Annotated in this window: 49 protein-coding genes (1 of these 49 cut by a window edge); 19 read left to right on the top strand and 30 right to left on the bottom strand. The window is 39.3% G+C overall.

The features are described from left to right. Window positions 1–415 precede the first annotated feature (415 nt). From L870_RS18300 to L870_RS0103175, 12 genes are all read right to left on the bottom strand, one after another. Window positions 416–2821, bottom strand: coding sequence for a leucine-rich repeat protein (locus tag L870_RS18300; protein WP_051411380.1), 2406 nt, complete (start codon window positions 2819–2821; stop codon window positions 416–418). A 238-nt stretch (window positions 2822–3059) separates the two neighbouring features. After that, the gene (locus L870_RS0103225; RefSeq protein WP_242836477.1) at window positions 3060–3740 is read right to left on the bottom strand and encodes an SOS response-associated peptidase; all 681 of its coding nucleotides are present in this window, start codon (window positions 3738–3740) and stop codon (window positions 3060–3062) included. A gap of 160 nt (window positions 3741–3900) precedes the next feature. After that, on the bottom strand, window positions 3901–4137 hold the full coding sequence (locus tag L870_RS0103220; RefSeq protein WP_028516913.1) for a hypothetical protein: 237 nt from the start codon (window positions 4135–4137) through the stop codon (window positions 3901–3903). Window positions 4138–4200: 63 nt separating this feature from the next. After that, window positions 4201–4449 carry a hypothetical protein gene (locus tag L870_RS0103215; RefSeq protein ID WP_028516912.1) on the bottom strand — a complete coding sequence of 83 codons (249 nt, stop codon included), beginning with the start codon at window positions 4447–4449 and terminating at the stop codon, window positions 4201–4203. A 4-nt stretch (window positions 4450–4453) separates the two neighbouring features. Next, window positions 4454–4666: a hypothetical protein gene (locus L870_RS0103210; RefSeq protein WP_242836476.1), complete on the bottom strand. Its 213-nt coding sequence runs from the start codon at window positions 4664–4666 to the stop codon at window positions 4454–4456. A 123-nt stretch (window positions 4667–4789) separates the two neighbouring features. Continuing rightward, window positions 4790–8161 carry a DEAD/DEAH box helicase family protein gene (locus L870_RS0103205; protein ID WP_028516910.1) on the bottom strand — a complete coding sequence of 1124 codons (3372 nt, stop codon included), beginning with the start codon at window positions 8159–8161 and terminating at the stop codon, window positions 4790–4792. A 29-nt stretch (window positions 8162–8190) separates the two neighbouring features. Next, window positions 8191–8703: a hypothetical protein gene (locus L870_RS0103200; protein WP_051411378.1), complete on the bottom strand. Its 513-nt coding sequence runs from the start codon at window positions 8701–8703 to the stop codon at window positions 8191–8193. A 2-nt stretch (window positions 8704–8705) separates the two neighbouring features. Then, a complete protein-coding gene (locus L870_RS0103195) occupies window positions 8706–9503 on the bottom strand; it encodes an exonuclease/endonuclease/phosphatase family protein (RefSeq protein ID WP_028516908.1) in 798 nt (265 codons plus the stop codon). A gap of 15 nt (window positions 9504–9518) precedes the next feature. Continuing rightward, window positions 9519–10685, bottom strand: a complete 1167-nt coding sequence (locus L870_RS0103190; protein WP_028516907.1) for an HAD family hydrolase — start codon at window positions 10683–10685, stop codon at window positions 9519–9521. A gap of 163 nt (window positions 10686–10848) precedes the next feature. Next, entirely contained in the window at window positions 10849–11682 is an 834-nt protein-coding gene (locus L870_RS0103185; protein ID WP_037270985.1) for an AlbA family DNA-binding domain-containing protein, read from the bottom strand. A 10-nt stretch (window positions 11683–11692) separates the two neighbouring features. Beyond that, window positions 11693–12838 carry a restriction endonuclease subunit S gene (locus L870_RS0103180; RefSeq protein ID WP_028516905.1) on the bottom strand — a complete coding sequence of 382 codons (1146 nt, stop codon included), beginning with the start codon at window positions 12836–12838 and terminating at the stop codon, window positions 11693–11695. Next, window positions 12831–14366 carry a type I restriction-modification system subunit M gene (locus L870_RS0103175; protein ID WP_028516904.1) on the bottom strand — a complete coding sequence of 512 codons (1536 nt, stop codon included), beginning with the start codon at window positions 14364–14366 and terminating at the stop codon, window positions 12831–12833. Before L870_RS0103175 ends, L870_RS0103180 begins: the two co-directional genes overlap by 8 nt. Before the next feature lie 427 nt (window positions 14367–14793). Here L870_RS0103175 and L870_RS0103170 point away from each other — a divergent pair, with 427 nt between their 5' ends. Both L870_RS0103170 and L870_RS0103165 read left to right on the top strand, forming a co-directional pair. Then, a complete protein-coding gene (locus L870_RS0103170; RefSeq protein WP_028516903.1) occupies window positions 14794–18693 on the top strand; it encodes a leucine-rich repeat protein in 3900 nt (1299 codons plus the stop codon). 509 nt (window positions 18694–19202) lie between these two features. After that, window positions 19203–19730 (top strand): hypothetical protein, encoded by a 528-nt coding sequence (locus L870_RS0103165; RefSeq protein ID WP_028516902.1) that lies wholly within the window; start codon window positions 19203–19205, stop codon window positions 19728–19730. A 183-nt stretch (window positions 19731–19913) separates the two neighbouring features. Here L870_RS0103165 and L870_RS0103160 read toward each other — a convergent pair whose 3' ends face one another. Together L870_RS0103160 and L870_RS0103155 are read right to left on the bottom strand one after the other, a co-directional pair. Further along, entirely contained in the window at window positions 19914–20414 is a 501-nt protein-coding gene (locus L870_RS0103160; protein ID WP_028516901.1) for a relaxase/mobilization nuclease domain-containing protein, read from the bottom strand. Beyond that, a complete protein-coding gene (locus L870_RS0103155; protein ID WP_028516900.1) occupies window positions 20402–20674 on the bottom strand; it encodes a plasmid mobilization protein in 273 nt (90 codons plus the stop codon). Before L870_RS0103155 ends, L870_RS0103160 begins: the two co-directional genes overlap by 13 nt. A 262-nt stretch (window positions 20675–20936) precedes the next feature. On the opposite strand from L870_RS0103155, the gene L870_RS0103150 reads away from it, so the two are divergent. The 6 genes from L870_RS0103150 to L870_RS0103125 all read left to right on the top strand — a co-directional run bounded on the left by L870_RS0103150 (window position 20937) and on the right by L870_RS0103125 (window position 25628). After that, a complete protein-coding gene (locus tag L870_RS0103150; RefSeq protein WP_051411389.1) occupies window positions 20937–21257 on the top strand; it encodes a DUF960 domain-containing protein in 321 nt (106 codons plus the stop codon). Between the two features lie 157 nt (window positions 21258–21414). Then, window positions 21415–22530 (top strand): amidoligase family protein, encoded by a 1116-nt coding sequence (locus L870_RS0103145; RefSeq protein WP_028516898.1) that lies wholly within the window; start codon window positions 21415–21417, stop codon window positions 22528–22530. Next, window positions 22530–22709: a hypothetical protein gene (locus L870_RS0103140; RefSeq protein WP_028516897.1), complete on the top strand. Its 180-nt coding sequence runs from the start codon at window positions 22530–22532 to the stop codon at window positions 22707–22709. The genes L870_RS0103145 and L870_RS0103140 overlap by 1 nt, the downstream gene beginning before the upstream one ends. 1 nt (window position 22710) lies before the next feature. Next, a complete protein-coding gene (locus L870_RS0103135) occupies window positions 22711–23694 on the top strand; it encodes a class II glutamine amidotransferase (RefSeq protein WP_028516896.1) in 984 nt (327 codons plus the stop codon). Window positions 23695–23935: 241 nt separating this feature from the next. Next, window positions 23936–24880 carry a reverse transcriptase domain-containing protein gene (locus tag L870_RS16445; RefSeq protein WP_051411376.1) on the top strand — a complete coding sequence of 315 codons (945 nt, stop codon included), beginning with the start codon at window positions 23936–23938 and terminating at the stop codon, window positions 24878–24880. 181 nt (window positions 24881–25061) lie between these two features. Further along, on the top strand, window positions 25062–25628 hold the full coding sequence (locus L870_RS0103125) for a recombinase family protein (protein ID WP_028516895.1): 567 nt from the start codon (window positions 25062–25064) through the stop codon (window positions 25626–25628). Window positions 25629–25851: 223 nt separating this feature from the next. Here the strand turns inward: L870_RS0103125 and L870_RS0103120 are convergent, their stop codons facing one another. Next, window positions 25852–26844: a hypothetical protein gene (locus L870_RS0103120; protein WP_028516894.1), complete on the bottom strand. Its 993-nt coding sequence runs from the start codon at window positions 26842–26844 to the stop codon at window positions 25852–25854. A 320-nt stretch (window positions 26845–27164) separates the two neighbouring features. Here L870_RS0103120 and L870_RS0103115 point away from each other — a divergent pair, with 320 nt between their 5' ends. The 4 genes from L870_RS0103115 (at window position 27165) to L870_RS18295 (ending at window position 33441) form a co-directional block, all read left to right on the top strand. Then, complete coding sequence (locus L870_RS0103115; RefSeq protein ID WP_028516893.1) at window positions 27165–30260, top strand: helicase HerA domain-containing protein; 3096 nt, start codon at window positions 27165–27167, stop codon at window positions 30258–30260. 132 nt (window positions 30261–30392) lie between these two features. Then, a complete protein-coding gene (locus L870_RS19190) occupies window positions 30393–30551 on the top strand; it encodes a hypothetical protein (protein WP_155250132.1) in 159 nt (52 codons plus the stop codon). Window positions 30552–30659: 108 nt separating this feature from the next. Further along, window positions 30660–32351, top strand: a complete 1692-nt coding sequence (locus L870_RS0103105; RefSeq protein WP_028516892.1) for a recombinase family protein — start codon at window positions 30660–30662, stop codon at window positions 32349–32351. A gap of 259 nt (window positions 32352–32610) precedes the next feature. Beyond that, window positions 32611–33441, top strand: a complete 831-nt coding sequence (locus L870_RS18295) for a poly(ethylene terephthalate) hydrolase family protein (protein ID WP_028516891.1) — start codon at window positions 32611–32613, stop codon at window positions 33439–33441. Window positions 33442–33501: 60 nt separating this feature from the next. Here the strand turns inward: L870_RS18295 and L870_RS0103095 are convergent, their stop codons facing one another. From L870_RS0103095 to L870_RS0103080, 4 genes are all read right to left on the bottom strand, one after another. Further along, a complete protein-coding gene (locus L870_RS0103095; RefSeq protein ID WP_028516890.1) occupies window positions 33502–34083 on the bottom strand; it encodes a helix-turn-helix domain-containing protein in 582 nt (193 codons plus the stop codon). Window positions 34084–34299: 216 nt separating this feature from the next. Further along, the gene (locus tag L870_RS0103090; RefSeq protein WP_028516889.1) at window positions 34300–35172 is read right to left on the bottom strand and encodes a DegV family protein; all 873 of its coding nucleotides are present in this window, start codon (window positions 35170–35172) and stop codon (window positions 34300–34302) included. A gap of 14 nt (window positions 35173–35186) precedes the next feature. Then, on the bottom strand, window positions 35187–35684 hold the full coding sequence (gene trmL / locus L870_RS0103085) for a tRNA (uridine(34)/cytosine(34)/5-carboxymethylaminomethyluridine(34)-2'-O)-methyltransferase TrmL (RefSeq protein WP_028516888.1): 498 nt from the start codon (window positions 35682–35684) through the stop codon (window positions 35187–35189). 17 nt (window positions 35685–35701) lie between these two features. After that, a complete protein-coding gene (locus L870_RS0103080) occupies window positions 35702–37102 on the bottom strand; it encodes a lectin like domain-containing protein (protein ID WP_028516887.1) in 1401 nt (466 codons plus the stop codon). A gap of 96 nt (window positions 37103–37198) precedes the next feature. Here L870_RS0103080 and L870_RS19580 point away from each other — a divergent pair, with 96 nt between their 5' ends. Beyond that, on the top strand, window positions 37199–37372 hold the full coding sequence (locus L870_RS19580) for a hypothetical protein (protein ID WP_167549422.1): 174 nt from the start codon (window positions 37199–37201) through the stop codon (window positions 37370–37372). On the opposite strand, the gene ruvX is transcribed toward L870_RS19580, so the two are convergent. From ruvX to L870_RS0103060, 3 genes are all read right to left on the bottom strand, one after another. After that, window positions 37365–37793, bottom strand: coding sequence for a Holliday junction resolvase RuvX (ruvX, locus tag L870_RS0103070; RefSeq protein WP_028516886.1), 429 nt, complete (start codon window positions 37791–37793; stop codon window positions 37365–37367). The two genes, L870_RS19580 and ruvX, sit on opposite strands and share 8 nt — an antisense overlap. A 224-nt stretch (window positions 37794–38017) precedes the next feature. Continuing rightward, window positions 38018–38929, bottom strand: coding sequence for a dihydroorotate dehydrogenase (locus L870_RS0103065; protein ID WP_028516885.1), 912 nt, complete (start codon window positions 38927–38929; stop codon window positions 38018–38020). Further along, on the bottom strand, window positions 38929–39699 hold the full coding sequence (locus tag L870_RS0103060) for a dihydroorotate dehydrogenase electron transfer subunit (RefSeq protein WP_028516884.1): 771 nt from the start codon (window positions 39697–39699) through the stop codon (window positions 38929–38931). Before L870_RS0103060 ends, L870_RS0103065 begins: the two co-directional genes overlap by 1 nt. A gap of 425 nt (window positions 39700–40124) precedes the next feature. Between L870_RS0103060 and L870_RS0103055 the strand changes: the two genes are divergently transcribed. The 4 genes from L870_RS0103055 to L870_RS16435 are packed head-to-tail and all read left to right on the top strand — an operon-like array spanning window position 40125 to window position 42121. After that, window positions 40125–40691 carry a DUF1836 domain-containing protein gene (locus tag L870_RS0103055; RefSeq protein ID WP_028516883.1) on the top strand — a complete coding sequence of 189 codons (567 nt, stop codon included), beginning with the start codon at window positions 40125–40127 and terminating at the stop codon, window positions 40689–40691. A 48-nt stretch (window positions 40692–40739) separates the two neighbouring features. Continuing rightward, window positions 40740–40937 carry a hypothetical protein gene (locus L870_RS0103050; RefSeq protein ID WP_028516882.1) on the top strand — a complete coding sequence of 66 codons (198 nt, stop codon included), beginning with the start codon at window positions 40740–40742 and terminating at the stop codon, window positions 40935–40937. Between the two features lie 42 nt (window positions 40938–40979). Continuing rightward, window positions 40980–41192, top strand: a complete 213-nt coding sequence (locus L870_RS0103045) for a hypothetical protein (RefSeq protein WP_028516881.1) — start codon at window positions 40980–40982, stop codon at window positions 41190–41192. Between the two features lie 23 nt (window positions 41193–41215). After that, the gene (locus L870_RS16435; protein WP_051411373.1) at window positions 41216–42121 is read left to right on the top strand and encodes a prohibitin family protein; all 906 of its coding nucleotides are present in this window, start codon (window positions 41216–41218) and stop codon (window positions 42119–42121) included. Window positions 42122–42675: 554 nt separating this feature from the next. On the opposite strand, the gene L870_RS0103035 is transcribed toward L870_RS16435, so the two are convergent. The 7 genes from L870_RS0103035 to L870_RS0103000 form a co-directional block, all read right to left on the bottom strand. After that, on the bottom strand, window positions 42676–43473 hold the full coding sequence (locus L870_RS0103035; protein WP_028516880.1) for an amidohydrolase family protein: 798 nt from the start codon (window positions 43471–43473) through the stop codon (window positions 42676–42678). 8 nt (window positions 43474–43481) lie between these two features. Next, window positions 43482–43832, bottom strand: a complete 351-nt coding sequence (locus L870_RS0103030) for an ArsR/SmtB family transcription factor (RefSeq protein ID WP_028516879.1) — start codon at window positions 43830–43832, stop codon at window positions 43482–43484. Between the two features lie 10 nt (window positions 43833–43842). Continuing rightward, window positions 43843–44280, bottom strand: coding sequence for a hypothetical protein (locus tag L870_RS0103025; protein ID WP_028516878.1), 438 nt, complete (start codon window positions 44278–44280; stop codon window positions 43843–43845). 96 nt (window positions 44281–44376) lie between these two features. Then, on the bottom strand, window positions 44377–45339 hold the full coding sequence (locus L870_RS0103020) for a phosphotransferase (RefSeq protein WP_028516877.1): 963 nt from the start codon (window positions 45337–45339) through the stop codon (window positions 44377–44379). A gap of 378 nt (window positions 45340–45717) precedes the next feature. After that, on the bottom strand, window positions 45718–46602 hold the full coding sequence (locus tag L870_RS19995) for a recombinase zinc beta ribbon domain-containing protein (RefSeq protein ID WP_278244597.1): 885 nt from the start codon (window positions 46600–46602) through the stop codon (window positions 45718–45720). Between the two features lie 5 nt (window positions 46603–46607). Then, window positions 46608–47333, bottom strand: coding sequence for a recombinase family protein (locus L870_RS18285; RefSeq protein WP_051411370.1), 726 nt, complete (start codon window positions 47331–47333; stop codon window positions 46608–46610). 2229 nt (window positions 47334–49562) lie between these two features. After that, the gene (locus L870_RS0103000; RefSeq protein ID WP_028516876.1) at window positions 49563–50183 is read right to left on the bottom strand and encodes an RNA polymerase sigma factor; all 621 of its coding nucleotides are present in this window, start codon (window positions 50181–50183) and stop codon (window positions 49563–49565) included. Window positions 50184–50596: 413 nt separating this feature from the next. Between L870_RS0103000 and L870_RS0102995 the strand changes: the two genes are divergently transcribed. Together L870_RS0102995 and L870_RS0102990 are read left to right on the top strand one after the other, a co-directional pair. Beyond that, window positions 50597–52762, top strand: coding sequence for a hypothetical protein (locus tag L870_RS0102995; RefSeq protein ID WP_028516875.1), 2166 nt, complete (start codon window positions 50597–50599; stop codon window positions 52760–52762). Between the two features lie 14 nt (window positions 52763–52776). Next, on the top strand, window positions 52777–56976 hold the full coding sequence (locus tag L870_RS0102990) for a calcium-binding protein (RefSeq protein WP_028516874.1): 4200 nt from the start codon (window positions 52777–52779) through the stop codon (window positions 56974–56976). 325 nt (window positions 56977–57301) lie between these two features. Here the strand turns inward: L870_RS0102990 and L870_RS0102985 are convergent, their stop codons facing one another. After that, window positions 57302–57671: the final stretch of a PFL family protein gene (locus tag L870_RS0102985; protein WP_028516873.1), read on the bottom strand. It continues 989 nt past the right edge of the window; 370 of the gene's 1359 nt are visible here — the last part of the coding sequence; its start codon lies off the right edge, out of view — the gene reads right to left on this strand; it ends in the stop codon at window positions 57302–57304.

The following is a 57671-nucleotide window of genomic DNA, read 5'->3' as shown; positions in this document are numbered from 1 at the left end:
TTTACCCGAAACAGTATGAGAGCGATGGAGCATAAAATAGAGCTTACATATTTAATGCAGGTCGGAATATAATAAGATGATTGTAAAAGGACGGCGTAAAGCCGTCCCATAAGACTTGGATATAGCTATTCTTCTAAGAATTTCTCTATAACAACCATTATCTACTCAAGGCGCTTACCACCAATACCTTTGATCTTGCTCAGTTCCGTCTCAAGAGCAGGAAGATCAATTGTTTTCCCTTGTTCTCCGAGTAACTGATCCCCATATGTGGTGATACACTTTATAACATTGATTTTATCAAGAGATGCCTTTTGACCAATCATAATGAACAGTTTAGCGTAAGAACCGTAATCACATATCAAAACCAGCCAAATTACAATAATAAGTCGGGCATAAGCCCGACTCATTATTATATCTATTTGCCTTTTTTCATATATGCTTCCAAGGAGATTACATCTTCTTTTGTAGTTGAAACATAAGCATAGTACGCAAGGATATTCGAAGCATCTACTGCATTGACCTGACCATCGTTATCAACATCAGCTGCTAACTTCTGAGCTTCATATAAACCTCCGTCTTTATTAGTGGACACCTTTGCGTAGTAAGCAAGAATTGAAGAAGCATCTACTGCATTGACCTGACCATCGTTGTTTATATCGCCCAGAGGATATTTGGGTTCACTCTTAACAGGTTCAAAACTATAACCATATTTCTCAGCATATACCTGAGCAGTTGAACCTTCATATCCGTAAATTGTACCGTCAAAATAGAAAGATTTAGATATATCATCAAAGCCATTACAAATAGTAGATGAATAGTCCTCTATTTTGCAATCTGGATTCAATATTGTTATTGACATAAGACTGTTACAATCTCTAAATGATCTACTGCCGATGCTTGTAACGCTGTCTGGGATTATTATTGATTTAAGATCGGAACAGCCTTCAAAAGCACCGCCGCCGATACTTGTAACGCTGTTCGGTATTGTTAATGATGCAAGCTTGAAACAGCCATAAAATGCGTTGTTGCCGATACTTATTACTGGTAGTCCTTCAATTTTAGTAGGAATTACACCTTCTGTAACGCCTTTATTATTACAGCTTACAATCTCTACATGGTCACTGTATTTTTCGTAGGTACAATTTTTAGATATCCATGCTATAGCTTCTTCTTCAGCAGATTTTGTAGTAGTTGTGATTGTGGTGGTAGTTGTTGTTGAGGTTGTAGTAGAAGTGTTTGATGTTGTGGTTGTCCCAGGTAACTCTTCAAATTTATAATCGTAAGATAGTGCATATTGTTCTGCTGTAGAGCCTTTGTGTCCATAAATAGTTCCTGAAAACTCATATTTTATATTATTATTAATTACTATATATTTATTATAAATCGTTGGCGGTGAAACAGATATATCGCAATCCTTATTCATTATTATTATTGATGTAAGACTAATACACCCCCCAAACGCACCGTTGCCAATACTTGTAACGCTGTCAGGGATTGTTACTTGTGTAAGACTGGAACAATCGTTAAACGCATTATCGCCAATACTTGTAACACTATTCGGTATTGTTATTGATTTAAGACTTTGACAGCCTAAAAACGCTTCGTTGCTAATAATTGTGACGCTTTCGGGTATTGTTACTGATGTAAAGGAACACAGTGCAAACGCTTTTTCGCCGATACTTGTCATGCCATTGGGTATTGTTATTGATTTAAGACTGGAACACAGTGCAAACGCATTTTCTCCAATACTTGTAATGCTGTTCGGTATTGTTATTGATGCAAGAGCAGAACATTGGTAAAATGCCTCTTTGCCTATATTTGTAACACCGTCTTCAATTGTTATTGATGTAACACCGGTACACTCTCTAAATGCATTGTTGCCAATACTTGTAACGTTGTTTGGTATTGTTATTGATGTAAGACTTCGACACCGTTCAAACGCGTTGCTACCAATACTTGAAACGCTGTTCGGTATTGTTATTGATTTAAGATTTTCACACCATTTAAATGTGTTACTGCCAATACTTTTAATGCTGTTAGAAAGTGTTATTGTCTCAAGGCCATAACAGCCGCAGAACATATTGTCGCCAATACTCGTAACGCTGTCCGATATTGTTATTGATTCAAGAGATGAACAACTATCAAAAGCACCGCTACCAATGCTTGTAACGCCATCTGGGATTATTATTGATTTAAGATCGGAACAGCCTACAAAAGCACCGCTGCCAATACTTGTAACGCTACTCGGAATTGTTATTGATGTAAGAGCACTACAGTAGCCAAATGCTTTGTCGCCAATACTTGTAACACTATTCGATATTGTTATTGATTGAAGATTCAAACAGGAAAAAAACGTGCCACCTTGGATACTTGTAACGCTGTCTGGAATTACTATAGACCTTAGACCGGTATTTGAAAACGAGTTAACGCCAATACTTTTAATGCTGTCTGGAAGTGTTATTAATCTAAGATTCCGACAGCCGAAAAACGCTTTTTCGCCAATACTTGTAACACTATTCGGTATTGTTATTGATGAAAGCTTGTAACACCTTATAAAAGTTTCTTTATCTATATGAGTAACAGGAACATTTTTCATAGTTTTAGGTATTATTATTTCACCCTCTACATCTTTGTTGCAACTATACAATACCGCATGATCTGAATAAATATAATATTTAAGTACTCCATCAGTTACGCTTGTGGGACTTACTGTTTCTTCAGCTGAAGCAGACATATAATTTGAATAATTATTTATTGGCTGTATAGCGACAAATGAGATCATAAACGCAATTATTATCGATAATGTTTTCTTAATATTCATAATAATCCCCCTTGTTTTCAAAACTACTGTTTGTTGTATAATGATACTCTGTTGTATCAATTAAATTATATCACGGAGGTTCAACATAATATGCTATATTTTGTTAATTATCGCCAATATTCAAAGCTTTTGTTATTTGTTACAAGAAGCCGCCCCCCTCATTGTACAAAATATCAATCAGATTTTATTGTGTGATATACAATATACATTACTTTTTATCAAATTCATATTGTTAATCTTATGCTATGATGGTCTCAGGCGGAAAACGTGGATACTCAATAGCTCTCTCAAATATCATATTTGACAGTGATTTTTCAACTAAGGCACTTGGATCTCCGTTAGGTCGTATCCAGTCTATCAGTTTATCTTTATCCAGTATAAGTGGCATACGGTCATGGATATCCCGGACAGGACCTGCTGCTTCTCGTGTAAGAATAGAGAACCTGGGCACCTGCATATCGTCATGATCCTCATAACGATAAAGTCCTGCGATATATGTAATGTCTGAGCCTTCGGTCTGTATGGCGAATTTGACCTTCTTAGTATTGCGATGCTCAATCATGTTACGGCTATCGTCCTCATATACAGGATATCCCCACTCATAATACCACGAAGCAGGGATAACACACCTTCTCCTGTACCAGGAGTCCCGCCACAAAGGCTTGCTGTCAGCAGTCTCGATGCGGCAGTTTGCAAGAGGCTTTGGAGTAGATCTATGTGTAAATCCCCATGCCATAGGAAATATAGCCATTTTCCCATGTTTGTTCGGTGCGAGAACAGGTGCTATATCTGATGGATACAAGTCTCCTGACATGGATAGGCTCTTACCGAGCTTAACCGACATCTCCTGAGCTAAAGCCATTTTTCGTACTTTTATGAGTACCTCAGCCATTTCCTTTGGTTCTATTCTCAGAGACATACACATGTAACTCACCTCAAAGCGTAAACAGAATATATGTTCTACTATTAGTATATCATATAAGATTTGAAAAGTCAAGATAAAATAAAACCGCCCGTGATGGGGCTGTAATCATAAAAAAGAAAACATCAAAGTTAATTACTAATGTAAATCCGAATTATTATATATCAATCTTCATGACTTTTTTCATAAGAAACCGTTCATGAGATTCACGGTCAAAAGTAATGATGTAGCCATTTTCTTTACAATCGGTACAGTTAACTATATACTCATCGTCATATGTTCCCCACGTTGAGCTCGGATTAAAAACTTCTACTTTTCTGTGTATTATTTTTCCCTTCCCACATATACAGGGAATTGTTTGTTCAGACACAGTTTTACGGATTGTATCACTCATAAAATCCTCCTTCGTCTTTCAAGATTGTCGAACAACTCATCGCCGTACTGAGTGTTCTATGAACTATAACAAATCCCAATTAGGATTCATTTCTTCAGGTGTTTTCCAATCAATATTATGTTTTTCCTTTAATATTCGTTTTATCTCCATATCAACAATCAAAGATCTACCAAGCCTGATATCTGGTTCTACTAAAGATTCAGCTTCTATTCTTACTCGGTCTATAATAGTACGGAAATATTCATTATCTTCAATAGGATCGTGCTTTAACTGTTCGGTTTGAGGGAGTAATTCTCTTTTTCGTCTTTTCATAATCTTACACATCCAAAAATTTCTCGACAACAGTCATTATCTCATCAAGGCGCTTACCACCGATACCTTTGATCTTGCTGAGTTCTGTCTCAAGAGCCGGGAGATCAATGGTTTTGCCTTGTTCTCCGAGCAGTTCATCGCCATATTGAAGAATGAACTTTGTAAGCTCTTCTCGGTTCATCTTCTTAATCTTCTTATAGGTGTCTCTATCGATCATTTCTCTCTGTTCCATTATCTGTGCCTATATTCCTTTCTATCGCTTGCTTATGCAGTGTATTATAAAGCATATATAAAGTCCGGGGCATTAAGCCCCGGCTCATATATTTTTAGACTTATCTTATCAAACCAATACGTTCAATGCATTGTTCTTTATGCTTTCTATAGTTTGTAAGAGAGCTGTTCTTGTTTTAGGATCAAACATCTTTATGAAGCTATACGGTTTATCAAACGGAGGTTTCATCAGGATCTTTACATCTTCGATATAGCCATTGTTTTCGATATGGTTAATTATCTTCAATATAAACTCTATCTGCTTCTGATTAAGCGATTCATCGTTGATAAACGCCGAAAATGCAGCCATTGCGCTATCATGATCAAGCTTTGCTATCTTACGCACAAGCAGACCAAAAGGCGTATCACCGTATTCACGCTTATAGTCATCACTGTCGCCGAGCTCCTGTGTAAGGATCCTTTCAAGTTCTTCATAATCTGCCTTCAAAAGCGGTTGGTTATGATTAAGCTTGTAGATAACAGTATCATCCTTATGCTCTTCAATATAGCGGTTGACCTTTTTGCGGTAATCTGCAAAATCATACGCAGGTCCGAGAGCCTGTCCTTCCTGGTTTGATATAACTGGATCATAGAGAATTGTGAATATCTTAGGCTTCGGATTATGTCCGTCGTGAATGAACTGCATAAGGTCTCGAAGTTCCTTACGTATCATTTCCATAGTAAGTATACTTACATTATCCCAGAAGGAATCATTCTGAATATCCTTTATAAGAGTTATCTTCTGCTGGATCTGAGGTATAGCTGACTTACTCTCAAGGAGTTCAGCTGTTAAGATCAGCTGGCTCTTCATGTATTTCAGTGTAGGCATCTGATCCATATGAGCAAGCATAAATCCATACATGAAGTTATCAAAGCGCTTGGCATATTCATCTGTATCATTTGATGTTATAAGAGAAGCTATAAACTTTGTAAGCTCATACTTATCCATCTCTGATAAGTCATTAAAGCTTTCCTTGTTCCTGAACTTCTCTACATACTGCTTCTGCAGGCGAACTGATACCAGGTCATCTGAAAGGCTGCATATACCTATATAGCAGGTATTCACAAGCTCAGTACGGAAGTCCTGAAATTCCTTGGCTGAGAATGCGCTCTCCTGCAGGCTATGTATAAGCCGTACCTGCTTACAAAAGATATTCTCGGTCAGAGATTTGGTCTCGCCTATGTCATAGTCGTTTATATGCTCTCTGAAGTATTCAAAGTTTCCGCAGTAGTCGAATATGAGAAAGCGGCACTTATCTGTATACTCTCCGTCTATACCGTCAATGCATGACAGCCCTTTGCAGAGGCGTGTACCTCTGCCTATCATCTGCCAGAACTTAGTCTTTGAGCGTACTTTTTTGAAGAATACGAGGTTAACGCATTCAGGGACATCTATACCTGTATCCATCATATCTACTGATACAGCGATAACAGGCATATCCTTCTGCTTGAAGTCGTCTATTATAGTCTGGGCGTAGGTATCATCACAGGTCACGCGATGAGTAAACTTGCCGTTATACTTCGGATAGAGCTTATTGAAGCGCTGAACGATATATTCGGCATGGTCTTTATTCTGAGCGAAAATGATTGTCTTGCCAAGCCTGTCACCGCCCTCGACCTTGATTCCTCGCTCCATGAGATCCTGCAATACAGTATCCACTGTCTTTTCATTGAATACAAACTTATTCAGCTGAGCAGACGGGATAAAATCAGGAACATATCCGTCCTCAGCAAAGTCGTCCTCATATCGTTCCTTATCCTCGGGAGAAAGGTCATCGTATGTTATGCCTTCCTCAAGGAACTTGGTCTTGACTTCATAGTTATAGTATGGCACAAGAACATGATCGGTATAAACTGCCGTTTCGTAGTCATATGCATAGGTAGGCACACCGTTCTCGACTTCAAAGAAGTCATATGTATTCCTGTCAACGTCCATTTTTGGAGTTGCAGTAAGTCCCACCATTATAGCGTCGAAATACTCGAATATGGCACGGTACTTTTTGAAGATGCTTCTGTGACTCTCGTCTGTGATTATAAGGTCGAAATGTGCAGGTGAAAACAGCGGTACTCCGTCCTTGGTCTTGGTATTGTCTATGGAGTTAAGTATCGTGGGATAAGTCGAGAACACGATACGTGCGTTCCTGTCGTCCTTATTGCTGCACAGGTTACATAGCGACATATCAGGCAAATAGTTTTTGAAATCGTCTTTTGCCTGCTTGACCAGTGCAGTTCTGTCGGCGAGAAACAGTATATTCGTAACGTAACCGCCGCGGCTGAGAACATCGGTCAGGCTTGATGCAGTTCTGGTCTTTCCTGTTCCGGTAGCCATTACAAGCAGAGCCTTGCGGAAGCCCTCCTCGATGTGGTCGCACACAGCACGGATAGCTTCCTTCTGATAGTAGCGGTCGGTTATCTTATCATCAATAGGGATAGTATTCAGCTTCTTCCGCATATCTCTGCGGTTCATCAGCTTTTCAAGGTCGGACTTTGTAAAGAAACCACTGACTTTACGCTGAGGAGAGGACATATCGTCCCAGAAATAAGTCTCGAAGCCGTTGGTAGTGAACATCATGGGTCTGCGTCCGAACTTGCGCTCCAGACAGTCTGCATACAGGACAGCCTGCTTTCTTCCGATATTGGGATCCTTGCTTGAACGTTTGGCTTCGATAACAGCAAGAGGCAGACCGTCCCTGCCAAAGAGAACATAGTCCGCATAGCCTTTCTGACCGAAAACGCCGTTCATATCGTTGACTTCGTACTCCTCCCACACATCGGAATCAGTACCGCCGAACTTCCAGCCCATGAACTTCAGGTCCACGTCGATATATATCTTGCGTGTCTTGAACTCTGACAGGTCGGCAGGCTTGAAGCTGCGCTGCTGCTGTTTTGACTCCTTTTCAGCTGTGAGAGTTGCGGACATTGCGGCGATTTTAGCCTGCAAAGCCTTAATTTCACTGTCCTTCTGCTCGATGAGTGACTCCTGCTCCTTAATCTTCTTGGCGTCAACTGAGACCTTTTCATCGGGGATAAGGGCGGTATCAAAATGCCGCTCCACATAGTCCGCACCGTAGCAGTAGTCCACCCACTCGATGAACTCGAACAGGCTTTCCAGAGCAAGCAGAGCGTCGGACTTATTGACTGCTCTTTCCGTATGAACTGCCAGATTGCCCAGACGGATAATGAAAGGCAGCTTTCCCCATGTCTTATCGTCGAGTGCAAAGCGGAAAGTCGGCTCATGTATCAGGGACTGGAGGTTGTCCTTATAGGGCATATCTATGGTCTTGTCTGCGGAATACACCCATTTCACAGCAAGCTCCAGAGCCTTGCGGCAGCCTACCGCACACATGGCAGGAGAGGAGGCATAGACCTTTTCAGCTTCTATGGCAGCCGTCGAAAACATTGTATATTCAGTTATTTCTGCTAAGAACCCGAAATTGGACATGTGCTTTTCTCTCCTTTTTTGTTTATATTTTATTCTATATCTTTCCTATGAATTTGATATACTTTTATTAATTCTTGCATTACTTCAATTACTTTTTCAGATTTTATAACCGAATACATTAATTCTTCAAGCTCAGTACGATTATCACATTTAAATATGTAATCACTGCCAAGCATGATTTTTTTTAACTCTGTTGCAATACTTTTTTCAAGTACAACTGTAACTGGATATTTAGCTACACCAAATTGAATAAAACAAATTCTATACTTGTACTGATCAAAAACTGGAGTAGATAAATATACTTCATACTTGTTTTTTTCCTCTCCTTGTTTTCCAAGCGCCTTTTGGATATCAACTGTTCCAATCGCTAGGGATAAATTATTAGATGGAAAAATATGTCCACTATATGGTTCTATGTTACCGGTTATAATATTCCCAGTTGCATCCTTAATTTGTGATAATATTCCTTGAACAACAATATTGGGATCAGTCAAATCAACATCATTAAAATCTAATACTCCACTAAAATCTAATTTTTCCATAATTAATCCTCCTTTATTTCATATACTATAGGTAAATGATCGCTAATATTTGTTTTATCTGGATGACCATTTTTATCAATTAACTGCCGATTATTTGTTTCAGTAATTATTTTTAAACTTTCATCAATAAAGAATTCCCTTAAGCTAGGACGAATCATGACTTGATCAAAAATGTGCCAAAAAATATTGTCAATTCTGCTTCCACTATAAAAATGAGTTCCTCCAGGTTTATTATCATCACCAAAGAACTTCCACATTGGATTATAAAACATTTTAAAGCTTTCGTTCTCAACAGTTCTTGCTTTTTTTCTTACAATTTCATAGTATGGAAGGCTGTGAAATAGATTTGCAGCAATACATTCGTAATCAAAAGGGTTTATATTAAAATCACCAACAATAATTGTATTATCTGTATCATTTGATATCTCTGCTTTTTCAATGTCATTGATTATCTTTTGAATTTTAATATTTCTTGCTCCCTCACCAGCAGAATAAATTTGACTTGGTAAATGTACGCAACACAAAATATATTTATTGTTAATAAATTGAATTGAGTATCTTTCATCTTGTAAACCTGGAGTAACATTAGGCATATCTCCAATTATGATTATTCTATTACAACCAATAGTACAATATTTTTGCATCATTATATTCTTAAGCGAAAGCATGGTTAATAGTTCATCAATATTTGCTTGATATTCAACTAAAGCAACAAGATTAATATTATTTTCATCTATAAGCTCAGATAAAACGAAATTAATGTTTAAATTATTATGAGTATTCCAGAATAAACCTCTCATATCCATTCTCCATTTTTATTCAAAACATTTTTCGATTTTCCTAGAATATTCAGTTGGTTCAGGTAGCTGTCTAATCAAAGATTTGTAGAACGCTTTCAAATCATGGTCATTAATTATGAACCCAACTTGATTATTATTCAAAGCAATCTCACAAAGCATATCTATTTCGTCAGGCTCCCATCCTTCTATTTTACTGAGTTTTCTAATGATTGTATGTGTAGTGTTAAAATTGCAGCTACCATATAAAGAAATAATCAAATCCAATCTTTTGCGCTTTTCTTCGTTATTTGCTTTCCTTATATCATTCTGATCGCGTTCTTTTTTACAATCAAAATATATATTTTCGAGTACTTCGTTTGCTGCTGTGCGATCAATAATCGCTTTCACTAAAGAATCAAGCTTTGAATTTTCAGTATAATCAGCAGGAGCAAAGTATTTAATACGCTTATCATGAATCATTTTATAAACCTTCGTCTTGTCAAGGGTGTCATTATTATATACACCTATTGAGTGTCCACCATTAATGTTTACCAGTTTCATACATGGAATATCTGTATCACTGTCGCCGATATATACCATATTTCTGAACGGCAAACGAAGATCTTCAGGAGAGAAATAATCATTTACACCTGAATCATTGACATCAAGAACACCTTTCTCAATCCTGAATAGGAACTGCGTTTTATTTGTATAATTTATTACCTGTGCTGGCCATATCGGAACATCATCATCATCAAACATAAAAGAACTGGCGTATATTTTCTCAAAGGCCCCCGCTTTTGCAACAGAGGTTCCTTCTATCATCTCTTTTAATCCAGAAGAAATAATATAATGCTCTACTATAACACCTTTATCAGCACCATAAGCTCTAATTCGTTCAAACCATTCTTCAACTCCAGGGAACAATTGCACTTTTTCACCATATTCTCGCAAGCTCTTTTGAGTGAGTACAATACGTCCGCGTGCCTTTCTTACCATTTTATACATATAGGCAAGATTGGTATCCATTTCATTATCTTCCGCCATCTTATTTGATTCTTCCCAAAATGATTTAATATCTCCATCGTAAACTGACTGTATGTAACCTTGTGCCTGCATATCATCAGGAGATAGAGTTTTATCAAAATCATAGCAAATAGCAAGTACTGGCTTATCTTCTTTTGTTTTTCTGGTAGTAGGCATTGTTATTCCTCCATAATATACGTATTAGTACACAAAATGGAATCTATAAGGTTTATGCTTCAATATCAGCTGTGTAAACAGGACATGTTCAGTTATAGCGCTGAGAAATCCACAGTTGGTCATAGGTTCACACTCCTTAAATAGACTAAATTCAAGACATATTTTACTTTAAGTCAAGATACTTTTCAATCTTCAGTTTCTTTAGTTTAATCATACGATTTATAAAAGCTTCATAGCTTTCTTCTGGATAATCAGGATTATTTGTTTCTTCATACTCATTAAGTATTCCCAGATTTAATTTGTATTCTTTAAGGGCTTGAAGTACGCTAGAAAATGGATTTACAATATCTTGATATTTTATTCCTTTTCTTACAAGAACCTTTATTTTTTGAGGGAGTTCATTATAAAGAATTTTTAATTGTTCGAGATGCTGATTTAATGATAAATCAGAATCGCCCTTAAATATAGTCTCTATTTTGGCATCTAAAAGCATTTCTATTTCAGATGCTGATGCCTTTTCACATTTTGTACCACGGCGAATATATATTGTATCTTTAACTAAGTTATCTGTTTCATTTCTAGATATAAATGGTAATCTTTCAGGTGTATCATGAACAAATAGTAATTGGAATTTTTTCCCTTTTACAGCCTCATATTCAGACGTATCATAACTAAAATCGTAAATTACATAATCAAGTTCAGGAGGTATATATTTAGATATTTCATTATTGATAACTGCCTTATCCTTGAATTCTTCAAGTCCCTTAGCTGTTAATTTACCGTCTTTTTCTTCTTTTACACCTACAACAATTATACCGCCGCGAGAATTCGCCATTGCAAGAAGGGTTTTTGCAAGATGACCTTTTTCTATCCATTTTTCTTTAAAATCGACTTCGTCCATTTCACCTAATGTATTCTGTAAGAAAATACGAAAATTATCTTTTGTAGGCTCCTTTAAAAAATCATCATATAGCTTGTCTTTTCCTTGATTAATCATAAATTCTCCTTTATACAAAATACTCCTGCATCAGTGCTTTTTTGAGCATTTCAGCCTTTTCAAGCAACTTTTTTACGACTGATTTAGATTTGTCGGTCTGTTCTACAAAGGCAGCGAATTGATTTTGTAACTCGATTGGTGGTAAGCTGAATTCAAGTTTTCGGATGTCTCCAAGCGAAATAAACTTCTGCGTTCCACCTCTCACTTTGCTTAATACAGCTCTATCAAAATAATCGGATTCCAACAGTGCCTTCACAAAAATGTTGATGACAGGGGATTCTTCTCTAAACTTTATAAGGGCAACATTTTTTATAGCAAATTCCGCCTTAACATTCACGATTACTGGATTTCCAACTGTGCCAATCATTGGCATCAAAATATCCCCTATGTCTACTTTTGAGCGCTGGTTTATTTTTCGATAGTCTTCTTCAGTAATCAAACTACAATCTGTAAAATCAATTTCACCATCGGTAAGATTTTTTGATGTTACCAATGGATATCCTTCTAAATAGTATTTTGGCGAATCGTGGGTGCCGTCTCTAACATCACAAGCATCTCCCAAGGAAGTTTGCTTCCATCTGTTCGAATTAAGGCTCATATCCCCAAACATCTCCACAAACCGTGATTTGACGAGCATATCAAGCTTTTCAAGGATAGCGTTGCAGAGGTCAATGGTGTGTGTCACTTTGTCGAGGTTGGAGGCGATTTTTCGCTGGGTTAATAAATCAGGCAATACAAAATCAAATTCTCTTATATCGTTTAGAGAAATAAATTTCTGTGTTCCACCTCTATTTTTATCATCAATATATCTTTTGAAATAATCACTATCAAGCACATATAAAATGTATCTATTATATACTTCTTCATTTATAAATTTTATTAGTGATACATTTTTTATCGCAAATACTGGTTCAATATCAACAATAACTGGGTTTCCAATAGTACCTATCATCGGCATTATAATATCGCCGATATCAACTTTAGAGCGCTGGTTTATTTTAGTATAATCTTCTTCTGATATGTAATTTACGTCTGAAAAGTCAATTGAACCTGATGATAGATTTTTAGATGTGATTAAAGGAAAACCATTATCGACGTATTTTGGCGAATCATGCGTTCCGTCTCTAACATCACATACTTTTCCTAACTTAGCCATTCAGCGCTCCTCCCAACTCCTCAAGCAAGCCGCCAAGCTCCTTATATAAGCCGTCAAGGTCTGCCATTATCTCGCCCGTGGGAGGGTACTCCACCGCCACATATTCGGTCTTCTTGTACTTGTTTATGGACAGGTCGTAGTCGTTGTCAACTATCTCCTGCTTAGACACGAAAAAGCTCTGCTCAGTGCGCTCCCTGTCCTTTTCACCGTCAGGGTTATGGAAACGGGAAATAATATCGGGAATATCGTTCTCGGCTATCTCCGAACGCTTGTCATCGAGGGAGAAGCCGTCCGCCTTCATATCATAGAACCACACGTTATCCGTTCCGCCTGCGTCAGTCTTGACAAATACAAGCACAGCCGTGGAAACTCCTGCATAGGGCTTGAATACGCCGCTGGGCATGGAGATAACGGCCTTGAGCTGATGATTCTCGATAAGCTCCTGACGGATAGCCTTGTGAGCCTTTGACGAGCCGAAAAGCACGCCGTCGGGAACGATACACGCACAGCGTCCGCCCTTCTGGAGCAGGCGCAGAAACAGCGCAAGGAAGAGAAGCTCCGTCTTTTTGGTGTTGGTGACAGCTTTGAGGTTATCATTGATGCTCTCGGCGTCAACAGTGCCCTTGAAAGGCGGATTTGCAAGGCATACGGTATATTTGCCGCTGACGTTGTTCTGCTTGGAAACGCTGTCCTTGTAGTCGATATCTGGATTGGTTATTGAGTGCAGCATGAGGTTCATAGCAGATATACGGAGCATAGTGTGATCGGTGTCATAGCCTGTGAAGGTCCTGTTGGAGAAGTTCTCCCACTGCTCGTCGGTCATAGTGTCCTCATAGTGCCTGCGGATATACTCAGCCGCAGAAACGAGGAATCCGGCAGTACCGCAGGCAGGATCGCATATAAGGTCATCGGGAGTCGGCGCAACCAGCTCCACCATCATCTCACGGATATGCTTTGGAGTACGGAACTGGCCGTTCTGACCTGCTGTGCTGAGCTTGCCAAGCATATACTCGTAGAGGTCGCCCTGCATATCGAGGTCGGCGATATCATGTTCGTATAGGTCGTCCAGACCTGTGATTATCTTCTGTAGCACCTGCGGATTGGGTATAACGAACACAGCACTGTCCATATAGCGTGAGAAAGCGGTCTGAACCTGCTCCGCGTCAGCGCGGTCAGCTATCTCAATAAGCTCGCCCTTGTCGTTGAAGTCAGGGAGCTTGCCGTATTTCATCTTTTTTACCGCCGGAAATACTCTCTGGGAAATGAGGTCGAAGATCTCACGGGAGTCTCTGTTCTTGAACTTGCTCCAGCGCATAGCCTGTCCTATCTCAGACTGTGGGAATATGAGGTCAGCAGTCTCACCTGTCATGTTGGCAAATTCCTCGTTCTCAAGCTCCTTCTCATCAAGTGAGCGGATGAACATGAGGTATGTGAGCTGTTCTATTACAGTAAGCGGATTTGTGATGCCGCCTGCCCAAATATCAGTCCATATCTTGTCGATTTTATTCTTAATGACGCCTGTTATCATTGTATTCCTCCGTAAGCTCACAAACAGTGAGGTTATATTTATTTAATTATATCATATTCCCAACAGGAATACAATTGTTATTTTATGAATTTATGCTAAATTAAAGAGCATTTTACAGCATAAGAAATATATCTTTCCGGGGCTGATGCCCCGGATTTTTAATATGTTTATTTGTCGGTTTTTAGTTTCTGGATATAGGTTTTCCGATAAGTATAAAAAGCCTATAATTTGACAAATTATAGCCTTTTATACATGTCATAATGTACAACTGCAGCACTGTCTGATTGTACAATACTACAAATATCTATTTATGGCGTTTTATTCATAGAATATTCTTGAAGTAATATTGCAAAAATGATACAATTAGTATATAAAGCAATCTAAACTTCTTCTTTTTGTAGTTCATGAATCAACAGGAGGTAATATAATGAAAAAAAATAAAATGTTCTCGGTTTTTACATCGATAATCATGTTTATAAGTTTATTAACTATATTTCCACCCAAGATGGTTTCTTTATCTGCTAGCATAGATGTTACAGACAATGCTGAATTTGTGTATCGTGTATACGATAATTATGTTGAAGCAATTGGTTATAGCGAAAAAGTTGCTACAGCTATGATGCGAGGTTCTGAATTTAAAGGATTGGAATCGTATGTAAATAATAAGCCTGTTAAGTACATTTCAGGTGCTGCATTAAAAGGTGCTCCTATAACTAAATTGATTATTCCTGATACTGTTATTGAAATAAAAACTAATTCAGTATTAGGTGGAGCGTTGCAAGATACCAATATTGAAACCGTTTCTATTCCCAAAAATGTTAAAAAATTAGGTTCTAATTCTTTTAAAAATTGTTCTAAGCTTAAATCAATATATTTTTATAACCCGGATTGCCAGATATATGGTGATTCAGACACTATTTGTAATTCTTCGGGTATTTTTACAGGAACAATTTATGGTTATAAAGGTTCAACAGCAGAAGAGTATGCTGCAGAATGTGGTTACAAATTTTCCCCAATTGATGGACAAGGAACTTCCAATTCACAAACAACCACACCCCCTCCTAAAACAACAACAACTACTACAACAATTAAATTATCTGAAAGTGGAACATTAAAAAATGATTTAAAGTATCAAATTGATGATTTTGGAACTTTGACCATAAGTGGGAACGGTAAGCTGGATGTATCTGATAATAAGAATTGTCCTTGGTATAATAAAAAAGCCAAAATCCAAAAAATAATAATAATGGAAGGTATAGAAGAAATAGGAGATTTTTCTTTTTACTGTTATTCAAATGTTACATCAGTAATTATTTCAAGTTCACTTAAAAGTATTGGCAAATATGCATTTGCCAGCTGTGATAGTCTTATATCAGTTTCTCTTCCGGATGGAATACAAAATATTGGATATTGCGCTTTTTTCTCTTGCACAAATCTCATTCAAATTAATATTCCTTCATCTATAACTATAATAAATGCTTCAGCGTTTAGATTATGTAAATCCCTATCATCAATCAGTATTCCAGATTCTGTAACAGAAATAGGGAGTGGTGCTTTTGCAAATTGTATTAATTTAACATCAGTTAATCTTCCAAATTTGCTTACAGGTATTGAAAATAATATATTTTACAATTGTACTAATTTAAAAAGTATTAATATACCATCTAATGTTTCTTTTATTAATTCGGAAGCATTTTATAATTGTATCAATATAAAATCTATTGACATACCTTATAATGTTAAAAAGTTAGGTATTCTTGCATTGAATAGTGCCACGAATTTTGATTCTATTACAATAAGAAATCCTAACTGTGAAATTTATGATTCAGAAACAACAATAAGTAGCCATTTTATAAAGGGACTACGTGGTTCAACGGCCGAAGAATATGCCAAAAAATATAATCGTTCATTTGAAGCTATAGACTCTCAAACCACCACCACAACAACTACTAAAAATATCACTACCACTACTACATTTTGTACTTCGACTAGAACTACATTGACAACAACAAAAGGAATTACAAGTACCTCGCAACGTTCTGTAACCACAGGCAAATGTGGAGAGAATATATCATTTAAACTTGATATTGATGGAACATTATATTTTAATGGTGTAGGGGGATTAAAAAAAGAAGTATATAATTCATGGGGATTTGATTATGAAATAAAAAAGGTTGTTATTTCAGATGGCATTACCAGCATTGATGACTATGCATTTTGGGAGTGTAAAAATCTACAATCAATTTTAATTCCTGATTCTGTTACAGAAATAGGCGAATTTGCATTTCACCAATGTGAAAGTTTAAAATCAATTGTATTACCTAATTCCCTTACAAAAATTAGTTATGGTTTATTTAACGAGTGTAGAAATCTTCTATCAATAGAATTACCAAATTCTATTAAAGAAATTGAACCAGTAGCATTTCGGGATTGTGATAATCTCCAATCTATTGTAATACCAAATTCCGTTAACATAATTGAAGATGAGGCATTTTTTAGATGTAAAAATCTTAATATGATTACTATTAATAATCCCAAATGCACAATAAATAATACCGCTTTAAAATATAATTCAAATACAGTTATATGTGGTTACGCCAATTCAACAGCAGAAGAATTTGCTAATAGGAATGGCAATGATTTCGTAATTATTAGTTCATTGGAAAGCACTAATATCACAACATCCATTACCACAAAGCAATCAACTTTTACTTCAGTTACTAATTACACAACTACTATTACAACTCCCCAAAAAATGGTTGAAGTAACTGGTAAATGCGGTGAAAACATTACTTTTACTTTATATTCAAATGGCGTTTTGTCTTTCGATGGAGAAGGGAATTTGAATTTTAACAGCATGCTTTGGAAAGAATCGGGTAAGGTAAATCGGATTGAAATATCAAATGGAATTACAAGTATTGGTAATAACTTCAGTTACTGTCAAAATTTGTCTTCCGTAAAAATATCCAATACTGTTATAAAAATTGATGCAGGTGCGTTTGCAAATTGCAAAAAATTGGAATCAATTGAGATTCCCGATTCTGTAAGTGAGATTAGTGACAGAGCTTTTGAAGGGTGCACAATGCTTGAATCAATTATAATACCTAATTCTGTAACAACAATTGGTTCAAAGGCATTTAATTCTACAAAATGGTTCATAGAAAAGGAAAAAGAAAATCCGTTAGTAATAATAAATGGAATACTTATTTCTGGTATTAAATGCTCCGGAGATATACAGATTCCTGAATCTGTTACTGAAATAGGCGTAGATGCTTTTCTTTATAATGGACCTGATGGTAATACGCAACTTAAATCAATTAAGATTCCAAATTCTGTAACAAAAATTCATGAAAATGCCTTCTCTCATTGTACAAATCTAAAATCAATAGAAATTCCTGATTCTGTTACAGAAATCGGTAAAAATGCATTTGCTGGTTGTAGAGAATTAGAGTATGTTAAACTATCAAATTCAATTAGGAAAATCGAAGCTGACACTTTCATTTATTGCGATAATATAAAATCGATTGACATACCAAATTCAGTTACTATTATTGAAAGAGGTGCGTTTGATGGGTGTTACGAGCTGACAAATGTCATTTTCCATGATTATATTCCAAGTCTCGGATCTTGTGCATTTCGTTCTACCAAATGGCTTGAAAGCTTAAAAAAAGCTTATGGAATGGTTGTATTAAACGATACTTTGATTGACGGTACCGCTTGCAAAGGAGATATTGTAGTTCCAAATACAGTAAAAAGTATCGGTGAAGGTTCATTTATATTCTGTGAAGAGCTTGATTCAATAATCATTCCAGAAAATGTTACAAGCATTAAAGCCTGGGCATTCTCTTGTTGTAGTAATCTAAATTCAATAACAATAAAAAATCCTAGATGCAAAATAGAAGATCTCGCAACTGACACAAAAGTCAAAATATACGGTTATAACGAATCAACAGCAAAAGAATATGCTGATAAAAATGGCTTAGAATTTGTATCCATAGGCACATTAACAACAACTTCATCGCAAACAACTAATCAAACAACGACAACAACACTTCAAAGCAGTCAAATTGAGTATAATCTGGGAGATGTAAATGACGATGGTCAAATAAACGCTGTAGATGCATCATCAGTACTTGCATATTATGCCATGATATCCACGAATAAAGATGGAGGATACAACGAAGCTCAGAAATTATCAGCCGATGTAAATAACGATGGGCAGGTAAATGCGGTTGATGCTTCAAATATAATGGCCTATTACGCTTATCTATCTACTACTAAAGAGAATATCATATCTTTAGCAGAATATATAAATAAAAGAAAGTGAAAGAAAAAATAACTGATAATTCTATGTTGAAGGCTCGCCGCTTGGCGAGCCTTTGTGTTATTTATTGTATTTTTATAATTCAATTGTATACGTACTTTCGTACCATTTTTTTAGACGTTTTACATAATTACAATTATTTTTACTGAATTTGATTAATAATAAAAATAAGTGTATTATTATTGACAAATGGCTTGATAAGTGATATTATACTTATATAAGTTATAAGTGTAGCTATAATATGAAACATGATTCTTTATGTTTTGATATTATAGCATGTTGCCAGCCTAAAGTGAATTAATTAGGAGCAAACTAATTAAAGATTGATAAGACAAAATCATTTATTCTAATGAATTAATGATTTTATTATCATTTTTAATTTGGTTGCTCCTTTTTTGTTTTATTTCTTGCTTTAGGATGTGAAATTGGAGGTATTATAATGAAATGTAGAGATCCATCGTTTTTTAACATATATCTCTTATCTTTTAGATTATACAACAGGAGGTGAAGAAATGAATATTGAAGAAATAATAATAAGAAATTACGAGATAATTGCTGATGCAATCGTTGATCATTACGACAAATATGCTCACAGTTCGTATTATTGTGAGCTTTTACTCTTTGTTGATGAGGCAGAAAAAGTTTCATTTAAAAGCGAATTTGGCTGTAGTAGAAATAAAATCGTTTTTGATAATTACTATGTCATTTTTGGATGTGGCGGATATCAACGTGGGGCGTGGGCAATAATTGGCAATGCTCTTACATTGTTAAAATCAGAAGGAATGTATGATGTTCTTGAGGAGATTGCAGTAAAGAAAAACATCGATATTAATTATGTTACAGAAATAGATGCTGAAGCTTATATTGAGGAAGTATATCCTCGATTGCTTGAAGCATGGTTAGAAGAAACTCATGAGCGTAATTACGATGATGAGTATTGCTATGCAGAAAATTGCATCAACGAGTTTCTTGAGAAACTTGAAGAACTTGATGAATTTGAAGAACTTGATGAACTTGATGAAGATATATATTACGAATAAACGCTATTGTTTTCTCAATCAGTTGGTCGCAGCAGCAGTATCTTTCACGATAATTGCATTCGCATTGTCTGTAAACAGCATCAAACAGCCAGCCTCCCATTACGGGAGGCACTTTTTTATAAGTATGGCTGCTTGATATTTCTACTCTTTGTTTTGGCTATAGTTCAAATTGTAATTTAAATATCAGATGTCATCTGATGATGTAAGATCTGCAAAGAAATAAAGAGTTTTCATGTGTGTACGACTCTCAATCCAGTCACAGAAATACGCCATATTCGGACGAGAAGTGTTATATAACAATCCAGTTTTAAAACTCACTGGATTTAAAATCAGATGAATATGATAAAAAGATCTTTCTGTCGCTTTATAGTGAATCACCCAGATGACCTGATATTCATCCTTGAAGTAGAAGGCAATATAGTAAGCCAGTTCAATAGCCTTTTCCAGAGTCTTTACCTCTTTTGGAAAAGAGACTATCAGGTGTACCAAGGGATTATCCGCTGTTCTGTGAAAATAATGCTTCACGTAATCGAATTGGGACTGTGTTGTTTCCGCATCATGTGTAGATACACCAAATCCATTCATGTGTTTAGCTTTGTCTGGATTATAAATATACTCCAGACTCATGCGGAGGTAATCCGAAGCTACTCCGTAAGTGTCTCTCTTTAATTTCACCAGGACCATATCTTTTTACCCTCCTCGTGTATGTACTCAGCCGCAGCACGATCGTATTGTGATACGATACTACAAGCCTCGTTTATGATGGTTTGTATCTTAGCCTTGATCTCGGGAGTAAGTTTATCATCGTTGTGTACAGCACAGTCTACCATATAGGGACTGATTTTCATACCCTTAAGTCTTGCCTTTCTTTCGATGATGGAATAATCTTCATCTGTCATCGTTATTGATGTCTTCTTGTTCTTGAGATCATAATCAGCTCTCATTTTTATTTCCTCCATAATAATTATTAAAAAGGAACTATTATGACACCTATCTGATCCTATTTACTTAGTAATATATAATATTAGATAATATATATTGCAGGCGTCGCTTCGCTCCTTTTATACTTATGTAGTATTTTTTGACTATAATTTATATTTTTATTACATTTTTCTCCTCCGAAGTAACAATATATGTCTCAAAAATCAGTTTTTTCTCCTATTTTTCGCTGCTTATAAATATACATTGTTAATTTGGTCATTAAAAATGTATGGCCAAATTTTGCGAAAGGAGAATACAAACGTGTTTAACAACAATCGATTTTTGACATGTGGAGTTGATAGTACGATTCCATTGGAATTGCAACTGTTCATGTGGAATTGCGTTGACCAGTTATCTGAACCAATGGACTACCTTCAGGTGTTTGACCTGAAGCCAGCTGGGTGTATGCAGTCAATAACGCACAGCTCAGAAGAGCCTGCATATCGCAAATCGTACCTGCTCCAGTCTGATAATCCTATTACTGAAAAACTATACATCATCAACGATGGCGACTACTCAACCATGCTGCTTGCCTCGGAATACTGAAACTACACTGCCGCTCCTTCGGGAGCGGCCTTTATGTTATATCTGTTTTTCTGGTAGGTGAGGATTGCTGTCATCATTATTGGCAACGACAAATGAAAACATCAACAATGAAGCCGTCCTTAGGGACGGCTATTTTACGTTATTTACGGAGGTAAAAATGGAAAATAATAACATTGAAAACAGAATGATCTGTTCACACTGTGGGGCTATCATTGCGGAAGATGACGATTTTGAGACTATAAACGGGCAAATTGTCTGCTCTGACTGTGTGGAACGTGACACTACTACCTGCGACAGATGTGGAGCTGTAATTTGGATCGATGACAGCTATGGCGATGATGATACAACGCTCTGTAGCCATTGCTATCACAATCACTATACACGCTGTAGCTGCTGCGATGTGCTGTTGCATGAGGATGATGCCTACAACATCGATGGTGATAGTTACTGCTCGGAGTGCTATCACGATGAGGTAGACAAAAACAGAAGTATCCACGACTATGGATACAAACCTGAGCCTATATTTTATGGAGGCGATTCAACCCGATATTTCGGCGTTGAGCTTGAAATTGACGGAGCTGGCAAGGATTGTGATAATGCTGATGAGATACTTGCTATCGCAAACAAAGGCGAAGAAAAAATTTATATAAAAGGTGACGGCAGTCTCGATGACGGACTTGAAATCGTAAGCCACCCAATGAGCCTTGAATATCATAAGCAGTTTCAGTGGGAAGAGATAATGAAAAAGGCTATATATCTTGGATATCGCTCGCATCAGACAAGTACCTGCGGACTACACATTCACGTCAACAGGGATTCCCTTGGTGACAGCAGAGAGGAGCAGGATGAAGTTATTGCAAGGATACTGTACTTCGTTGAACACCACTGGAACGAGATGCTGAAGTTCAGTCGGCGCAGTGAGTACAGTATGAACCGATGGGCGGCCAGATATGGCTACGAAAAGACAGGTCGTGAGATTCTCGATAAGGCTAAGAAAGGAAACAACGGCAGATATGCAGCTGTGAACCTCATGAACTACACAACTTTAGAATTCCGCCTGTTCCGCGGCACTCTCAAGCATAACACGCTCATTGCTGCATTAGAACTTGTAAATGATATCTGCGATCTCGCTATCTCTCTTACTGATGAGGGCATTGCCAATCAGTCATGGTCAGAGTTCGTAGATACGATAAATGAACCTGAGCTTATACAGTACCTGAAAGAACGCAGGCTCTACATAAATGAAGAAATCGAAATACAGGAGGAAGTATAATGAAACCTATAGAAATAATAAAAAAGATACCAACAGGAGAACCTGCTGGAGAAATTATAAAACTGGTAGCCCTGTTCACTGCCACCTTATTACTTGATAAGGTCGGGGAGATACTTGAGGATTCCCTTACCCAGAAAAGCACACCGACTATAGACGTAAAATTTGAGGGGGTAGAGTGAGATGTGTTCACTGTTTGGATGGCTCGATTACCAGGGCATTATCCCGCTTAAAGTCCTTCGTAAACTGACACAGTCTCTTGCTGTAGCTGCAGAAGAAAGAGGCACCGATGCATCGGGGATATCATACGTCAGAGCCAATGAGGTAGTTATATATAAGCGTCCCAAACCAGCTCACAAACTTCATTTCGCTCCACCGGAAGGCACTGCCGCTGTCATGGGACACACAAGGCTCGCTACACAGGGGAATGAGAAGCACAACCAAAATAATCACCCGTTTCTTGGGACTGCAGGCGATATTTCGTGGAGTTTGGCGCACAACGGAATTATCTATAATGATAAAGAACTTAGGAAAGAAAAGCAGCTTCCTATCACAAGTATAGAGACTGATTCCTATGTAGCGGTACAGCTTATCGAGTCGCAGCACAAGCTGAACTTTGATTCACTCAGATATATGTCGGAGCAGGTGCAAGGCAGCTTCACTTTTAGCCTTCTTGATAAAAATAACAACCTGTATCTTGTGAAAGGCTCCAACCCGTTATGCCTGCTCCACTTTGAGTCTCTTGGTCTTTACGTATACGCCAGCACTGAGAGCATAATGAAAAATGCTCTGAAACGTGTCGGCTTACATAAATTTGCTTCTGAACGTATCGAAGCTGACGAAGGTGACATCATAAAGATTGACAGCTACGGCAATATTACACGCTCGCAATTTACTCCTGCTCCTACATATTCTCATTTTTCACGTTGCAAATGGTGGTATGGTGATTACGAGGACTATTTCACAACATATGAGGAAACTCTCGTCGAGATGGCTCATTTGTTTGGCGCAGACGAGAATGATGTCATAATGCTGCTGGATTATGGCTATAGCGCGGACGAGGTGGCTGATCTTTTAATGGATACTGGTACGTTCCAGGAGGCTGTCAGGGATGTAAAGTTTATGACTGGTGAAAGCTTATATGAGGAGTATTGCGGTGTGTTTTGATAGTATTTAGTACTTGCTATATAGGTTCTTCTATGGTATAATTATCCAAACAGCCGTTGACAGTGAATTTGCCAAGCAAAACTGCGGCGAGTCGCCGCGGCATTTTTTAGGAATAAGAACATAAGCAAAAGTTTCTCCGCCGAATAAAATATTAACGGTGTTAATTTAAATTCGGCTCCGAAACATTTGAATGCTTTGTGTCAACGGCTGTTCTATTTCATTTAAAAGGGAGGCTTATATAGTGTACAATGATATTCCTTATATTGCAGAAACTCTTAGAGTTCCTGTTGGAAAACTCTATATGCTCAGCAATAACTATAAGCCTCGAAAAAAACGCAAAGGAAGTATTTATGAAAACTATCATACAGTAGTAATACATCACGGACGCGGACATAAGAATCGTACTCTCAATGTACCAAACGCATTCCTTAAACTAGTTCAGCGCAGGTTACTTGACAATTTCTTGTATCAGCTCAAAGTGTCTGAATACTCAACAGCGTACTGCAAAGGGAATTCTCTTCTTGATAATGCTGCTCCACATGTTGGAAAAGAATGCGTTCTGAAGCTCGATATATCTCATTTCTTTGATAGTATTGACGATGATAAAGTATTATTTGTAATGAAAAGACTTGGGGTGTCAATTACTGCAACAGTATTGTTTACGCACCTATGTACATATAAAGGGAAGCTACCACAGGGGGCTCCTACTTCTCCATATATTGCAAATCTTGTAATGAAGCAGTTTGACGAAAAGTTAGGACATTGGTGCAGTGAGTATAATATAACCTATACACGCTATTGTGACGATATGACATTCTCAGGTTATAAGGCTGATATTCATAGTGCCAAAGTCGTTGGAAAAGTTAAGCGTATGCTGTATCATATGGGATTTACGCTCAATGATAAGAAAACCGTATTTATCAACTCATCGCAGCAGCAGAGAGTTACGGGCATAGTTGTCAATGAAAAGCCAACGCTGTCCCGAAGTCAGAAACGAACTCTGCGTCAGGAAGTCTACTACTGTCAGAAGTACGGAGCTGCTGAGAGTATCAACCGCAAAGGACTTGATATATCTCCCGACAAATATCTGCACTCGCTCCTTGGACGTATAGCGTTTGCTCTACAAATTGAGCCGGATAACTCCGAGATGAGAGAATACTTTGAAACTGTTAAAAACTTGATATGAAACCAAAGCCGCCAGTAATGGCGGCTGTTTTATTATGCGAAAACAAAATAAGGTGTGTCAAAAAGTATAGGTTTTGATACACTCAAAAACCAGCTGAAAATCAGTTCCAAAAGTAGGTATTCTGACTTTTGAGACGTTCCGAATGTCACCACCACCTTTGGAAACAGTAAGGAGATGAATAATGGGAAAAATAGGATACATCCGTGTCTCGACTGAGCATCAGGAAACCGCCCGTCAGGAAGCTTTGATGAAGCAGTATCAGGTTGAGCGTGTTTTCGCTGAGAAGATGTCAGGTAAGAACGCTGACCGTCCTGAGTTGAAGGCTATGCTTGAATATGTCCGCGAGGGAGACACGCTCTATATTGAGAGCATCAGCAGGCTTGGTCGTTCTACCCGAGATCTGCTCAACATTGTAGATGTACTTCAACGGAAGAAGGTTACTCTTGTAAGCAGCAAGGAGAACATCGATACCAACACACCGCAGGGGCGATTCGTCTTATCTATATTCGCGGCGCTCTCGGAGCTTGAACGTGAGCAGACTCTACAACGTCAACGTGAGGGCATTGCTATTGCGAAGTCACATGGTAAGTATAAAGGCAGACAACCTCTACCTATAGACTGGATAAAATTCGGTCAACTGTACGAGCAGTGGAAATCTGGCGCTATAACGGCGGTATGGTTTCAGAAAGAAATGGGCCTGCGTGCCAACACATTTTACCGCAGGCTCAAAGAGTACGAAAGAAAGTAAATATAAATGAGACAGAGCCGGGACAGGTCCCGGCTCCAATCGTATTTCAATAGGGTGTCATTTTTATTTGCAATATTGCAAAAGCGCAAAAACCATTTCTGTGAAACAGATTTTGCGTATGTCATTAGACCATGGGCTAATGACATACAATTTATATGCCTTGAAATTGTTTTGTACAGACTCAGAAAAATGTTAACAAAAAAAGCGGTAAAAAAGGTATGTATTATTTTCTTAATTGCCGTATCGCAAATGATAAAAACTTCAAGTCATTTTTTAAAGCTAAATGTGTACTGCTAGGAATTCCATAAAGAAAATGTTCCAATGTGATTGAGGTAGAAGTGTTTACCGTATCACTTAAAGGGGAATACGTGTGCATCTCGTTGTAATACTTTAATCTGCTTGATATTTTATGAAGATTATTATAATGCTCCTTAGATTTCTCGTATATCTCGTCAGGAATACAACTCCTAATACGACGGATCATTTCCTCTTCAGATAAGCCATATAAATGAGATAGCTTCTTGCTCTCTATGTATTGATATAAATCAAGGTCCTCTATTTCTGTCAGATATATATACATTTTCCTGGCTATCGCTTCAATTTCCTCAAGTTCGTTTTCTGAGAAACTGGGTGAAGGAGGCTCCAATTGAGAGTACCAGTTTTCCATTAAGACTTCTTCCAATACTGTGCCTTTTTTAAGTGTATTCTCCTTTTTTATGACGCCGGCTGCATCAGATACGATATTAACAGAGGATAAGGCTTCGTTTTTGCTGCCTGCCGCTTTAAGTATAATAGTTTTTAGCTCATCTGCTAATCTATCAACTATTTTATCGTTAGCTTCATCAGCTAATATATCTTTAAAGCTGTCTTTCAATTTATTTGCTTCCTCATATTTAAACTGTAAGTTGTTGAAGCAGCCTTTGAATTTTTCTGTATCCAAATAATGCTCTATACTTTGGGCTAATTTATTAATATTATCACCAACGATTTGCTTATTAGCACCTTTCCCTTCTGTTTTTCCGTAGTAATAGCTCTTTAGCGTGGACTCAGATACCTTGTCATTAAAGATATCGTTGACTATCTTCACTCCTTTGTAGCCTTTTTCAGAAGAAGGTTCTACGATGACCATTTTTAGAATATGGAGGACATATTTAGGGATAGCTCTTCCATCTCCAATTATCGGACGAAGTCTTTGAATAAAATCGGCAAAATACATAAGGAAACCACCTCAAAACAAAATGTAATTGACAGGATTTACTGTCATTCGCTATTTATCGCTATCTGACTGAAAAAGACTTAGACAAGGGTTGTAAAAGGCTTTATAATAAAATCAAGAGCTGAAGTGCAGTTAACAACAGCTGCACCGATGGCTAAAAAAGCTTTCTCTTTATAAAAATATAGGTGAATTGAAAATAGTATTTTCAAAAAGCACACAAAATAGTGCGTTTTGGAGAAATATTAATTTCAAAGGAGCTCCATCACCTATAATTTTATAAAAACAGAACAGTTTTAATACATTATAAAGGAAAGATCAATATGGATAATTTTAACTTAAATGGAATTACAGGTATTCCTCAGTTTTCGCAGCAAGAAGATTTTCGGTCTTCTTATGTACAGAATATGGCATCAAGTGTAGCTTCCGCACAAACCATCAATAACGGAATGGGAAGCTATGACATGTATTCATATTCGAAGCCTATGATAACAGGTATCGGAAATCAAAGTATTCCTATTCCGAATATGAATGCAGGTATAAATCAAACGTGCACACCTCTTGCTTCAGCAGCAAACAATGCACAGAATTATCATCAGCCTCAATCTGTGAGGGCAGGAGATTTTGGTATCAGTCGACGCCATCTGCCTACTCCAGGAACTATGCCAGACTTGACTCATGAAAGAGCCACTTTCAAACTTGATCCTACGACCAGTAGGTATGCGAAAGAAGTATCAAACAGTAAGGGCAAGGTGAAAGTTCAGGAATTGACAGAAGGGTTCATGATCCCACGTTTCAGCAAAGTGCTGTCGGAAGATATGGAGCTCCGTTTTGTTATTATCGAATACATCACTAATGGCAGGCAGTATTCTTGCATCATGGGAAAAGATGATTATCTTCACGAGCGATATCACCGTTGTCTTAATAAAATCGTGAGATATCCGAGCTGCACAAAACACCTGTTCAATGAACTTGTTCGCTTTGCGATTAATCAGGCTCAGACGCAAGAGATCATTCTGTACTCGCGTCCAGGCTGGCATGAATTTCCTAACGGAGAGGTTCTCTACGCTTACGAGCCGAAGGATAGCTATATACCTCATAAGCTGCTATCGAAAGGCGTAAAGCTTTACAAGCTCATTATTCCAATGCACTCTCCTGATATGATAATATCAAACTTTAAGAAGGCAGTGCAGTGCGATGACCGTTTGACATTTTGTGGAATGTATCGTTGCAGCAGCAAGCTGAAGTACTTCATTTCACAGGCTGGTGTACACAATGGCAAGATACCGATTATATCGCCATCAGCTGATTGTACGGAAGAAGCTTTGACAGCATTTTGTGCAACTCGTGATATTGCCGAAGTCCCATTAACAAATCTGGTCGACGGCGAAAAAGCTGTCATCGAGGAGCAAGGATATAACTGTGATGGGGTTTCACTTTACGTGGATCATTCCTTTGCCGACGAGGGAAAAAAGGTCATAGAGGCTCTTAAAGCGATAATAAGAGCAACTGAAAAAGATGATCGTAGCCTTTCGGTAGTGATCTCACAAAATGCAGCGTTAACTGCAATGAAGCTTGCTCCGAATGTGTTCTTAGCGATAGATAGCACTGGCATAACGGTTGAACAAACTCCGGGGGAACTGCAAGTAATCCTCGCCGAGATGGACTCATTGATAGTTACAACAGCGCAAAATCACGCAAATGAAGTCAAGAGGCTTTTCATTGAAAAAGCACCTGCTTTTCGTGAAATCTTATCAAAAGATGTTCAGGGAGAAGCACTTGAAACTATGGTGATGATCTGTCTTACTGGACTTTTCTTTCATTACTTTTTAAGCTTCGATTTTATGAATAATGAAACGGCGAAACGACTGTTGCCTATTGTAAATGCTCAGCCGCATACTATTATGAGTTCAGACGAAATAATTGTATGTGAACTTGCAGCTGTTCTAAGTGAGCTTATCAGGACTAAAAAATACGTAGTGATACGTAAAAAGAATAATATGAAGTTCACAGATGATGGAAGAACTCTAATCCTTGACGGAAATCGTCTGTATCTGAGTTTCGCTGTACTTGAAGATATCATGGGTTATATGCAGAAAACACACAATTTTGAAGCTGTTATCAAAGCTTTAAAGCGATTGGGATATCTGGAGTGCAAAGACTTCGATACTCACCCAATTGAATTGTATGATGCTGATGGACAGCATCAACGCCTTTACCTGTATGATGTTTTGGCTGATATTCTTGATGCAGATGTTGTATATCAGTTATATAATCCTGAAATTGTTGCGTTTCTGCATACAGTTGATGAGTTTCCAAAGGCAGGTTTCATACCGTTAATCACAGACGGAAATGGGCATATGGCAGGCAGACTGGTTGATTTCAATGCTGCCGAGAACGACAGTATTGCTATTTATGGTCAAGCCGGCGAGGGAAAGAGCTATACCAAGCATCAAATAATGGCAAGCCGTTTTGCTCAGGACTATGACATTTTAGTGTTCGACACCAGTACTTCAGATACATATGAAGCATTATGCACGAACCTATCAAAGGAATTTGTTGACGAGAATGTTGTATTTCACAAGCTTGATGATGGTGAACTTAACGTCGATATTTTCAACATTGATCGAACAGCGAGCCTTCCTTCCCAGAAGAAGGAATTGCTTGGCGTTATCACAGCTGGTATCGGAGAGTTGTCTGTTCCGCAGACTAACTTACTGCGCTCGGCAATATCAGATTTGCTTGAAGTTTCGGACAAAAATCAGCCAATATCATCTGATGATCTTCTGGAACTTCTGGATGATGATGGTATGACATGCGAGAGCCTTTGCAGCCGTCTTAAGCCATTCTTTGAGGATATCAAGGAGTACAAGCTCAACAATGGAACCTGGAAAGATATTTTCAGCGGTGAACGAAAAATCCATGTTGTTCAGATAAACGAGAAATACTCAAGCAACGGAAATCAGATCATTGATGCCCTGCTTGCAGGCCTTTTCAACTTCAAGCAGGGTAATCCCCAGCGCCCTTTATCTGTCGTCGTTGACGAGATTCAGAATCATAACATGTCAGTTTCTAGCCCAATACGTAAGATATTGAAGGAAGGCAGAAAGCACCGTCTCTCTATCATTGCTTCTACACAGGACTTCTACGCTAGAAGCACAGAAATAGGCTCTGCCCTCGGAAAGGCTGGTATGCAGATACATCATCGTCCTACTCAGGACAGTGCTAATCTGGTCGCTACTGAGCTTCGTTGGAAGAAAGCTGATATGGTACGCTTCGATTCAATGAACCGCGGTGATGTCATAATCAAAGGTGCTCTTTATAATAAAGAGCAGAAACGTAACGTTCAAACTACGATCAGTGGCCATATTATTGATTTTCGCGCTGAAGAGCAAGATGACTCTCAAAATAACAATTGATTTTATATAGCACCCTTAGGGCGCTACCTATACATTATAATTATATCTTTTTGGTACTAATGTGTCAATAGAGAAAATAGCGGTATATTTACCGTTGATAAGAAGCATAATTATGATAAAGGAGGGGGAAACATGAAAAAGTCAGAATCGCCGGAGTTGGCACTGAAAAAACAAACTCTGGTCGCATGGGCACAAATTTTATATAAAAACGGATGGATCGACCATACCCGACTGGGGAAAATGATCGAGCTGATTGAGAACCTTGAAAAAGGCAAAAGATATGTGCAGTAAAGCTTGTTTGTCTGCCGCTATAGCGGCAGACATTTTTTTCACTTGACAATTAATTTTGGTATGATATAATTATTGTGATGATACCATACCTAAAAAGGAGGAGTATCGATGGATATTTATAGTATCGCTAATCAGATGAAAATGGAGCGTAAGACCATTTTTGATGTTCAAATGCGTGTAACGTTCTATGCTCGTGTCTCTACCACAAAGGAGGAGCAGGAAAACTCCGTGGAGAATCAGATCGCGTTTTTTACGGATATGATTAAGAATAATCCGAACTGGGAGTACGTTGAAGGCTATGTCGACCGAATACGCGGTGAAGCAGCGGAGAACCGTACTAATTTCATGCGTATGGTCGAAGATGGCAAGGCGGGGAGGTTCGATCTTATCCTTACGAAGGAAGTCAGCAGGTTCGCCAGAAATACTATAGACAGTCTGACATATACCCGTGATCTGCTCAGATCAGGTGTTGGCGTTTTCTTCCAGAATGATAACATCTGCACAATAGATACGGACAGCGAGCTTCGACTCACTATCATGTCGAGCATCGCTGCCGATGAAGTTAGAAAGCTCTCCGAGCGTGTGCGCTGGGGACACAAACGCGCTATTGAAAGCGGTAATGTAATGGGAAACAGCCGTATCTTCGGGTACGATAAACAGGATTGCAGACTTGTTATAAACGAAGCTGAAGCCGAGATGGTAAGGCTGATATATGAGCTTTATTCAACAGGGGAATACAGCTCTCGTAAAGTCGAGAACCTTCTCTGGGAAAAAGGCTATCGCAACAGAAACGGCTCGCGCATTCATCACAACACTATCAACGGTATTATTCAGAATCCCAAGTATAAAGGGTATTATTGCGGCAACAAGGTCAAGATTGTCGATTATCGCACCCGTGAGCAGAGATTTTTACCAGAGGAAGAATGGGTACTCTATAAAGACGAAACCGGAGAGGTAGTTCCTGCAATCGTCAGCGAGGAGATATGGGAAAGAGCAAATGCAATTTTTCATGAACGCAGTACAGCTATCAAGTCTAGAGGTCGCTCATTCAAGGACAAGAGTGTGTTTACAGGTGTCATATGGTGTAAAGCACATGATAAACCGTATTGGCGTACCAGTTATTCCAACAGTGTATCTCAAGGTAAGCCCATATATCAGTGGATTTGCAGTGAAAAGAAGCGTTTCGGGGCTAAGAGCTGTGCATCTTTTTCTATTATGGAGGAAGATCTCTATAAAATGCTGTCAGAGCATTTCCAGACCATTGCAGGTAATATTGATGAGTATGTTACAGATTTTATGCGGATATACCGTGAAAGTGGTCGTGATACTGGTTTACAAAGTCAGATAAATCATCTAACATCAAGTTTGACAAAAGAAAAAGCCAAGCGCGAAAAGCTGCTTGACCTGTATACTGATAATATTATTTCTCGTGATGAGTTTCGTGAGCGTAATGACAGTGTCAATGTTCTTATCTCTCAGCTTGAGGAGGATATTCATGTATTGGAACTCAAGGCGCAGGCAAAAGATGATTACGCAAATGAAATGGAAAAGATAGAGAATTACTTCCGTACTATGTACACACCTGGACATCAGATGTCACATGATGAAGTTGATGAAATGACAAAGGCTATTATTGACAGGATAGATGTTGTACCTATTAACAGGGAATCAATGAAGCTTGAAGTAAAGCTGAAAACAAAAATAGCTGCGGAAATTTCATATATCAGAAACGATGGACGCTGTGTTCGGCGTTCTGGACATATCAGCAAGAAGATGATCGACGCTTACAAGATGCAGTAACTCTTGAAAGCGCTGACAATTTTTTTCACGTTTGAATAGCGGAATGAGCTGCTTGCTGAATGTAAGCAGCTTTTTTCGTAATTATTTATGGCATTAAAGAACCGTATATCAATAAAAATACGGACTTAGTATAAAAATATCAATAAAAAGCAGCAAAACTATTGACAAACAGCAGGGGTATATGATATAATAATACATATATATGTTAACATTATATATCACAAAAATTATCACTAAAAAACAAAATGGAGGTCATACCATGAAAAGAAGAATCGCATCTATAATGGCAGCAGCAATTATGGCAACATCAGCTTTAGCAGCAAATGTCAGCACAGCTAATGCAGCATATAAGCCTATTTCGATTACAAGCGTAAGCAGCACTGTAAACTTAGCAAAATTTGATGACGGTCTGCTGATCGATCACGTTGTATATTATCCTAAGGATATGACTACATCTAACAAGAAGTATCCTGTAGTTGTATGGGGAAATGGTACATTTGCCACTTGGAGATCTTATACTGAGCTTCTCAGCAAGATTGCAGAAGGCGGATATATCGTAGTAGCAAATACTGACCGTTACTGCGGAACAGGTGTAACAGAGTCTGCATCAGTTGACTTTATCATCAAAGAAGGCAAAGATAGTAATAGTATGTTCTACAATAAGGTAGATGCAGAGCACGTTGGTGCAGGCGGACATTCTCAGGGCGGAATGAGCGCAGTTAATGCTTCAAGACAGAATACAGCTATAGACTGTGTATTTGATGTACAGGGGTGTCAGTTCCAGTCTGAAGCAAGCCAGCTGAAGGTGCCGACTTTCTTTGTAACTGCTACACAGGATGATATCGTATCATCTTCATGGGTAAAGAATTCTTACAATGCTTGCAATACTTCTTGTGTATATGCAAGTGTAAAGAACGGTAAGCATTTAGACCCATGCGATAATCATGCACCTGCAGTTTTCGCTGAATATGCTGTTAAGTGGTTCGATGCATTCCTTAAGAACGACAAGAATGCAAAGGCTGCTTTCCTCAAGGGCGGCAAGCTTTCAAAGGACAGCAGATGGGTTGATTATGCTTCAAAGAATTTCTGATTCGGAATACTGAACTGAAATAGTTACGGCTCCTGTGAGATCACAGGAGCCGTTATTTTTTTATTTATACATAAAATACCCGATGGCAGCGCATACTGTAAGTGCTATTAATGCGGATATAACGCCGTACATGAGCTTTATAGCGGTTCTGTTGGCAGTTTTCAGCCGGTCGGCTGAGATCTCGTCAAGAGGCTTGCCCTCCATGAATGCGGCAATTTCTTTATATGTCTGGATATTGTTTGCCTTTTTCATTTTCTCGACCCTGAATGCTATAAAAATAGCAACTGCGGCGATAGCTCCCCATATAACTCCGCCTATCCAGCCCAGATACTTTATCAGCGGAAGCGGCGATACTACCATGATTATATACATTGCCGCAAGAAGCCATGACATGGAATTGAATTTTTTTACTTCATCTTTGTTGATCTCGTTTTTCATAGTTTCAACATCTCCTTTAACTAATTCGTCAAGAGATATATTGAAAAGCTTGCCGAGAATGAGAAGGCTGTGGATATCGGGATAGCTCTTGTCATTTTCCCAGTTTGAAATAGTCTGGCGGCTGACATAAGCTTTCTCTGCCAGCATCTCCTGTGACCATTTTAATTTGTTTCTGTGTTTTTTGATCTGATTTCCGATTTCCATTTTTTCCTCCTTCGGAACTTTTCGCTTGACTGATACCAGTATATCAGTCCGCAGAAAAAATTGCTACCAATCTGTTTTTACAAGTGCTGAAAAATTGAAAAAAGACGTTTACAAACGGGCGAAAAACGATGTAAAAAGTCTTTGACATAGCGAAATACAGCCAAATTCTGATAATCAAAAAAGACGGAGCAAATGCCCTGTCTTTTCTGAATAATATTACTTGTTCTTTCTCCTTACGACTACAGCAACAAGCTCGGGACCGATATTTGCTGATACGACTGCACCGATGTTGCCGAACATCTCAGCCTTTTTACCTGTCTTTTTAGCGATCTCCTTCTCGACTTCCTTTGCGAGAGTATCGTCCTTGCCGTGTACCATAATGTACGGTGTCTGAGGAGTCATATTCTTCTCAACTATTTCCGCAAGCTTTGGAACGATATTCTTTTCGCCTCTTATCTTGTCAACGGTAGTTGTCGTGCCGTCAGCAAAGAGTATTACAGGCTTGAGTCCGAGAAGCTCTCCCGCAAAAGCCTTTGCAGCGGAGATGCGTCCCGACTTCTTAGCGTACTTGAGGGTGTATGGCACTGCATATATACCGCTTACATTGAACCAGTCCTCAAGGTAAGCGATTATTTCTTCCACATCTGCACCGCGGCGTATCTTCTTTGCAGCTTCCATTACGGGATAGCCGTAGTAAAGAGTATAGCACTTTGAGTCGATGTTGAAGATCTTGATCTTGCCCTGTGCATCGGGATTGTTTTCGAAAAAGTCGCTTTTGGCTATCAATGAATTGTTATATGTACCTGAGCCCTGAGAGTTTATGGAAACACTGATAACATCAGTATATCCCTGCTCATAAAGCTCATTGTATGTTTCTTCAAATGTCAGGGGAGATATCTGAGAGTGCTTTGGTATCTCATCGGTACTCTCCATAAGCTCGTACACTTCCTGTGTTGATTTATCATATATCTCTCTGAAGCTTTCACCGCCTAAGGTAAGGGTGAATGGAATTACTTTTATTCCCAGTTCATCTATTGTCTCCTTTGGAAGGTCACAGCATGAATCGGTAAGTAATGCTATCTTTGACATTTTTGTATCTCCTTTTACCATTGGTATTTTGTCAGTTTCCCCTCGCGGGAAAGGTCGGGATAATCCCATTGTCTCAGTACCTCATACACAGCTATTGCCACTGAATTCGAGAGATTGAGACTGCGCAGTTCATTGCGCATAGGTATTCTTACACAGCTTTCGGGATTTTCGTGAAGAAGCTCTTCCGGGAGCCCCTTGTCCTCACGTCCGAAAACAAGATATGCATTGTCGGGATATTCCGCTTCGCTGTGGACATGAAGTCCCTTTGTAGTGAAGTAGAAGAAGTGACCGCCCTTGTTCTTCACGAAGAAATCCTCCAAGCTGTCGTAATATGTGATGTCAAGCTTGTCCCAGTAGTCAAGCCCCGCACGTTTCAGGTGCTTGTCGCTTACCTCGAAGCCGAGGGGGCGGACAAGATGCAGTCTTGCTCCCGTAACGGCGCAGGTTCGGGAGATATTTCCCGTATTCTGCGGTATCTGAGGTTCTACAAGGACGATATTAAGGTTTTGCATAGATCTCCTTTAATGTATCAATAAGTGTAAAGCGCCTTTATACAGAAATTATTAGGCGTAAAGTCGATACCGAGGGTTTCCTTGATGTTGCCGTCGTTCATATCTTTAAGGTCCTTGATATAATCATAGGTATGATCTACAGCAGGTGCTTCTTCGCCTTCGGGTACCTCTACGGCGTGGAATATAGAAGCCTTGTTTTTCCAGTCGCCGAGGAATATGTATGACTGTCCGCTGTCGCAGGCAGTTACGTAATCGGCTCTTTCATAGTCAATGTTCTGACCTTCAACAGGCGCACCCTTAGTATAGGTGATGACTATGGCATAGTCGCCGACGCTTACAGGATTATCCAGCTCAACAGTCTGATAGCCGTGGAAGGCGAGAGTAGCGTCCTGAGCGTATAGCAGGGTCTTGAAGCTGCTGTCGTATACTTCGATCTTTATGCTTTGTTCCTCGTCGAAGTCATTGTAAGTTCCAACAGCGGCAAGCTTTCCGGCAGCGTGGAAAACATTGGCGACGGTTGTTTCTTCGCCTCTGCTTATGTATTTATCCTGCTCATTTCCGGCGTCATGGCTTAAAACATTGGAATACTTATCTGTAGCTGTAAAGCTTATGATGTCAGTCAGTGGAGTATCATACGAAACATAGTAATATGAACCGAGAATACCCTCAGCGCTGTTATAGGTTATCCATGCGCCGTTCTGTGAAGCTTCCTCGTTGAAGTAATTTTTCGGGAAGCTGTCGTCCCAGCCGATAATGGTGATAGCGTGGTCGGCAATACTGCTCTTTGCGTCGTTCATGGTGTAGTAATCGCCGTACCAGTCCTTTTTATCGCTGTTGTCAGGGACAGCTGCATAGACTCCGCCTCTTGAACGGATAGCGTCCTTTAAGGCATCTCTGCCCTTGTCCGTAAGTATCTTTGCGCTGTCAAGAGTAACACCGTTCAAGCCGCGTGAAACAGTTTCTGTTACCATCCAGCCCCAGCCGCCCATTTCTTTGTTTGAGGCGTCGATCTTTTTTATGAATCCGTCTGATTTGTTGGTATCCCATACAGTATTGACGATAGCCATAGGGTCAACAGTTATACTGTTGCCTGTTTTCAGGAAATGGCTTGTCTCCATAGAAGCTGCGGCAGCATAAGCCCAGCAGGTATCACCTTCCTGAACCTTTTTTCTGAATTCGGGCTCTTCGTTCAGGAGATTGAAATATCCCTCTTCACCGTGAACGTAATTATAGGTGAAAATATCGGGGTCTGCCTTGACTTTTTCTTTGGTTGTGGTCTGGACTGATGTACCAGTCGTAGTTACTTCTGTTGGCCGTGTTGTGGCAGTCTCTGATGACTGGCTGCTTTGTCTGAAAGAACAGCTGTACATTGATATTAGACCTGTTATCATGACCAAAGTGATAAGTAATTTTTTCATATGGACCTCCTTTTTAAAAAACAGAATAGATCAATCATTTTTTCAGATAATACTATTGTCCGCTTTGCGGATAATAAAAATACGGAGTTTAATGAAATGAACATTGTGTCACTTGCCAAAGGTGCTGCTGCGGGAGCAATAGTGGGATTTGCCTGCTATGCTTTTTCCAACGCACGCCCCATGAAGAAAATGAGTATAAAGCGTGATGCGGGAAAAACTCTTAAAGCCGCAGGAAATCTGCTTGACGACATCAAGTCGGTAATTATGTAGCTTCACCTGAATTGCGTCTGAATCCAAGGTAGCTTTCAAGGATAAGTACTGCTGCAACTGCGTCTACGACTGCCTTGCGCTTTTTGCCGCGGGTATTCGTAACGTTCAGTGCGTTGTGAGCTGAGACGGTAGTGCAGCGTTCGTCCCAGAGCTTAACGGGACAGCCTGTGAGCTTTTCCAGCTCTTCGGCGAAAAGCTTGCATTTTTCAGCTCTTTCGCCGACTGTTCCGTTCATATTCATAGGATAGCCCACGACTATCTGTTCAGCGCGCTGCTCTTTTGCGAGAGCGGCGGTTTTTTCTATACATTTTGTGAAGTCCTTTTCGGCGATGACAGTTACGGGAGAAGCTATCATTTCGCTTTTTCCGCAGACTGCGATGCCTGTTCTTGCATCGCCGAAGTCAACTGACATTATAATCATGTTATTTTCCTTTTTACTTGTATGAAACGTATTCCGCGAAATGGCGGAGAATTACACGGGACGTCGAGGACGCCGTCCCCTACAATGGGCTAACGGCTAATGGCTCATATCCGTTCATGGGCTCAGCAGAAATATAGTGCTGTAAGCGATGCACGAGTATCGGTATTGTTAATAGTGAGCAAGTTTACGAGCGTCAACGTGGCAAGGGTGCAGCGTTACGCTGCTTACCACGGCTTTACCGTGCCGATTATGTCGTTTACGGAAGCGATGCCCTTGCTGTCCAACCAGTCGTTCATCTCTTCCACTATTTTCACGGGAGCATATGGGTCTGTGAATATAGCTGCGCCCACCTGTACTGCGGAAGCTCCTGCCATCATAAGCTCGATAGCATCACGTCCCGAGGAAACGCCGCCCATACCGATAACGGGTATCTTTACGGCGTTTGCAACCTGCCATACCATGCGTACAGCTATAGGGAATACGGCAGGACCGCTCATACCGCCTACATTATTATGAAGTATGGGTCTGCCTGTGTTTATATCTATCCTCATGCCGAGGAGAGTATTTATAAGTGAAACTGCGTCAGCACCTGCGGCTTCCACAGATTTAGCGATATCGGCTATGCTGGTAACATTCGGTGAGAGCTTTACCACGAGAGGCTTTTTCGTAACTGCGCGGACTCTCTTTGTTACCTCGGCTGCCATTTCGCAGCTTGTACCGAATGCTGCACCGCCCTGCTTTACGTTGGGGCATGAGATATTCAGCTCTATCATATGAACATCTGTATCCTCAAGCTTTGCGGCTACCTCAGCGCACTCATCGGGAGTAGAGCCTGCGATATTCGCAAGAACTACAAGATCCTTTGTGAGCAGGTAGGGGAGCTCGGTCTCGATGAAGTGGTCGATACCGGGGTTCTGGAGACCTACTGAATTGAGCATACCAGAAGGAGTTTCTGCGATTCTCGGAGCAATATTACCTGTACGCAGGTGAAGTGTAGTGCCCTTTGTAGCGATTCCGCCCAGCTTGTCAAGAGGGAAGAGCTCCTCGTATTCGCGTCCGTAGCCGAATACTCCCGAAGCAGGGATAATAGGGTTTTTGAAGTCTACGCCGCAGACTTTTACGGAAAGATCAGCCATTACCAGAGCACCTCCTCAGCATTGAATACAGGACCGTCCTTGCAGACATGAGCGAAGTATTCCTCGTCATTCCTTACAGTGCGGCAGGCACAGCCCAGACACGCGCCGATACCGCAAGCCATACGCTCTTCAAGGGATATCTGGCAGAAGATGCCGTTTTCCTTGCATATAGCAGCTACGCCCTTGAGCATTGGCATAGGTCCGCAGGCGTATACTGCGTCGATGCCGCCTTTTTCAGCAAGCTCCTTCAGGGGCTGTGTTACGAAGCCATGGATACCTGCTGAGCCGTCATCGGTGCAGAGTATAGTTTCTGCGCCTGTTTTACGGAAATCGTCCTGTAATATAACTGCGGAAGCATTTCTGAAACCGCTTATTGCCACGGCTTTATCGCCGTAAGCTTTTGTAAGGGGGAGCATAGGAGGAGTTCCTATACCTCCGCCGATAAGTATTACCTTATTATAAGAAGGGTCAACAGTGAAACCGTGTCCGAGAGGGGCGAGCATATCTATAAGGTCGCCTTTGTTGAGCTTTGCTATCTCAGCAGTTCCTTCGCCTCTTATTTCAAATACTATGCGAAGTGTGCCCTTTTCCTTGTCTATGCCGCATATTGAAATAGGTCTGCGGAGAGTATAGCCCTTGGCTCTAATGTGTACGAACTGTCCGGGACAGGCTACAGCTGCCACTTCGGGACATGAGATGGTGAAGCTGTATATCTCACGGGCAATTGCGGTTTTGTCAGCAATTATGTACTGACCCTGAGTATATTTCATATTGACCTCCTTGAATATAGCGATCAATTATCAATGAGTAGTCATCGGAAATTGTCTTATAACTATGCACTAATAACTAATAGCTCGGAACATAATTTTACATCGTAAGATTATGATTTATATTATTATACCATATTTTTTTAAACAAATCAACGTTCACGGAAAAAGATTTATCGTTTTTTGACTTATATAACGTAGAAAAGAAAGGGCTTGGTTTGTACATATATAATAATGAAGAGAAAAAAGGAGAGTTGCTGCAGCTATGACTTGATATGAAAAAATGCGAAAAAAGCTGAAAAACTATGAAATACAATGATAAATCACAAAAAATACTCAAAAACGGCTCAAAATATCTCAGGATAACATTTGCGGTTCATATGAACTTGTGATATAATCATATCATCGTCAGAGAGGAGATAAAGACTATGAACAGACTTATTCCCGGAACCACAATGAAATTTTCCGAGCAGGCTCGTGAATCTGCTTTTTCTATGATATCACCTGTTCTTGAAGCAACAGGCGGTCTTACACTTTCCCAGCTCTCTAAGCTCACAGGGCTTGAAGGTACTACTATCCAGAACTGGATAAAGCGCGGCTGGGTTTCTGCTACAAAGGGTAAAAAGTATTCGGAAAAGCAAATACTCCGCATACTTCTTATAAATATGCTCCGAAAGGCTATGAAGCTTGAGGACATTGCAAATCTTATGCGCTATATCAACGGTGATGTTGAGGATACCTCAGATGATATCATAGAGGACATACTCCTTTATAATATCCTTTGCAGGATAATCTTTACAGCAGAGGACGAGGGGGCGTTCGATACCGAGCATATAAAAACTCTGGTATCACGTGAGTTAGCGGATTATTCCAAGGAGATCTCAGATGTTGACAAGCTCCGAAAAGCCATGTATGTCATGGTTATGGGGTATAGGAGCGGTTGTCTGAGAACAGAAATGGAAAAGGGGCTTGAGGTCATTCTTGAAGAAATGTAAAGAATGGACAATTTTTACAGGATATGGGATCAAAGGGAGGTTTTAATAATGAATGTTGTAACTGCATTACTAATGAGCAAAAAGAAAATAATCAAGCTGTTTGAAGTGTCAAAGGCTTATTCAGCAGACAGTGCAAAGTCCTTCGATGAGCTGGGAATATTCAATCCCGAAGCAACATTTGAGCTTCTGTACGACAATGTTATCTCAGCTACAGAGGACGGAAAGTATTATCTTAACAAGGTTTAAAGCTTAAACACGTATTTGTATATACAAAATAGGAGAATAATTATGGCAAGCATCTTACCAGCATTAGTTTTAAGACAGAAAAGAATAGTAAAATTACTCGAAAAAGCAGGAGCATTTTCAAAGGAAACTGCCAAAGGACTTGATGAGATAGGCTTGTTAAATCCGAATACATTTTCTGGTTTGACCAAGAAATTAGTAAAAGATAATGTAATATCTGCTACAGAGGACAGAAAATATTACATAACACATCAATAAATGTACTTTAAAGGAGAATAGTTATGCCGATCAATGTCAGGGAGCTGAACAATGCTCCGAAAAAAACAAGCTTCAAGGGCGTTAAGTGGGCTGTTATAGGTCTTGCAGCAATTCTTGTAGCTGCAAATTCATTTACCATAGTTCCCGCAGGCAATACAGGTGTAGTTCTTACACTTGGCGAGGTTTCGTCAACTCCGCTTTCTGAGGGATTTCATCTGAAAGCACCTTTCATACAGCAGGTTGAGGATATGTCAAACAAGATACAGGTGTTCAATGCTACAGCAACAGCTGTATCCCGTGACCTTCAGACTGTAAACAGTGAGATCGCTGTAAACTACAGACTTGTTTCAGACAAATCACCTGATATGTACAAGAATGTAGGTCTTGAATACAGCACTATCCTTGTATCTCCCGTAGTTCAGGAGTGCATGAAGTCAGCTACCGCAAAGTACAACGCAGAACAGCTCATTACAGAGCGTGAGTCGGTAAGTACCGAGGTAAAGACCGCTCTTGACGAAAAGCTCAATATTTACGGTATCTATATCGAGAAATTCAATATCGTAAACTTTGACTTCACAGAAGAATTCAACAACGCTATCGAAGCAAAGCAGGTGGCTGAACAGAACCTGCTCAAGACCAAGACCGAACAGGAGCAGGCTAAGGTCGTTGCAAAGACTGAGGCTGAAAAGAAGGTCATTGCAGCAAATGCCGAGGCAGAGGCAATACTCGCTCAGGCACAGGCTCAGGCTGACGCAAACAAGCTCCTTGAAGAGTCGCTTTCAAGTAAGGTAATTGCTTACGAGCAGATCCAGAAATGGGACGGCGTAATGCCTAAGGTAACAGGCAAGGACGGGGGACTCCTTATAGATGTTGACATCAATGATGCAGCATTAAATAACACGGCATCAAATACTGCGGCAGCTGAATGAACGCAGAATTGAAATGAATAAACTTTCGGGGGAACATAGCTGCTTTCGGAGCAGCAGGTCTCCGGCTCCCGTTAAGGGGACGGGGGAGGAGATCAACTCATCTACCAAGATAGGGATAGAAGCTCGGGGTAAACAGAGAGCTTCACGTACATAAAATAATGCGGCGAGTCTGGGGAGACTGCCGCAGTTGGGGTAAACATTATTTCATATATTAGTTCTTTAATAACTAAAGCTTATGTAGGGGTACATAAGCTTTTTCTTTTTTCTTTCTCCGCGTAAAGATTTTGTTGAGGCTTTAGCTTTAGCCGCGGGAGACAATAAACGAAAGGCATATATCATCGCGTGAGCGCAGAGCCTGCGCTCCCTAAGTCGTCCGTGTATCATCAAAAGGGGTGTCGCTTCTCGACACGGGAAGTATCAGCGAAATTAACGGGTGAGCGGAACTCGCCCCTACAGAGTGTTCATTTTGTTTGCATCGTAAGGCATAAATGGGCGGATAATATCCGCCCATGCTAATCACTATGCACTAATAACTACTATCTACTCTCTACTCACTATATACGGAGGAGTTTTTCGGCATTGCGGTAGAAGATAAGTGCCTTTTCCTCGTCTGTAAGGGAAAGCCTGTTTATTATGGCTATCTCGTTGGCAGGCTCGTCCCACGGGCAGTCACTTGCAAAGAGGACTTTGTCCGCACCCTGCATACGAATTATGCGCAGGAGCTGCTCGTCCTCGATATATCGTGCGATAACTCCCACATCGAACCAAAGATTGTCGAATTTGCCTGCTGTATATCTCTCAATATCGTCCCAGAGCTTCATGCCGCCGAGATGTGCAGCAACTATGGTGAGCTTAGGGAAAGTCTCCGCTACAGCCGCAAAGCTCTGCGGAGTAGCTCTTATTATATCCTCGGAGTAGGGATCCCAGCCGCCGTGAAAAACGGCTATAAGTCCAAGCTCGGCTATTTTCTCGTATATGGGGAACATTCTCTCCTCATGGGGACAGAACTGCTGATATTCCGAATGAAATTTAACGCCGCAAAGTCCCAGAGACTTTATTCGCTCAACTTCTTCGACAGCGTCCTCGGCATCGGGGTGGACTGTTCCGCAGCAGTAAATACCTCCGCCCATTATCTCGGCTGCCCAGTTGTTGATAGCAGTCTGCTGTGAGGGCTTTGTGGCTACAGGCAGGAGCATGGCGCGGTCTATGCCGTTCTCAGCCATTTTTTTGCGGAGACCGTTTAAAGTTCCGTCAGTTGCGGGGACTATGCCGCTTGTCTTTGCGAGTCCCGACATAGCGCGTTCTGCAAGAGCATCGGTGAATGCATGGGTATGAAAATCAAAATATCTCATTCAGCAGCTCACTCCATAACGTGTTCCATTGCGTGATAGAATATAGTTTTTACATGGTCGTCGCAGAGGGAGTAGTATATCGTTTTGCCATCACGTCTTGAACTTACAAGGCGAGCCTGCTTCAGCACTCTCAGCTGGTGGGATATGGCGGACTGAGTCATATTAAGCAGTCTTGCAATGTCGCATACGCACATTTCGCTCTGGCAGAGCACGAAGATTATTCTTATTCTTGTTGCGTCGCCAAAAACCTTGAGCAGCTCCGCAGCCTCATAAAGTACAGCTTCATCGGGCATGACCTTTGAGACCTTGTCCACAATATCTTTATGCACTCCGTGAGTGCCGCAGATGTGTTCTTCCATTAGTTCCTCCTTATATATGGCTGTAGGTGAAAATGCCTGCTATTATAGTTGCTATACTCAGCAAAAAGCCTATGGTACAGGTAGTGCAGGCGAATTTATCGTAAACGTATTTCCTGTTCCTTGTTAGAAAGACAGTATGTTTTTTGTCACCGGGGTAGAGTTTGTTTTGCAGAAAGCCTTCCTCGGGGAAGATATTTGGATATTCCGTGCCGTCAATGGTGTAGTATGCGACCTTGAACCTGCTCTTGGGACTTTTGTCTATCCTTGAAAAAGAAGCAGTGTGCTTTTTTGTGAAGAGCAGTCTTATGAAGAATACGGTCAGTAGTATCATTGAGGCTGCGAAGGCAAGCCCGATAAGGGCAGCAAAGCCGAATACGAGCCATATCACCTTTACTCCCAATATTACTGCAAGTACCGATACTACTATGATAACAAGTATGACTTCCATGACCGCGCCCCCTTTACGGTTATGATCTTTGCTTGTCCGAACAATTATGTTAATATGATTATATCATATTTTTCAAAGTAAATCAACAGTTACAGTTCATGCAAAGGCGGAATGTATTATCTCGGTCAGCTCTGCACTGTGTTCCGTGAACTGTTTAAGCTGGCTGAGAAGCTGCTCTGCACGGGCGAGACATTCCGCTGAAGTTTTGCCGCGGAAGTACTTGTTTTCACTTTTGAAGTCGATGAGATACCGCACAGCAAGCTCTCCTGTGAGCCATAAAATGCCGTAATACAGGGAGTTTATCTCCTCATCTGAGAGAATTCCGCCAAGTCCCTGTGAGAAGCCTGCGGTTATATGGCGGACAGGCGACAGGTCGTTGATACCGTTTTTGCAGACAGAGCGCACAAGGTCGCCGTAGTCAACGGCTGCATATCCGCACATTATAGTATCAAGGTCTATTATAGTCATTTTATGGTTGATTATTATATTATCTGCCTTTGCGTCGCCGTGTATGATGCGTTTTTGCAGTGAACTGCCGAATACCTGCCCTAATGTATCGCGCAGTTTGTCAAGAGTCGTCATAACTCCCCTGTCTATGCCGTTTTTTGAAGCAAGAACAGCGAAATATCTATCAAAATCGTGAAATCCTTCAATAGCAGAAGTGCTGCTGAGTTCTCTGCTGTCCATAATGCGGATAAAATTACCGAATGCCCGTCCCGCAGCCGCGGGTTCAGCCGCGGAGTCAGCGGTCGCTGTGATATAGCTGTAGATACGCCATATCTCTTCGTCAGCGACCGCATAATTTTTATCGCCAAAGGCGATAAAATGCGGGACGGCAACCTCGGAGCAGTCTGCTTCCGCAAAAGCCGCTTCAATGCGGCTGATGTTGTCCATAACAGCTTCCGGAGTACGAAATACAGACCTGTTCAGGGATTGGAGCACATATTTTTTACCGCCGCAGACAGCAAGAAAGGTTCGGTTTATGTGACCTTTGTTAAGTTCGGTCAGCTCGGAAGCTTCTGAAAGTCCGAAAAGCGTCGGTATATTGCGGATATCCATGATATCACCTCCTGTTTAATTCATAATTGTAGGGGCTGGCGTCCTCGACAGCCCGTGCCTTACGTAATAAATTCCATGAGCGAACTGTAGGGACGACCATTGGTCGTCCGTGTATTATGATGTAAACAACAAAAACGCGCTGTAGGGGCGCGTTCCGCGCGCCCGTGTAATCCGTAACCATTATGTATGCGCAACCATGTGTAGGGGCTGATGCCTGCATCAGCCCGAACCTGACGATGCAGATTAATTGAAAAGGGCGGATAATCGCCGCTATTCTTACCGGAACTTAATATTCTTTATGTAACCCGAGGACGTTATATCCTCGGGTTTCTGCTATTTAGCAGACTGCCTGTGCATATGTCTTGTTAGTTGTTGGCATCAATACAGGTCTCGGTTGGTGAAGTGAAAGGAATGGATAGTGTATCTGTATCGCATTACCGCATTTTTGGCATACTTCTCAGGTCTTTCATATACTTCAATTCTAGTTACAAATAATCTGAGCAGTTTCGGTGTTACTTCTTCCATGTCAAGATTATTCTTTGCATTATCTATGAATTCCTGCACTGCTTTCTCATGCTGTTCCATGCTGTCAAGCTGTAAGGAGAGGACTTCAAGGTCAGACACAAGTTCACTCTGCTCTTTCTCATAGCCTGATGCGAGCTTATCATAGCGTTCGGGAGTTATCTTTCCTAAAGCTCTATCTTCATACAAGCAGCTCATAATGCTATCAAGCTCCTTGATACGGCTTTCTATCTTGGAACGCTTTGCTTCGGACTCCTTCCGCAGTTTCTCAGCTTTATTTGCATTGCTTTTAACAGCTATTTCATAGAACTCTTGTGGCTTCTTCCTTGCCAAGTCGGTCATGAACTTGATACTGTCCAAAACAAGTTTGTCGAGCACATCCGCCTTTATGCTGTGTACTGTACAGTAATTCTTTCCCTTTGCCTGATATCCTCCGCACTGATAGCAATTGTTCTCGGGCTTGATGTACTTCTCTCTGTGCAGATACAGCTTCGCTCCACAGTCAGCACAATATACATATCCTGCATATTTGTCAACATCACCAAGCCTGTCGGGACGTTTTCTCCCCTCATAGTGCTTCTGTACTCTGTCAAAGAGCTCACGGCTGACTATCGGCTCATGAGTGTTCTCAAATACAAGTATGTTTTCGGGATCGTTTTTGAGCCGCTGTTTAAGCTTGTTGGATTTGCTATAGGTACTAAAGTTGACAGTGTCGCCGCAATATATCCTGTTTGACAGCATATCTCTCACGGTACTCTGCGTCCAGATGTACGGTGTATCAAGCGTAGGGTGCTTACAAGTTTTCCCTTTGTTTTGAACTCATATACTCCTGGTGTCTCGACTTTGTTCTCATAAAGATAGTTACAAATCGCTCTTACGCCTTTCCCCTCAGCACATAGCTCGAATATCTTATGAACTATCGGTGCGGTTATCGGGTCGGGAATAAGCTGTTTTGTATCGGCATCTTTCAAGTATCCGTATGGAGTTACTGTTCCCACACGCTCTCCGCGCTCGCCTTTTGCTCGCTGAACTGCCCGTATCTTCTTCGATGTATCGCGAGCGAAAAAGTCATTAAAATAGTTCTTTATGCCTGACATTTCATTGATACCATTGGCTGAATCAACGCCGTCTGTGATTGCGATAAATCTGACATCGTGGGCAGGAAACACCAGTTCCATTAGTCTGCCTGCTTCAAGGTAATTCCTCGAAAGTCGGCTCTGATCTTTCACAATGACTGCTCCCACAAGCTCATTTTCAACGTCATTAAGCATTCTCTGGAAGTCGGGACGGTTGCTGCTTACTCCGCTGTAGCCGTCATCAATGTAATATTGGCAATTGCGGAAGCCGTTACGCTCTGCATATTCACTGAGCATTTTCTTCTGATTCTCTATGGACAGCGACTCGCCCTCGCGCGCATCTTCCTGTGAAAGTCGGCAATACAAAGCTGTTATTTGATCGTTGTTTGGTTTCATTAAAATCCTCCTTCTCTGGAAACCAAACCGAATAGGACTCTGTTGGCGTACCTCTCGGTACACCAACAGTATACTCCAATTCGGGCGGTTTGTCCAGAACTTTTTTCAATCCGCTTTCACAAGTTCGCGGAGTTTGTCCGCCGCAGTCACATTCGTATCAGTAGGTGTTGCGTTGATGATAGTATATGTCTTGCCGTCGATTACGACCTCTCTTATCTCAAACTGCGTTCGGCGCAGTTCAGCGTACTTATTCGTTGAAGTTTTATTATCCTTTTCTGCAATTCAATAACCACTCTCCTTATCGTTCTCTCGTTCATGTTTCGTATGTGATTTGCATTGTTCATTTTCAAAAGTCCTTTCGTTTTAGATTTGGGTTACCCCATGTGTATTCCAAGTGCTTCCTTGTGCTCTCGTTCCTCGGCGAGCGCCTTGCTATCAATGTGCTCCCGAGCGTACTCGGTATCGTCGGCAGGTTCGTCCTCAATTAGCGAAGCCAAAGCTGTAACACCGCCGACAATGCTATCAATACCGACTGCGATATCACTATCCACTTGGCTACTTTCAAGCTGAGCTTGTGCTTGTACTCGTCGAGCCCTTTCAGCTTCGAGCCATATTCCTCGTTCAGCTTCCCAGCCTGTGAGGTAAGACGCTCTCCTGCTTGATTATTTATTCGCTATGATTTTGACATTTGAATGATTATAATGTATAATGCATTTAGAGGTGAATATTTATGACTGATCATTCAGAAAAAAACATAAAATATCCAGCTATCAAACCGCGTGCTCTTTCGCCCGATACATTAATATTTGATGACGGTAATAAAAAATAGCTAAATTATCCGATTATTGGAGTTTGGCACATTCAGAACTTTTATGTAATACTTAACGCGGGATCATTGCAGAGTATTTAGTTGCATGCGCTCTTGGAATTCAGAAAAATGACAGAAGATCATGGGATAAATACGATTTACTTTCCATCAATAGTATTAGAATTGAAGTTAAGGCTTCGGGATATATTCAGACTTGGGCTCAAAAAGAATTATCAAAAATAGTCTTTGGCGTTCATAAATCATACGGTTGGGATAGCGCAAACAGTAAATATGACGATACTCAAAAAAGGCAATCCGACGTCTATGTTTTTTGCGTTCACAAACATAAAGATCAGGATACCGTCAATCCTCTCAACGCTAAACAATGGGATTTTTACGTTATATCAACCAAAACCTTAAACAATAATATAGGTAATCAAAAAACTATTTCATTATCGTCTATTGAAAAACTCGGAGCAATTAAATGTAGTTACTCTCAGCTGAAGGAGACAATTAATCGCTGTATGGAGTATAAAAATGGCTAAAATAAAGGTAAATGGATGGATTTTTGGAAAATATTGCACTTTTGAAATATCTGTTGAAAGCTGACGCTTAGCAGTAAATTGCATATCTCAAAACCTTTCTTCGAGCCTTATTGCACTTTTTGAACAAAGGCTGAAATGGTGTATAGATACAGCCGAACCTATTGCAGGTACATATTACCCGCCGCCAAACACGCTTAACGCTGCCTATTCCGGAATTATGAACGGCTTATTTTATGCGGAACCAGTACAAATAATAATTGAAGACGAACTTGAACCCATACCATATGATGATGACCCTGATACAGTATTTTGAAGGGGTTCGGGGGTTTCCCCGACCAGCAAGCGTTCGACGGACTGCCGAATGCGATGCTGGCTTTTTCAAACCTCCGCTGCCTGTACTGCTCCGTCAGCGTTAGTTTTCTTCCTCTGCTGATATTCCCCACACTCGCTCGACGTTGCGCGACAACTGCTTTCGCCGCCACAGGTGGTGTAGTTATCCGTTTTCGGTATTGTCGGCGGAAATGTGCTTGTTTTGTGGGTGACAGTAACTCAGCCGTGACAGTAACTCTACCGATACGGAAATCTACTGACACGCCAGCAGTTGATGATATATAGAGGTTTGTGACTACTGGTAAGCGTTACCGTGGCAGTAACAATTCTACCATCACTACCGACACGCTGTTATTAGCAGAGAGAGGACTGCCTCCATATATATAGCGGTGGGAAATGAAAAAAACGAACATTTCAATATTTGCACTCCGCAACTTTGCAGAACTGCTCAACCGAACGAATGTCAAACTACATCAGCTTAGTAATATTTACTAAACAGCAGAACAAAAAAAGCCCCACAGCAAAATTAATGCTGTGGGGTTATGTTTACGCCGCAGGATCATTCTGAGTGAGTATTATCTCATACTCCTCAAAGAACTGAAGTATACGCTCGTAGTTGTGCTCAACGCATTTTGTGTAGCCACACGCTTTGGCTTCTTCAAAAAGCGAAACATATTCTTCACGCAGTTTTATCAAAGCTCGATGTAACAGCCTTTGTACAGCTCGGACAGTAGTGCTCATTCGCTCAGCGATCTCAATTGTGTTAAGATCACTTTTGAATGTACAGTACAGAGCACTATACTGTTTCTTAGTAAGCGACCGCATTGCTTCTTGAAGGATAGGATCGTCGAAAATATCGTCGAAGCCGTTTGTGAGTTTCGTTTCAGCGCGTAAGACAAAGGACGGGGGATCATTCAACCGACGTTTTCTTTTCTCAGCGCTCTCCCACTCATCATAGTCCTCAAGACTTAGATCTGCTTTGTGATCATAATACCGCCTGTCTGAATTAAGCTGCTCTTTCTCGAACCTCTCCCATTCCTCAGACTGATAAAACTTCTTCGCCTGTTCGTATGCTTCCTGACCGTATAATTCCTTATAAATCTGCAGCGGCGTGTCCAATTCAAGAACACTCATGTTATCATGTTTGTGATAATTTTTCACTCTCATAATATACATCCTTCCATTAAATAAGGTTTTCGATTGCATATGAGAATGAATGTTCTTGTTTAGATGCTTTTATTATCGCATACTTTATGTCAGATGTCAATGCTAAAGCGAAAAATGGTCTTTTGACTTTTATGAATAGATATTTTTTTAATATAAAACAAATATATTTCACGCAATATCGTTGATTTATGCCATTTTTTATGATACAATTTTAATATTGCATATAATTGCAGGCAAGACAATACTTTTATTTCATCACAGTAATATTTACATTTTTAATTTACTAAAAGATATACTTTTTTATCTGCTCTTCTAATTTCAAAGTATTGTTTATTTTTATGTCTATAGGAGGGAAAAATCAAAACTATAAAAAATCAAATGAAAAAGAATATCATGATAAAAGGAGGATTTTTATGGGTAATTTTTTCACATCAACGCAGATCTATGACAATGAGAGCTTAACTAAAGATCAGTTCATTGATAAATTCTGCAAGAAAATGGCGGAAGATGGCTATGTTACCTGTGACAGTGATGAAAGCGAACTTTCATATATCTTGAAATTTGCTGACAACTGTAAATGGGTAACTATAACCTCAGAAGCCTACGAACAAGGGAACACACTATCTCAAAAAGACACAGGCAGGATAGCTAAAATGCTTGGGACAACCTGTGTTAACACTGTTGTTATCGACAGCGACTGTGCTATACTTGAACTGTATGACAAAAGCGGAAAAAAAGCTGATATGTTTACTATCGGACGAGCTGACGATTATTTCGGTGATGATATTCCGCAGCCGTCGGAAAAGGCATGGAAGCCTTTTTTATGCGATAATAGCACATGGGAGCAGTTTAACGAGATAAGAAATGGTGACTATGTGTTTGTAGAAGAAGGTTTATCAAAATTCGCATCTGTTATCGGCATGGATGTCTGCAATATTACATTTGCAGCGGAAGCAGCTGATGAGTCTGATAATAATACAGTCTTTCTCTGTTTTCGGCAGAGAAATGCCAATAAAGAACAAAAAATAACACTTAAAACAGCTTTTCTTAAGGTATTTGGTGAGGCTCTTGAACCTTTAGGATATAAAAAAGTAAAGGGCATAAAGCCATATTTTGTACGTGTTATTGATAATGAGATAATACATATAATAACAATTTTTCAAAGAAAAGGTGCACTTCGTGGTGAAGTTGAATTTAATATCTTAGGCGATGTGTTTTCAGTATATAGTCGCTATTTTGACTTGAATAAAAAACTTGAAGACGGATATCTGTTGCTCAGTAATTTTAGAGTGTATAGTTATAAACTGCATGAAAAAGATTATGACAGCGATATTCAGCGTAAATTGTCTCATTTTAAATGCAAAGATGATAATGCTTCAATAATTAGTGAAATGAAAAATGCTTTTGATACTTGTGAAAAGTGGTTATTTTCGTTTATTAATTCTATAAATAGTATTGAGAGGTACTTTAGGTTTCTTATGTTGTGGCATTTCCCATTAATAGAAAAAGAGTTACTTTATCTGAAAGTCGATAATTATGCTGAATTAATTAATGAAGTGAGTAATATCCGAAATGAAATGTACAGAAAGTGCATTGAGCTTAATAGAGATGGCTATACAGAAGAAGATTATGAAAAGCGAATTAAAAGACGTGAAGTCGTTTGTTCTGAATTGATAGCAGATATAAAAGAAATACGTGAAAATAAAGAATTATATAATGAATATAAGGCAGATGAAGAAGCTGTGAAAGAAAAAAATCTTGAGATTTTGAAAGCATATGGTCTTTATAAAACAGATACGAGTTCAAATAGTATCGAACAGCCAAAAAAGCTTACCCTCAATGCGGCGTTCAAGCAGATATTTGGCGAAGCACTTGAACCGTATGGATTTAAGGCAATAAAAGGCAGATATCCTTATCTCGTTAGAGTGATAAACAATGAGATACTTCATATTATTTCATTGAGAACGGAACAAGCAGATTATCCAGAAGATAAAGCTTTTAGCATTCTTGGTGGTATTGCTACAGTTTATCGTCCTATAATTGATTTAGAAATAAGTCCTATGGCAAATTATAATTGGTTAAATAATTGCGTGGCTGATTTTTATGCGAAATCAGTCGATGCTGAACCAGATCATTATATATATTCCGTTCTTTCTAAATTTAATTATTTTTCGGAAGTTCCTAAATCATTGTCTTCTGTTATGGAAGAAGCTTTAGAATATACAAAAAAATATATGATTACGACCATGAATGAAGCTGATACCTTAGATAAATGTATAAATTTCTTTCATAAATTCAACTATTCGTGCAGTACGGGTATATTTGATTTAGATAAAGAGACTATTTATGATTCTCCTGATAATGAGGGATTATTATACATTGCTACAGATAATGAGGCTAAAAAAGAACAATTGCGAAAAATAATCAGTGGTGAAGTAGAATCTTTTGAGTATTCAAAAGAATATGCAGAAAAAGTATATGATTATTTTACAGGTTATAAACATGATAAAATATTAGAAATAATAGAAGATATAAAAATAAATAATATAAAACGGTTAGAAAAATATATTAAAATATAATTTTTATACTCAAAATGAAAGGATATTTTTATGAAAATGTTAAAAAGATACTATCATTAATATTAGTTTTTACAATATTAATTCCAACATTTAATGTTATATGTGAAAAATCATTTTTAACAGGTTATGCAATAGATATTCAATCATTTGATGAATGTGTCAAAGATGCAGAATATGAAGAAAATTATATTAATTTGTATGAAGCTATACATTCTTGTGCTGGTGATTGGTACACAGCAACTAAGAAAGATATGCTTAGTTATAATTTTTTTCATAATGCGGTACAAGACCATATTATTTTATTATCAGGCGGAAAATATAAAAAAGAAAAACGCATAGATTATAAAGCACCTGTTTATAATCCAGTCACCCAAAAGATGACAAATTATGGTTCTGTTGATTTATATACAGATGCATATGTAAAAGATGGTATCGAATATAAATATATATGGGAAGTTAAACCAGCATCATATTTAGGATTAGATAGAAGACCTTTAGCTGAAGAACAATTGTCAAATTATACAAATACATTACTTCATAAAGATAAAAAAACACAATATTTAAATGGAGGGTTAGATCCATTAGTCGGCGTAGGAATATTTACAGTTCCAATATCTCCAAAAGTATCATATGAAATAAAGTACAGTTGTACTATAAGTGGCATTATAGTTTATTGGTTTGAACGTATTATAAAAAAGGACGATGATGAAGAAGATCAACAGGAAAATGTGAATTCTCAATCAGGAGATAACTCAGATAGCAACAGTAATACTAACTATGGAAGCAATGTACAAGGACAACAAGTGCAGCAATCTTTGCCTGACTATAACGTATTTGTATTTCCGTGGATCAATGGTGGAGGAAATAGTGGAACAGGTTCAGGTGGTATAGGAATTCCTGTTATTGAAGTAGCTCCCCCAATATATAACGGTGGTGAATCAGGAAGCGATGTTGTCAGTGGAGGCGGAAACAGTTCTGGCGGCGAAAGTGGTAATAATACAGGTGGTGAAAACGGTAATGAAGGCGGCGAATCCGGTGGAGAGAACGGGAGTGATGGAAATGGAATTACACATACTCCCGGAGGAAAATACGGAGAACCACGAGTAAAAAATCCGGCAGCTGCTGAAGCAATCGAAGATGCAAGTATAATTTTTGTAAGTGCATCAGCACTGGTTTTAATAAAAGAAATGGCTACAAATAGTGCTTTTGCAGAAGCAATAATGGCAAAATTTACATCATTGAAAGAAAAATTAGTAATTGATGGTACAATAGCTTCTATTATAACTGCTATATTATTAAGAGCTCCACAAACGACTGTGCATGCTTCAGACGGAAATAATACAGATTCATCAAATATAGCAGTTCCGGTATATCAAGCAGAATATGATATGCTTAATGATTTATTTACTGTTATTATGATGGGAACAGCTGAACTTAGTGATTATGAAGTAACAGAAGATATCGAGGATTTAAAGAAAGATATAGAAAAGCAGTATGAAGACTATACAAAATCGGAAAAACAGAAACAAATCGATCCATTAATAATCAAATTCAGCGATACCGAAAAAATAGAATTCACATCTCTTGAAGAAGGTGTTAATTTTGATCTTGATAATAATGAATTTAAGGAGAAAACACCTTGGATAAAAAATATAGAAGGTTTTCTTACTATTGATATTAATGGCAATGGTACAGTAGATAATGGCGGAGAACTTTTTGGAGATAGATTTGTCATGAAAGATGGCACCAAAGCTTCTTCAGGAATTGAAGCCATTAAAAGTTTAGATACCAATAAAAATAATAAAATTGATAGTGCTGATGCACTATTCTTAAGCATTGATAAAAATGATAATATATTAGAAAAACAAACGCTATTGGATCAAATAAAAGTATGGTTTGATAATAATCTAAATGGAGAAACAGATATCGGTGACGAAATAATTTCGTTAAAGGAACTTAATGTTGATTACATAGACCTTGATTTTAAGTATGATACAAAAAATAGTGAGGTTCCAAATAATGACGAAATAAAACCATATAGAGAAGAAGAATTTTCAAATATGATTTTTAAAACAGGTGATTCAAGGCGAATTAGTGAAATTTGGTTTAGTGTAAACACAGTAAATACAACACATGATGGAAAAATCACAATAGGAAATGTTCCAACATTCAAACAGGCTTTAGAAAAGGATACAACTGGAGATCTGGAGTATTATCATTATATGTTTGAAAATGCAACCAATGTTGGACTTAAACGTTATTATTTGAAAAAAATACTATACATAATTACCGATTCGATTAATATCAATCCACAAAGTCGTGGTGGAAATATTGATGCAAGGGATTTACATGTGATAGAACAATTTATGGGACATCAATTCAATGGCGTTAATGGAACAAGTCCTAATGCTACTGCGGCAGAGATGTTAAAAATCATTTACAAATCAATTGAAGATAGTTATTATAATTATATAAATCTGATTTCAAGCTCTGGAATATTTAAGTATATGACATTTGTCGAGGAAGACGAGAACGGTGCTAAATATGTTGATACACATTATGTTGAATCATTAATAGATAGTAACTTAAATAATGTAGCAAGTATGGATGTTGCAATTTATGATTATGGAAAATACATAAAAGATCTTGATATCCGAAATAAAACAAATGCATTTGAAAAATATAAAAATAAGTATGGTAATATTTCTCAACACTATGATGAGATTATTTCTCTCATCGATAATACAATAACATTAGTCGGTTCTGAAAATAATGATGAGCTTTATGGCACTAACTATAATGATATTATTATAGGTGAAGAAGGAAATGATAAACTGATAGGTAAATCAGGAAATGATTATATTTATGGTAGCTATGGCGATGACATAATGAACGGTGATGCCGGAGATGACAGCTACTACTTTGGAATGTATCATGGAAATGATGTGGTTAACGATACAGAAGGAGACAATAAGATCATATTTATTGACGGCTTAAGTGTTGACGACTATACTACTTCCGTTTCATCAAATGGAAAATTCATACTCACCAATAAGTATACAGGTGATACTATTACTCTCAATGACTTTATAGCTCATCCATTCAATTATGATTTCTTTTCATATAATGGAAGTCAGACTGTTGGCGGCGGTGACTCAAGAGAAGTAGTTGAAGGCTCTGATGCTGATGATTATCTTGATGCAAGTGACGGGTTCAATATTTTCTATGCAGGTGAAGGCAATGATACTATTGCAGGTGGCAATAATATCGACTTTATGTATGGCGGCAATGGTAATGATACCCTTCTTGGCAGAAACGGAACAAACATCATATATGGCGAAGGCGGTAATGATACCATCTATGACGGCGATCATTCAAGTTACCTTAACGGCGGAGATAACGACGATGTAATCTTTGGCGGCGGCGGTGATGACATTCTTGACGGTGGCGCAGGAAACGATATTCTGCAAGGCGATCATGGCAATGACACTTTTATCTATGGCATAGGCTATGATATTGATACCCTCAAAGATGCAGCAGGCGAACCGAATACGATCATAATTCATGGATATCGCAAAAGCGATATGAATAATTTCCGTGATGGCAGCAATCTTATAATCGATTTCGGTAAGGACACTGGAGACAGAATGATAATCGAAAGATTCTTCGATTATGCAGCAAACTCAGATATTACTTTCATATTTGACGATGATACACTTCTTAGCAGACTTGATATAAGAGCAAAATCTCTGCCTATTTATGGTAATGGTTCTAATTATCTTTCTGGAACAGAAGATGATGATATAATCGATGCCGGTGCAGGAGATACTCTGATTTGCGGAGCTAACGGTGAAGATACATATATCTTTGGAAAGGGCTACAATCATGACTCAATTCACGAATGGGGCAGCGATCACAGCTTTGTTGAGTTTAAAGATATTAATTCAAATGAGATCACTATTGAAATGCAGGATGGCAATCTTAATATATATGTAAACGAAACAGAAGATGAACTTACAATACTTAACTTCGTGTATGGATCTTCTACATTTACATACAGATTTGCAGACGGAGCAGAAGGCTATATAGATAAAAACACATATGAGTTTATATTTACAAAGCAGCCTGATCCAGTAGATGAAGAAAACATCACAGATAGTGATATTTCAGAAGTTGAAGATGTTTTTGATGAAGAAACTGATGCAGCTGCGTAACTAATCAAAAATCCTATGCAAATTTTTGGATAGACTCTTTGCATTGAATCAAACTAAACCTCCGCAAAACTGTAACTCCTATAGCAAATAATGAAAACCAGCTTTTCCGTATACTCGAAAATTTTGAGCAAGGAAAGCTGGTTTTCATATTCCTATTTGATTTGGTTTTTATTCCGCTAAGGACAGCGGACTAGTATCCGCCCCTACAGTTACTAATAATGTACGTATCACGCGATGATACATATCTTTCGTATATTGTCTCTCGCGGCTAAAACTAAAGCCGCAACAAAAGTTTACACTGAGAAAGGGTGCGTCGTCACGCTGCTCAGTTTTTAAGGCTCTGCATAGGTGCAGGGATACGTCCGCCGCGGTTGATGAACTTAGCAGGTGACTTCTCACGTATAGGCATAACAGGACCGCTTCCGAGGAGTCCGCCGAATTCGAGAGTATCTCCCTCTTTCTTGCCGATAGCAGGGATAAGACGTACAGCAGTTGTCTTTGAGTTTACCATACCGATAGCAGCTTCGTCTGCAATGATAGCAGAGATAGTCTCGGGAGTTATCTCGCCGGGGACTACTATCATATCAAGTCCTACAGAGCATACAGCTGTCATGGCTTCGAGCTTTTCAAGACTGAGGACTCCTGCAACGGCAGCGTCTATCATGCCTGCGTCCTCGGATACAGGGATAAATGCA

It is taken from the genome of Ruminococcus flavefaciens ATCC 19208 (genome assembly GCF_000518765.1).
In the GTDB taxonomy this organism is placed as follows: Bacteria; Bacillota; Clostridia; order Oscillospirales; family Ruminococcaceae; genus Ruminococcus; species Ruminococcus flavefaciens.
This window is presented reverse-complemented; position numbering and strand designations above follow the sequence as displayed.

Excerpts from the sequence above, each read along its gene's own strand:
- trmL (WP_028516888.1), bottom strand. The coding sequence starts at position 35,684 with ATGCAAAACCTTAATATCGTCCTTGTAGAACCTCAGATACCGCAGAAT.
- L870_RS0103050 (WP_028516882.1), top strand. The coding sequence starts at position 40,740 with ATGAATGTTGTAACTGCATTACTAATGAGCAAAAAGAAAATAATCAAG.
- L870_RS0103165 (WP_028516902.1), top strand. The coding sequence starts at position 19,203 with ATGAATATTGAAGAAATAATAATAAGAAATTACGAGATAATTGCTGAT.
- L870_RS0102990 (WP_028516874.1), top strand. The coding sequence starts at position 52,777 with ATGAAAGGATATTTTTATGAAAATGTTAAAAAGATACTATCATTAATA.
- L870_RS19190 (WP_155250132.1), top strand. The coding sequence starts at position 30,393 with ATGAAAAAGTCAGAATCGCCGGAGTTGGCACTGAAAAAACAAACTCTG.
- L870_RS18285 (WP_051411370.1), bottom strand. The coding sequence starts at position 47,333 with ATGAAACCAAACAACGATCAAATAACAGCTTTGTATTGCCGACTTTCA.
- L870_RS0103205 (WP_028516910.1), bottom strand. The coding sequence starts at position 8,161 with ATGTCCAATTTCGGGTTCTTAGCAGAAATAACTGAATATACAATGTTT.
- L870_RS0103045 (WP_028516881.1), top strand. The coding sequence starts at position 40,980 with ATGGCAAGCATCTTACCAGCATTAGTTTTAAGACAGAAAAGAATAGTA.
- L870_RS19580 (WP_167549422.1), top strand. The coding sequence starts at position 37,199 with ATGAACATTGTGTCACTTGCCAAAGGTGCTGCTGCGGGAGCAATAGTG.
- L870_RS0103105 (WP_028516892.1), top strand. The coding sequence starts at position 30,660 with ATGGATATTTATAGTATCGCTAATCAGATGAAAATGGAGCGTAAGACC.
- L870_RS0103090 (WP_028516889.1), bottom strand. The coding sequence starts at position 35,172 with ATGTCAAAGATAGCATTACTTACCGATTCATGCTGTGACCTTCCAAAG.
- L870_RS0103060 (WP_028516884.1), bottom strand. The coding sequence starts at position 39,699 with ATGAAATATACTCAGGGTCAGTACATAATTGCTGACAAAACCGCAATT.
- L870_RS0103000 (WP_028516876.1), bottom strand. The coding sequence starts at position 50,183 with ATGAGAGTGAAAAATTATCACAAACATGATAACATGAGTGTTCTTGAA.
- L870_RS0103225 (WP_242836477.1), bottom strand. The coding sequence starts at position 3,740 with ATGTCTCTGAGAATAGAACCAAAGGAAATGGCTGAGGTACTCATAAAA.
- L870_RS0103145 (WP_028516898.1), top strand. The coding sequence starts at position 21,415 with ATGGAAAATAATAACATTGAAAACAGAATGATCTGTTCACACTGTGGG.
- L870_RS0103095 (WP_028516890.1), bottom strand. The coding sequence starts at position 34,083 with ATGGAAATCGGAAATCAGATCAAAAAACACAGAAACAAATTAAAATGG.
- L870_RS18300 (WP_051411380.1), bottom strand. The coding sequence starts at position 2,821 with ATGAATATTAAGAAAACATTATCGATAATAATTGCGTTTATGATCTCA.
- L870_RS0103220 (WP_028516913.1), bottom strand. The coding sequence starts at position 4,137 with ATGAGTGATACAATCCGTAAAACTGTGTCTGAACAAACAATTCCCTGT.
- L870_RS0103200 (WP_051411378.1), bottom strand. The coding sequence starts at position 8,703 with ATGGAAAAATTAGATTTTAGTGGAGTATTAGATTTTAATGATGTTGAT.
- L870_RS0102995 (WP_028516875.1), top strand. The coding sequence starts at position 50,597 with ATGGGTAATTTTTTCACATCAACGCAGATCTATGACAATGAGAGCTTA.
- L870_RS0103190 (WP_028516907.1), bottom strand. The coding sequence starts at position 10,685 with ATGCCTACTACCAGAAAAACAAAAGAAGATAAGCCAGTACTTGCTATT.
- L870_RS0103135 (WP_028516896.1), top strand. The coding sequence starts at position 22,711 with ATGTGTTCACTGTTTGGATGGCTCGATTACCAGGGCATTATCCCGCTT.
- L870_RS0103195 (WP_028516908.1), bottom strand. The coding sequence starts at position 9,503 with ATGAGAGGTTTATTCTGGAATACTCATAATAATTTAAACATTAATTTC.
- L870_RS0103065 (WP_028516885.1), bottom strand. The coding sequence starts at position 38,929 with ATGGCTGATCTTTCCGTAAAAGTCTGCGGCGTAGACTTCAAAAACCCT.
- L870_RS0103055 (WP_028516883.1), top strand. The coding sequence starts at position 40,125 with ATGAACAGACTTATTCCCGGAACCACAATGAAATTTTCCGAGCAGGCT.
- L870_RS0103185 (WP_037270985.1), bottom strand. The coding sequence starts at position 11,682 with ATGATTAATCAAGGAAAAGACAAGCTATATGATGATTTTTTAAAGGAG.
- L870_RS0103080 (WP_028516887.1), bottom strand. The coding sequence starts at position 37,102 with ATGAAAAAATTACTTATCACTTTGGTCATGATAACAGGTCTAATATCA.
- L870_RS18295 (WP_028516891.1), top strand. The coding sequence starts at position 32,611 with ATGAAAAGAAGAATCGCATCTATAATGGCAGCAGCAATTATGGCAACA.
- L870_RS0103215 (WP_028516912.1), bottom strand. The coding sequence starts at position 4,449 with ATGAAAAGACGAAAAAGAGAATTACTCCCTCAAACCGAACAGTTAAAG.
- L870_RS0103020 (WP_028516877.1), bottom strand. The coding sequence starts at position 45,339 with ATGGATATCCGCAATATACCGACGCTTTTCGGACTTTCAGAAGCTTCC.
- L870_RS0103140 (WP_028516897.1), top strand. The coding sequence starts at position 22,530 with ATGAAACCTATAGAAATAATAAAAAAGATACCAACAGGAGAACCTGCT.
- L870_RS0103030 (WP_028516879.1), bottom strand. The coding sequence starts at position 43,832 with ATGGAAGAACACATCTGCGGCACTCACGGAGTGCATAAAGATATTGTG.
- L870_RS0103155 (WP_028516900.1), bottom strand. The coding sequence starts at position 20,674 with ATGAGAGCTGATTATGATCTCAAGAACAAGAAGACATCAATAACGATG.
- L870_RS0103125 (WP_028516895.1), top strand. The coding sequence starts at position 25,062 with ATGGGAAAAATAGGATACATCCGTGTCTCGACTGAGCATCAGGAAACC.
- L870_RS0103025 (WP_028516878.1), bottom strand. The coding sequence starts at position 44,280 with ATGGAAGTCATACTTGTTATCATAGTAGTATCGGTACTTGCAGTAATA.
- L870_RS0103180 (WP_028516905.1), bottom strand. The coding sequence starts at position 12,838 with ATGGCTAAGTTAGGAAAAGTATGTGATGTTAGAGACGGAACGCATGAT.
- L870_RS0103120 (WP_028516894.1), bottom strand. The coding sequence starts at position 26,844 with ATGTATTTTGCCGATTTTATTCAAAGACTTCGTCCGATAATTGGAGAT.
- L870_RS0103035 (WP_028516880.1), bottom strand. The coding sequence starts at position 43,473 with ATGAGATATTTTGATTTTCATACCCATGCATTCACCGATGCTCTTGCA.
- L870_RS0103150 (WP_051411389.1), top strand. The coding sequence starts at position 20,937 with ATGTATGGCCAAATTTTGCGAAAGGAGAATACAAACGTGTTTAACAAC.
- L870_RS0103175 (WP_028516904.1), bottom strand. The coding sequence starts at position 14,366 with ATGATAACAGGCGTCATTAAGAATAAAATCGACAAGATATGGACTGAT.
- L870_RS0103210 (WP_242836476.1), bottom strand. The coding sequence starts at position 4,666 with ATGATCGATAGAGACACCTATAAGAAGATTAAGAAGATGAACCGAGAA.
- L870_RS0103115 (WP_028516893.1), top strand. The coding sequence starts at position 27,165 with ATGGATAATTTTAACTTAAATGGAATTACAGGTATTCCTCAGTTTTCG.
- L870_RS0103170 (WP_028516903.1), top strand. The coding sequence starts at position 14,794 with ATGAAAAAAAATAAAATGTTCTCGGTTTTTACATCGATAATCATGTTT.
- L870_RS19995 (WP_278244597.1), bottom strand. The coding sequence starts at position 46,602 with ATGCTGTCAAACAGGATATATTGCGGCGACACTGTCAACTTTAGTACC.
- L870_RS16435 (WP_051411373.1), top strand. The coding sequence starts at position 41,216 with ATGCCGATCAATGTCAGGGAGCTGAACAATGCTCCGAAAAAAACAAGC.
- ruvX (WP_028516886.1), bottom strand. The coding sequence starts at position 37,793 with ATGATTATAATGTCAGTTGACTTCGGCGATGCAAGAACAGGCATCGCA.
- L870_RS0103160 (WP_028516901.1), bottom strand. The coding sequence starts at position 20,414 with ATGGTCCTGGTGAAATTAAAGAGAGACACTTACGGAGTAGCTTCGGAT.